A 43,768-nucleotide genomic window follows, 5' to 3' on the forward strand; every position below is an offset into this window, starting at 1 on the left:
GGGGCAGGTCGAGGAACTGGAAGACTTGCTTGCGGCTCATGCGTGCTGTCTCGGCTCCCTCCCCCGTTCACGGGGGAGGGTTGGGGTGGGGGGAAGTCCGGAGCCGGAATCGCGTCGGAGCAACGTTCGTTTCGAGTGATGGCTCCGTGCCGGCATCGAGGGACCGGCCGCACGGACTTCGGCTTGCCCCCATCCCAGCCTTCCCCCGCAGGCGGGGGAAGGGGCAGTGATCGCGCCGTGACGGTTCATCACGCCGCCCGCCTCAACGTCTCGGCCAGCGAATCGATGCTGGCCGCCTTCGGCTTCACCAGCCAGAACTTGCCGATGTAGTCGCGGAACTCGTCGAGGACCTGCTGCGCCCAGATGCTGCCGGTCAGCTCGCGGTGGCGGGTGATCAGCGTGTGCAGGTGCTGGCGGTGGCTCTCGAAGCCTTCCGGGCTGATGCGGTGGATGTCGATCAGCTCGTGGTTGTAGCGATCGACGAAATCGCGGTCCAGGTCCAGCACGTAGGCCAGGCCGCCGGTGAAGCCGGCGCCGAAGTTCAGGCCCACCTTGCCCAGCACCAGCACGATGCCGTCGGTCATGTATTCGCAGCAGTGGTCGCCGGCGCCCTCGATCACCGCCAGCGCGCCGGAATTGCGCACGCCGAAGCGCTCGCCCGCGCGGCCGGCGGCGAACAGTTCGCCGCCCGTCGCGCCGTACAGGCAGGTGTTGCCGAGGATCGGCGTGTTGCGCGCCTCGAAGCGCGCGCCGCGCGGCGGGCGCACCACCAGCCGGCCGCCGGCCATGCCCTTGCCGACGTAGTCGTTGGCCTCGCCCTCCAGTTCCATGTGCAGGCCGCCGGCGTTGAACGCGCCGAAGCTCTGCCCGGCGGTGCCGCGGAAGCGCAGGGTGAGCGGCGCGTCGGCCATGCCCTGGTTGCCGTGCGCGCGAGCGATGGCGCCGGACAGGCGCGTGCCGATGCTGCGGTCGGTGTTGTGGATCAGGAAGCGGTGGTCGCCGCCGCTCTTCCTGCGGATCGGTTCGGCCAGCAGGCCGTCGAGCTGCGTGGCCAGGCTGTCCGGCGATTCGTACAGGCGCTGCGCGGCGCAGCCGCCGCCCTCGAACTGCGCGCCCTGCAGCAGGCGCGACAGGTCGATGTTCACGCCCTCGCGCGGCGACACGTCCAGCTGCTGGAGCAGGTCGGTGCGGCCGATGATCTCGTCCAGCGAACGCACGCCCAGGTACGACAGCCACTGGCGCACTTCCTCGCTCAGCAGGCGGAAGAAGTTCTCCACGCGCTCGGGCTGGCCGGTGAAGTACTGCGCGCGCAGGCGCTCGTCCTGGGTCGCCACGCCGGTGGCGCAGTTGTTGAGGTGGCAGATGCGCAGGTACTTGCAGCCCAGCACGATCATCGGGCCGGTGCCGAAGCCGAAGCTGTCGGCGCCCAGCAGCGCCGCCTTCACCACGTCCAGGCCGGTCTTCAGGCCGCCGTCGGTCTGCAGCACGGCGCGGTCGCGCAACTGGTTGGTGACCAGCGCCTGGTGCGCCTCGGCCACGCCGAGTTCCCACGGCACGCCGGCGTAGCGGATCGAGCTGACCGGGCTGGCGCCGGTGCCGCCGTCGTGGCCGGACACGGTGATCAGGTCCGCGCCGGCCTTCACCACGCCGGCGGCGATCGTGCCGACGCCGGCGTGGCTGACCAGCTTCACCGAGACCAGCGCGGTCGGGTTGACCTGCTTGAGGTCGTAGATCAACTGCGCGAGGTCTTCGATGGAATAGATGTCGTGGTGCGGTGGCGGCGAGATCAGGCCGATGCCGGGCCGGGCGTAGCGCAGCCGCGCGATCAGTTCGTTGACCTTGTGGCCGGGCAGCTGGCCGCCCTCGCCGGGCTTGGCGCCCTGCGCGACCTTGATCTGCAGCACTTCGGCGTTGACCAGGTACTCCGGGGTCACGCCGAAGCGACCTGACGCGACCTGTTTGATCTTGCTGCGCTTCTCGGTGCCGTAGCGCACCGGATCCTCGCCGCCCTCGCCGGAATTGCTGCGGCCGCCGAGGCGGTTCATCGCGATGGCCAGCGCCTCGTGCGCTTCCGGCGACAGCGCGCCCAGGCTGATCGCGGCGGTATCGAAGCGGCGCAGCAGGTCGGAGGCGTCCGCCACCTCGTCCAGCGGCGTCGGCGTATCGGCCTTCTTCAGTTGCAGCAGGTCGCGCAGCGCGGAGGGCGGACGCGAGTTCACCGCGTCGGCATAGGCCTGCCAGTCGCGCGCGTCGCCGGTGCGGGTGGCGCGCTGCAGCGTCGTCACCACGTCCGGGTTGTACATGTGGTACTCGCCGCCGTGCACGTACTTCAGCAGGCCGCCGACATCCGCCGCCGCGCGCTCGTTCCAGGCACGGGCTTCCAGCTGGCGGGCTTCGCTGTCCAGGCGCTCGAAGCCGACGCCGCCGATCCGCGACGGCGTTTCCGCGAAGCACAGGTCCACCACGTCCGGGTCCAGGCCGACGATCTCGAACAACTGCGCGCCGCGGTAGCTGCTGATGGTGCAGATGCCCATCTTCGAGATGATCTTGGACAGGCCCTTGTAGACCCCCTTGCGGTAGCTGCGGCCGATCTGCGCCTGCTCGCCGCCCTTCTTCAGTTGCAGGATGCCGCGCCGGCCCAGGTCGAACAGGGTCTGGTAGGCCAGGTACGGATACACCGCGGTGGCGCCGTAGCCGATCAGGCAGGCGATGTGGTGCGGATCGCGCGCGGTGCCGGTCTCGACGATCAGGTTGACGTCGCAGCGCAGGCCTTCGCGGCACAGGTGGTGGTGCACCGCGCCGGTGGCCATCAGCGCGTGGATCATCGGCCGGCCCTGCTGCGGGCGGCGGTCGCTCAGCACGACCATGACGATGCCTTCGCGGGCGGCCTGTTCCACCTCGCGGCAGACGCGCTCGATGCCGGCCTTCAGCCCTTCCTCGACACCGTAGGACAGGTCGACGTAGCGGTGCTTCTGGTCGTACGGCGCCATCTTCACGATCTGGCGCAGCTTGCGCTGGCTGAGCACCGGCGAGTTCAGGATGATGTGGTTCACCGTCTCCGCGCCGGCGTGGAAGATGTTGGTCTCCTTGCCCAGCTGGGTGGTCAGCGACATCACGCAGTCTTCGCGCAGCGGATCGATCGGCGGGTTGGTGACCTGCGCGAAGGCCTGGCGGAAGTAGTCGTACAGCGGGCGCGTCTGCCGGCTGAGCACCGCCATCGGCGTGTCGTCGCCCATCGAGCCGGTGGCTTCCTGCTCGGTCTCGGCCAGCGGGCGCAGCACCTCTTCCACTTCCTCGCGGGTGAGCTGGAACAGCTTGTGGTAGCCGCGCAGCGTCTTCTCGTCGAACGGCGCGTCGGTCAGCGACGGGTCGATCAGTTCGGTCTGCAGGTAGGTGACGCCCTGGTGCAGCCATTGCTTGTACGGCGCGCGGCCGCGGTTGATGCGGTCCACCGCGTCGCTGTCCAGCAGGTCGCCGCGCTTGAGGTCGATCGCCATCATCTCGCCCGGGCCCAGCTTGCCCTTGCGGATCACGCGTTCGGCCGGCACTTCCCACACGCCGGCTTCGCTGGCGACGATGAAGTGGCGGTCGCTGGTCAGCAGCCAGCGCGCCGGGCGCAGGCCGTTGCGGTCCAGCATGCAGGCCGCGTAGCGCGCGTCCATCGACACGATGCCGGCCGGGCCGTCCCACGGTTCGGTGTTGAGGCCGTAGAACTCGTAGAACGCGGCCAGGTCGGCGTCCTTGAATTCCAGCGACTGCGTCGCCGGCGGCACCAGGATGCGCAGCGCCTGGATCAGGTCCATGCCGCCGGCGACCAGCAGTTCCAGCATGTTGTCCAGGCTCTGCGAATCGGAGCCGTGCATGGAGATGACCGGATCGAATTCGGCGATGTCGAAGCGCGGCGTCTTCCACACCTTGCTGCGCGCCTGCGCCCAGCGGCGGTTGCCTTCGATGGTGTTGATCTCGCCGTTGTGCGCCAGCAGGCGGAACGGGTGCGCCAGCGGCCAGCGCGGCAGCGTGTTGGTGGAGAAGCGCTGGTGGAAGACGATGGCGCTGCTGGCCAGATCGCTGCGTTGCAAGTCGGCGAAGAACACCGGCAGCTTGTCCGGCAGCACCATGCCCTTGTAGCCGATGGCGTGCGGCGACAGCGTGACCACGTAGAAATCCGGCACGCTGGCACGCAGTTGCTGCTCGCTGCGGCGGCGCGCCAGGAACAGCGCCAGCCCGAACGCATCGTCGTCCTGCTGGTCGCCGGCATCGACGAACAGCTGCTCGATGCGCGGCAGCGTGTCCCGGGCCAGCTGGCCGCAGACGCGGTCGTCGGTGGGCGGCACGCGCCAGCCCTTCACGGTCGCGCCGGTGCGGAACAGTTCGGCTTCCAGCGTGGCGCGGCAGTGCGCGGCCTGCGCCTCGTCGTGCGGCAGGAACACCAGGCCCGACGCGTAGCGCGCGCCCAGGGGAATGTTCGCTTCGCCGGCCAGCGCGCGCAGGAACGCATCCGGCTTGCGGATCAGCAGGCCGCAGCCGTCGCCGGTCAGGCCGTCGGCGGCGACGCCGCCGCGGTGGGTCATGCGCGAGAGCGCGGCAATGGCGGTATCGACCAGCGCACGCGAAGGCTGGTCGTCCAGCTGCGCGACCATGCCGAAACCGCATGCGTCGCGTTCGTCGTTCGGGTCGTACAGTCCCGGCTGACGGCTGCCTTGGCGGCTGCGAGGGGCCATCTGTGCCTCGAATTTCAGTGACGGCGACACCGTGCCCTGCCCGCGCAGCGGCACTTCGAAATGTCACCGGAATCCCGACTAAAGCACAGTTGTTGCGGCACCGCAACAACACCTTTCCCACGCCAGTGGATAATAGTTGCAACGGCAACTTTCGCGCGGCATCCCTCTTGTCCGCGGAACAGGTCCGCCGCCGAGCGGGAACATGGTCTGCGTGCGGCGATGTGCCGAAGAATCAAGCGGAGCACCAGATCTCGGCTCAGAACCAAACGCACCGGCAGGCCCGGCCGCGCGGTCGGTGTGGCTGCGGTTCCCCACGCATACCGCTGGGCTCGATACAGGTTCGTGATCAGCCCACCGGCAACGGATCAGCCGGGCTCATTGACCGGTAAGGGTCACGCGTCCAGGAAACCCGCCCGATCAGTGATTTCGCCGTCGGTTTGTTGCAGGGCCTTGCCGGCCTTGGCAGTGCGCGCACGTCGGTCAGCGGCGTCGAACCCTTGTCGGCGACCAGTACGGCATTGGTCCCTTCGCCGTTTGCGAGCACCTGGCCCTTGATGTGGATCGGGAGCACCTGGCCGCCTTCGATGGCATAGGCATTGACCTTGTCGCCATGCGCCACGAAGTCGCCACCGGTGCCAGGTTTGCCGGGTTCACTTATCTGGTGATACAAAATAACGGTGCCGGTTGCACTCATCCCGCAAGCAGTCTCGTCCCCATGTCGAACGCATCCGAGCTTCCCGAAAACGTGGCCATGCACACCAGCTCCAGTCGGTGCTGGAACGGCGTGAACGTCGATGTGCATGAGTACACGTGCACGGGCAGGCTGCTGCTCAAGATCGACAGCCGTGAAGAGTCGACTCGGCTCAGCGCCAATCTGGAGGAGGTCGGTGGGGACCGCGCCGAGCCCAGGTCGGCGCCCAATACGCCCAATCCGCATGCCTACAAGCCCCGGCCGATGTACTTCGCGCCGGCGAAGATGGAGTTGTGGGGGTATTCGGCGGATGTCCGCTACATCAAGTGTTCGACGGTCAGTTTCGATGCAACGTCGTTCCAGAAGCGATTGGGCATTTCCGACTCGGTGCGGCTGAGCGACGTTCCACGGCTCCGCATCAACGATGACCGGCTGTGGACGCTGATCAAGTTGCTCGCAGACGCGATCGACGATGCCGACCCCACCACGCAGCTGTACGGTGACTCGCTGACGGCAGCGATCGGGGCGAGGCTCTTCGAACGCCCCAAAGAAGCCAAGGGAAGCGAGTCCGGGCTCTCGCCGGTTCAGCTCAAGGATGCGATCGGCTATCTCGAGGCGAAGCTGCCGGCGAGGGTGGACCTGGCCACACTCGCGGAGCTTGCGGGGCTGTCGCAGTCGCACTACAGCCGCGCCTTCAAGGCGTCGACCGGACTGGCGCCGTATCAGTGGCAGCTGCAGGCGCGCATCGAGCGCGCCAAGGACCTGCTGTTGAACACCAATGGCGGTCTGGAGCAGGTGGCCGAAGCCACCGGCTTCGCCGACGCGGTGCACTTCGGCCGGACCTTCCGCAAGGTCACGGGCGCGACCCCGGCGGCATGGCGGATGCGCATGCTCGCCTAGGGGCAGACAGCCCGTCGATCGTCCCGGCGATGCGTTGCCGCAGCCTTCGCCGACGCGGCCACTGACGGCTCCGATCCCGGCCTCGGCCCGCCGCGCGTTCTCCTGGCCGCTAAGCCCCATGAGCGAATCGTGCTGCCGTGAGCAGGAACGATCAGTGACCGTGCCGGACCGGCTGGGCAACATTCCCATTCAACGTACATCGCAGCGGTCCGGCCCGCACATCGGGAACGGACACGCGAGTGTCCCTTCAATTCCATCGAATGGAGAATGTCAGTGAAGTTCATGCGCTTGCTCGGATTCCTGGTGGTGAATGGCCTGGTCAGCGCCCATGCGCAAGCAGCACAAGCCGATCCGGGCGCCGACCTGATCGTGCACAACGCCGAGATCTTCACCGGCAATCCCGCGCAGCCCGCGGCGTCCGCCCTGGCCGTCAAGAACGGACGCATCTACGCGGTAGGCACGGACGCCGAAGTGCTGGACTTGAGGAGCGCCGGTACCCGGGTCGTCGACTCCCGCGGCCGACGGCTCATTCCGGGCATCATCGACGCGCACACTCACATACTCAACGAAGGCGGCTACACCTACACCTTGCGATGGGACGGCGTGCCGACGCTGCGACGCGCCCTGGAGATGCTGAGCGAGCAGGCCAGGCGGACCCCGGAAGGTCACTGGGTCAAGGTGATCGGCGGCTGGTCGCCCTACCAGTTCGAGGAGAACCGCTTTCCCACCATGGAAGAACTGCGCCGGGCGGTGCCCGATCGCCCGCTGCTCGTGCAGTACGCCTACAACCGCGGCTTCATGAACCCGCAGGCGATGGAAGCGCTCGGCGTGGGCACCGACCGGTTTCCGCAGCTGCCGGGCACGGAGCTCGAGCAGGACGCGCAGGGCAGGTACACCGGTGTGGTCCATGGTTTCACCTTCATGTTCATCGTGCTGGAGACCATGGTCCCGCAGCTGTCCTTCGACGAGGAAGTGAGCTCGATGGTCCAGACGGTCCACAGCCTCAACCGCTTCGGGGTCACGTCGATCGTCGATGCGGGCACGGGCTTCCGTGGGTATCCCAAGGCCCAGGCCACCGTCGACGTCCTCGCCCGCGACAACCGGCTCAATATCCGCATGCCCTTCGTGGACATCCAGTTCGGAGACGGCTCCACGAACATGGTGGACGACCAGCTCACGGCGATCACGAAGACGGCGCCGATCAGTCCCGGGCACAACCTGCACCCGCACCTGGCGCACGGCCACGTCTACCGGGGCGCTGGTGAATTGCTGTCGGCAGAGGTCCACGACCACGAGAACTTCGACCGTCCGGCGGTCGTCATCGCGCCGGAGAAGATGCGCGAGCTGGTGGAGCGGGACGTCTCCAGGCTGGTCCAGCGGCGCATTCCCTTCCGCCTGCACATCAGCTACGACGAGAACATCACGCCGTTCCTCGATGCGCTCGAGAAGCTGGACGCACAGGTGCCGCTCGACGGCCTGCGGTGGAGCATCGAACATGCCGAGACCATCAGTCCAGCGAACATCGCCCGGGTGAAGGCGCTCGGCGGCGGCATCGCCCTGGACGCGAAGATGGCGCTGCACGCCGACGGTTTCATCAAGACCTATGGACGCGAGAAGGCGTTGCTGACCCCGCGCCTGCGCGAACTCGTCGACAGCGGCATCCCCCTGGCCATGACCACCGACGCATTCCGGGCGTCCTCGTTCAATCCGTGGGTCGGCATCGGCTGGATGGTGTCGGGGCGATCCGTCTCCGGGTCGGAAGCGTTGGCCGAGGACAACCGGCTCACGCGCGCCGAAGCGCTGGGGCTGTTCACCCGCAGGGCGGCCTGGTTCCTGAATGCCGAATCCGAGATGGGCATGATCGCTCCTGGCTACCTCGCGGACTTCGTGCTGCTGGACCGGGACTACTTCTCGGTGCCCGAATCGCAGATCAAATCCATTTCCTCGGTGCTGACCGTCATGGATGGCCGGGTGGTGTACGGCGCGCAGGACTACCGCGCGCTTTCGCCGGAACTGCCCGAGATCCTGCCCGCCTGGTCACCGATCAAGCACTTCGGCGGCTACCACCAGGTGCGGTGAGATCACCCTGCAGTGTCGGCTCGAAGCACTGGACCAGGCCGCCTGCGTCGTCGGCGCCAGGCGTCGCGACAGGGGCCACGGGGCGCTCGCGACGCTGGTGGGCCATCCCGGCGCCCATGGCCGACCGGCGGGATGCGCATGCGCACGGCATGGCCCGCCATCCTCCTGCTGCTGGCGGCCGATGCCGCGTCGGCACAGTTCCGTCCATTGCGCTTCGACGACGATTTCAGCGCCCAGCGCCAGGAATGCACCGACACCCGCAGCGCATGCTGGAAGGACCGCCCGATCGCGGATTCCGTGCGCCTGAGTCTCGGCGGCGACCTGCGCTGGCGCTACGAGTACGCCGGCAATCCGCGCTATGGGCTGCAGCCCCAGGACAAGTGGGGCGTGCTGATGCAGCGTGGCTCCGTCTTCGCGGACCTGCGCCTGGGCGAGCACTGGCGCGGCTTCGCTCAGCTTTCCAGCTCGTTCACCCGGGGTCGCGCCGCGGGTCCTGCCCCGGTGGACGAGAACCGGCTCGATCCCACCAACCTGTTCGTCGAGTGGCAACCGGCCGCCGATGGCGACGGCAGCGGCGGCATGCGTGTCGGCATCCAGGAACTGCAGTTCGGATCGGGTCGCCTCATCGACGCCCGCGAAGGCCCGAATGTGCGGCGCAGTTTCGACGCCGTCCGCGCCTATGCGACCCGTGGTCCCTGGCGTGTCGATGCCTTCGCCGCAGCGCCGCGGGAGAGCCGTGCGGGCAGCTTCGATGACGCCCGCTCGCGGAGCCAGGCGCTGGGCGGCCTGTATGCGACCCACACCGGCGGCGTCACCTCGTGGGAGGTCTACGCCCTGTATTACGACGACACCGCTGCCCGCGACGTTCAGGACGTCGTACACGAGCGCCGCTGGTCGGTCGGCAGCCGCGTGTTCGGCGGCCACCAGGCCTGGGACTGGAACTGGGAGGTCGTCCTGCAGGGCGGGCGGTTCGGCGATGACGAGATTCGCGCCTGGTCGCTGGCCACTGACACGGGCTACACCTTCGAAGGCGTCGCCGGCCGACCGAGAGTGGCGCTGCTTCTCGCCGGTGCCAGCGGCGACAAGGACCCCGACGACGACCGCTTCGGTACCCTCAATCCCCTTTATCCGCGGGGCAATTATTTTGGCGACGAGGCGACGCTGGGGCCACGCAACTTCTTCAACATCCATCCGGCGATGACCCTGCGACTCGCACCTCAGGTCAGCCTGAATGCCAGCCTGGACTTCTTCTGGCGCCACAGTACCCGCGATGGCGTGTATGCGCCCAATGGCATGTTGATCCGCCCCGCTGGCGAGAGTCGCGCCCGCTACGTGGCCACCATCGCATCGCTTGGTACCACCTGGACGCCGGTCCCCGGCTGGTCCTCGACGACGGTCGTCGCCTACGCGCGACCCGGCGCATTCCTGCGCGAGACGGGCGCAGACGATACGCTGAGCTTCCTCAGCCTCAGCCTGCAGTACCGGTTCTGAGTCGATCAGGGGAAACCCCGGTGCCAGGTTCACTTGCCCGGCCTCGAAGGGCGATGCGCCGGTCGGACGCCGGCGAAGCACCGGGTCTCGGCTTCGACCACTGCGCGGAAGCCGTCGCGGCCCCGGGTGCGCTGTTGTTGCAGGTACTCGCGGATCGCGGAGAGATCTTCTTCGGTCAAGGCTTCGTCGAGCAGGCCGCGCCAGCGGCGCGAGCGTTGTCCAGCGAAGTACCGGGCTGGCGTCATCGTCGAACAAAAAAAACCGCCTGCTCGCCGCAGGCGGTTCACGGGTGCGCTTGCCGCCGGCGTCAGCCGCAGTTGACCGAACTCACCACGCCCTTCTCGTCGAGGATCACGTTGAGGCGGTCGGGATTGAAGTCCATCGTCGCGGCGTCGCCCGGCTTCAGGCTGCGCACGGTTTCGGCCTTGGCGTCGTGGCGGGCCTGTTCGACATCGGCCTCGATGCCGGGCTTGCCGACGATCCACTGCGCCTGGGTGTCGTCGCAGCTGCCGGCCAGTTCGGTGGCGGGCGGTTCGACAGGCGCTGGCGCGGCGGCTTCGGCGGCGGCGGCCTGCGATTGCTCGGTGGCGGCGGTCTGTTCGTCCGGCTCGGGAGTGCCGCAGGCGGCCAGGGACAGGGTCAGCAGCAGAAGAGGCAACGCCTTGTGGATCATGCAGGGCTCCGGGGGTGGGTGATGGGGCAAGCATCGCCCAAATCACATTCGCATGTCGTTAACCAACGCACATGCGCAGGCGCGCGGACGGCGCCCGATCAGCCGCAGGTGACCTCGGTGATGATGTTCTCCGCGTCCAGTTTCACGTTCACCCGGTCGCGGCGGTAGTCCATCCTCACCGCCTGCTTGGGGCCGATGGGGCGGATCAGGCCGGCGCCGCTCTCGCGCCAGACGCGGCCCATCGTGGCTTGGGTGGCTTCCTGGCCGACGGCCCACTGCACGTTCTCCGCCACGCAGGTGCCGGAGCCTTCCGGTTTCGTGGCCCCTTCGCCCGCGACGGGTGCGCTGGCGGTGCAGGCGGAAAGCATCAGCGCCACGCCGGACACGGCCAGCAGGGGAGGAATCGCGCGTCGTAGGATGTGCATGGGTGGGGTTCCGTGGGTCGAAGTGACGGCAGCGTACGCCAGTCCGCCGCGGCGGTCATGTGGCCGCGATGCGTCCGCGACGGCTGCGTTCCAGCCACCACAGCAGGCCTGCCGCCGCCAGCCAGCCGAGGAACCACGGCCAGGCGGGTCCGCGCGGCCCCGCTTCCACTTGCGCCCGGTCGGGCGAAGCAGCCTTGGCCTCGCCGACGAGCCGCAGGGTCCGTTCGCGCAATGCCGCCGCGCGCAATCCTGGCGCCTCGTCCTGAGCGCGGACGTGGAAGGGCCAGCCGGCATCGCCCCATTCCAGCCGATGCCAGCCCGGTTGCCGTGGCCAGTAGGCGGCGCAGCGGTCGCTGCCGGTGGCGGGATCGGGCAGCAGGCGGGTCGCATGGCCATCGGGGGCGACGACACGGGCTTCGGCAGGCACACCGCAGAGCGACACGCGCTGCTGTTCGCGCGCGTCCGCCGGCAGGCGGGGAGGCGGGCTGCCGGAGCCGCGCGCCAGCGTGGCGAAGGCCTGCGACCACAGTTCGCCATGCCGTTCCGGATGCCCGGACAGCACCAGCCGGTAGGTATCCACCGGCATCCACACCGCGACGCGGCCGCGTCCTTCCGCGCGCCACTGCGCCAGCGCGTTGCCGTCGGCGTCGCGCAGCAGGGGAAGCGCGTCGTCCGCCTGCGCGGAGGTCGTGCGGCGGGTGAGCGCCGGCAGTCCACCGGTGACCGCGTCGGCATCCAGCGGCGCATCGGCGGTGCCGCTGCCGCGCCGTGCCCGCCAGGCATCGTCGTCGGGGGCCGGGCGGAGCAGGCGGAAGCCGGCGTCTTCGCCGCTCGCCTGGAGCTGGAAGCCGAGCAAGCGCCGCGTGTTCTGCGGCACCGGGCCGGTGACGCGCAGCATCAGGCCCAGCCCGTCGCGCACGGCGGCGGCCAGCGCCGCGCGCTGGTTTTCGCCCAGCGCCGCCGCGCTGCGTTCGTCCAGCACCACCAGGTCGAAACGCTGCAACGTATCGGCGGTCATCGGCAACGGCGCATCGCCCAGCTGCAGGCCGCCGCCCAGTCCGACCTGCAGGTGCAGGGGAAGGCCGGCATCGGTGGCCCAGCGGCGCAGGTATTTCAGTTCGGCGTTCGGCGCGCCGGCCAGCACCCAGACGCGTGGCGCGGGATCGGCCTGCGTCCATACCGGCAGTGCGAGCGATTCGACGGGTTTCTTCCGCGCGTCGAGCACCTGCACGGTGAACCCGGCCGGGCCGGGCAGGCGGCCCGTGCCGGTCAACACGAATACCCCCCGCGCATCGACCGGCGCGGCATCGATGCGCTGCCCGGCCGGATCGCGCAGCTCCACGCTCGCCTGCGCCACGCCTTCCACCTGTCCGCTGGCGGTGAACACGCCGCCGGGCGCCACCCGGCCCACCGCCGGATCCAGCCGCACGATGCCGCGCGGCAGCGGTGGAGGCGTGAACGACAGCGCGCGATCGCCCACGGCGTCCGCGTCGCGCGCTTCCAGTCCGGCACCGACGACGTGCAGCCGTTGCGCGTCCGGATGGCGGCGCAGTGCGGTGGCGAGGTCGGGGACGCGCTCGACGTCGGCCGTCGCCGGCGCTTCGGGCAGGGCGATGCGGCGTTCGCTTCGCAGTGCGGCCGGCAGCGCCGCCGTGTCGGCGTTCGCGGTCAGCACGACCAGCGTGCCGGTAGCGCCGGCCTGGCGCGGCGGCGACAGGGTGAAGTACAGCAGCAGCGCGCACAGCGGTTGCAGGGCGAACAGGGCCAGCATCCGCCCGCGCGCGCTGCGCGCAGCGGCCGGCGCGCGGGCCTGCCAATGGGCCAGCCTGGCCCAGGCCAGCAGCACGCCCAGCGCCAGGACGACGGCCAGGACCAGCGGCGGCAATGCGGGCAGGTTCATCGCGCCGGCTCCTGCCGCAAGGCATCCAGGTAACGGCGTCCGTTGGCGTCCGGCGCATCGCGGCGCGGCACCTGCGCGGGCGGTTGCGGTAGCGCCGACCACAGCAGCGCGCGCAGGCGCTGGCGGCAGTCATCGCAGTCCGGGTCGTTGCGCACGCCGTCGATGGCGGCGAACAGGTCCAGCGCATCCGGCACCCGCGACTCGTTCTGGCGCAGCCAGCGTTCCAGCGCATCGAGGTCGGCGCCGGCATCGCCGCCGGGCGCTTCGGCCAATGTGCGCCAGGCCTGCGCGGGGGCGCTGTCGTCGAGGGTTCCGGCGCGCCGCAGCGCACCCAGTTCGCGCCGCGCCAGGCCGGTGCGGTTGCCGCTCATGCGCCGGGTCTCGTCGATCGGCGGCAGTTCCGGGCCCACGCGCGCCAGGTAGATGCGGGTGGCCTGCTGCACCTGCTTGATGTATTCCAGCGCCTTGTAGGCGAACGGCAGGGCCTGGTCCGGATGGCCCTGGCGCAGGTGCAGTTCGGACTGCCACATCTGGTCCAGCGCCTTCTTCAGCGTGGCGCGCGTCTCCGGGTCGAGCAGGGTGGCGGCTTCGGCATGGTCGTGGGTGTGGCCGTAGGCTTCCAGCACGTCGGCTTCGCGCCCGAACGCGGCGCCGGTCGCGCTGACCGCTTCGCCATGCCCGTGCCCGTCGTCGGCCGCCGCGGGTTCGCCGGCATGGTCGTGGCCGTCGTCGTCGTCGTGGGTTTCTTCGGTATCGTGGGTCGATGGCGGTTGCGGCGCGCCTTCCGCCTCTTCGCCGAGGAACTGGCCGTAGCGCAGCCGCAGGATGCGCTGGTCCACGCCGATCGCGTCCGAGCGTTGCACGAAGCGTTCCGCGGCCAGGCTGCGCCGCTGTTTCTGCAAGGCTTCCGCATCGATGATGATCTGGCGCTGGCTGCGGAAGTAGGCCGGCATCACCTTCTTCGCCAGCGCCTCCAGCCCGGTGCTCTCGTTGCCCAGATCGGCCGGCCAGCGCAGGATCAGGCCCGGACTCTGCGCCAGCTGCGGCGAGGGCGCGCGGTTGTCGCGCACGCTGAGCTGCGCGATCAGGTCGTCGCCCACCGCCATGCCCAGCGCGGCCAGGTCCAGCGATGCGGCGAAGCGGCGCGCGGTGGCCGGTCCGCTGCCGCGCAGAGTCATGGTGCGTTCCTTGAATTCGATGTTCTCGCCGCTGCCCTGGGCCAGGGTCAGCTTCAGCGACGCGGTCGGCGCGACGCCGTAGTCGTCGCTGGCTTCGAACGACAGCGACCAGCGGGTCTGCCCGACCGTCACCAGGCTCAGGCCGCGATCCGGCGCCAGCACCTTCACCTGCGGCGGCCGGTCGGCGATGGCGTCCAGCCGGCGCAGTCTGGACGGCGGCTGCGACTCGGTGCCGCTGGCGACCACGCGGTACAGCGTGGATTTCGCCAGCGTGTGGCGCGCGTGCCAGTCGTCGCCGTCGCGGACCAGCGCGATGCGTTGCCCGTCGTGGAAGACCAGCGCGGCGGATTCGGGCTGCGGATCGAAGCGCAGCGTCCACGCCAGCCGGGCCCCTTCCGGCGCCTTCGTCTCCAGCGTGGACTCGTAACGCGCGGACAGGCCCGTGTAGGCGGGCGGCGTCACCTGCAATCGCTGCGCGACCAGGCGGGGAATGCCCGGCACGGCGGCCACGGGTTCGTCGCCGGGCGCCAGTGTCCGCGCATCCGGCGCGCGCGGTGGCCACAGCGCGGCAGCGGCTAAGATCGCCAGCGCCGCCAGCCACCCTGCCGCGATGCGCGGCCAGGGCCAGGACGTGCGCAGGTCGGGAGCCGGCTGCGCCTGCAGGCGTTGCCGCACGCGCGCCTGCTGCAACTGTTGCAACGGACCGAGCGAGGCGGAGGAGGCGAACAGCAGGTCGGCGCTGTCGTCCAGATCCTTGCGCCGGCCGTTCAACTGCCGCACCAGCCAATGCGTGTCGAAGCGTTTCGCCCGCCGCCCCGCGACGCCCAGCACAAGCGCGATGCCGGCCAGCAGCACGGTCATGGCGATGGCGGGCGTCGTCGTCCGCCACAGCAGTGCGGCGGCGGCGACCGGCAAAGCGGCCCACAACAGCACATCGCCGCCGACGGCATGCCGACGCGCCTGCCGCAGGCGCCGCATCGCCGATGCAGGCACGGTCATGGCGCCACGCTCCGTTGCCGGCGCGTCGCCAGCCAGCGTTCGACCAGCGCCAGCAGCGCGATCAGCAGCGCCAGCCACGGTTGCAGGTCGCGCGGCGCGGTCGGGTAGGCCGTGCCGCCGGCGATCGGCGCGTAGTCGCTGGCGAGCACGCGCGTGGGGGCGGGTGGCGCCTCGGCGAACAGGTCGCGCAGGCGCCGCGGGAAATCCGCTTCCAGCAGTTCCGGCATCGCGGCGGGTCGCAACGGGCGGGTGAAGCGCAGCACGCGGCCCTTGCCGGAGTCGGCGGATTCCACCAGCGCCGCGCCCTGCGCGTCGCGCCACGGGACGGTCGTCGCGACGAAGCCGGCAAGCTCGGTCCTGTCGCCGAGCAATGCGATGCCGCCCGCGTCGATCCACTGGCGCACGGAGGATGGCAGCGCGCCCGGCGCCAGCCAGACCAGATGCTTCGCGGACGACGGTATCGCCTGGTCGTTCGTATCGAGGGAGATCGCCGATGGCGCCGCGCCATCCGGCGGCGACCATGCCTGTACCGCGGCGCGCAGGTAGCGCAGGCCGGTTTCGTCCCCGCCCGCGTGCCGCACCACCAGCGCCGGCGGCGATGCCGCAGGCGTCGTCGCGGCCGGCATCGCGCCGTCCATCACCGTCCATCGCACGGTGCGCGACAGCACCGGACGCTGCGCATCGGCACCCTGCAGCGTGGCGGGCACCACGACGGTCAGCGCCACGCCCTCCGGCAGCTCGGCATCGAGCTGGCGCAGCAGGCTGCCGACCGGAAGGCTGCCCGTGGGCGGCGCTTCATCCAGCGAGGGAAAGCCGGGCGCCAGCCAATGCAGTCGATGGCTCTGTTCCGGGTCCTGGGCGCGCATCTGTGCCGTGTCCACGCCCGGCACCGCCACGATCCACGGGGCATCGTCCTCGGCGCCCGACAGGACCGGCCGCGCCAGCCACAGCGCCAGCAGCGCGAGCAGCAGCAGGCGAAGCAACAGCAGCGGCCATTCGTCGAAGCGGACGCGATGCCGTGGCCTGGGCTTCTGCCGCAGCCAGCGCAGCGCGGAGAAGTCGGTCGGCTTCTGTTCGTGGCGGCGCGCCAGGTGCAGCAGCAGCGGCAGCAGCAGCGCGGCCAGTGCGGCGAAGCCGGCGGGCAGCAGGAACGCCAGGCTCATGCGTACTCCGCCGCGTCGCGCGCGCCGAACAGCCGGCGCAGCGGCAGGTCCAGCGGCTGGTCCAGTACGTAACGCGCGTGGCGGATGCCGCTGGCATCCAGCCGCGCATCCAGCGCGCGCTGCGCGGCGTCGAAACGTCGCAGGTACTCGGTGCGAAGCGCGGCACCGTCGCCCAACAGCTCCTCGCCGCTTTCCGGATCGCGGAAGCGATGACCGCCGGTGAACGGAAAGTCGCGTTCCTCCACCGTCAGCAACTGGATGGCCAGCACCTCGCGACGCGCGGACGCCAGCCGTTCGGCCAGCGCCGCCACGCCTTCATCGAACCAATCGCTCAGCACCACCACCAGGTCGCCGGCGCCGATGCGTTCCCACAGCGGCGCGATCCTGTCGGCGGCGGGAAATTCGCCGGCCGCGCGCAGGGCATGCAGCTCCAGCAGCAGGCGGTCGCGCTGGCGTGCGCCGTTGCCGGGTGCGACCAGGTGCAGTCCGTGACCATGCAGCGCGATCAGGCCGAAACGGTCGCCCTGCCGCAAAGCCAGCTCGCCGACGCAGGCCACCAGCGCCTTCGCCGCATCGAAGCGCGACCAGCCCGGACGCGCGGCGTCCTGCTGCGCCATCGACGCGGTGGCGTCCAGCACGATCCACACCGTCAGCGGACTTTCGCGTTCGGCTTCGCGCACGAAGAAGCGGTCCGAGCGCGCGTACAGTTTCCAGTCGATCTGGCGCAGTTCGTCGCCGGGTTCGTAGGCGCGGTACTGCGCGAACTCCAGCCCGGCGCCGCGGCTGCGGCTGTGGTGCAGGCCGACTCCCTGCGTGCCGATGGCGCGGCGCGCGGTCAGCCGCAGGTCCTTCAGCCGGCTGCGGACATCGGCGGGGATCAACTCGTGCGACACGGCGCGGCTTCGCTCAGGCGCCGGGGAACGGCACGCCGCGCAGCAGCGCGCCGATCACGTCGTCGGCGCTCCTCTGCTCGGCCTCGGCGGCGAACGACAGCAGCAGGCGATGGCGCATCACCGGCGCGGCCAGCGCGGCGATGTCCTCGCGCGTGGCGGCCAGGCGGCCGTGCAGCAACGCGCGCGCCTTCGCCGCCAGCACCAGCGACTGGCCGGCGCGCGGGCCGGCGCCCCAGCGCACGTACTTGCGCACGTCCTCGGGCACGCCGTCGGCCGGGCGGCTGGCGCGGACCAGCCTGGTGATCCAGCGCAACAGGTCCTCGCCGACATGCACGTCGCGCACGCGCGCCTGCAGCGCCAGCACTTCCTCGCCGCCCATCACCCGCGGCACCTCGCCGCCGGCGCGGCCGGTGGTCTGCGCCAGGATGTCGTGCTCTTCCTGTTCGCTGGGATAGTCGACGCGGATGTGCAGCAGGAAGCGGTCCAGCTGCGCTTCCGGCAACGGATAGGTGCCGGCCTGTTCCAGCGGATTCTGCGTGGCCAGCACGAAGAACGGCGACGGCAGCGCGTGCGTGGTGCCGGCGTAGCTGATGGTGCGTTCCTGCATCGCCTCCAGCAGCGCGGCCTGGGTCTTCGGCGGCGTGCGGTTCAATTCGTCGGCCAGCAACAGGTGGGTGAAGATGGGGCCGGGCTGGAAGCGGAAATGCCGATGGCCGGTGCCGTGGTCCTCCTCCAGCAGTTCGGTGCCCAGGATGTCGCTGGGCATCAGGTCGGGGGTGAACTGCACGCGGCGGAACTGCAGTTCCAGCGCCTGCCCCAGCGAACGTACCAGCAGCGTCTTGCCGAGTCCGGGCACGCCTTCCAGCAGGCAGTGGCCGCCGGCCAGCAGGCCGATCAGCAACTGCTCGACGACGGCCTCCTGGCCGACGATGGCCTGCGCGATGGCGCTGCGCAGCTGGCCCAGGCGCGCGAGCTGTTGCTGGAGGTCGGATTCGGTGATCTGGGTCATGGATGTGTCATCGCAAGGAGAAATGTAGGAGGGGCTTCAGCCCCGATGCTTTTCTTCTGGGTCCGCGGTCGGGGCTAAAGCCCCTCCTACAGGGAGATCTCATGTGGTCAGCGCATAGATGACGAGGTTGACCGCGAACTTGGTGTTGTCCTCGGCAAGGAAGCGCTTGTTGCGCCAGTCGTAGTCCCATTCGCAGCCGTAGTCCTTGTTGCTGTAGAGCACGCCCAGGCGGCCGTCGATCTCGATGCCCTGCAGGTAATCGTGCACCAGGTCGTCGCCCCAGCCGTTGAGTTCGAAGCCGGTGGCCGGCGGTCCGTCGAACGTGAAGAAGCTGCGGTAGATCGCGTGGTCGTTCGGCAGCTTCTTCATGGCGGCGGCGCCGAAGATCGCCGCCATCTGCGCCTCGAACGACTTGGCGAACAGGCCGTCGATGTCGTGGTTGCAGTCGTCCACGAACACGAAGCCGCCGTTGCGCACGTAGCGCTCGAAGTTGCGCCGCTCGGCCGGGTTGAAGTCCACCAGCTTGTGCCCGGCCAGGTAGCAGAACGGCGCGGCCAGCATGCGCGGGTCGGACAGCGCCAGCACGTGCTCCTTCGGGTCCACGCGCAGGCTGGTGTAGTCGATCAGCGAGGTGATCAGGTTGGACGGCATGCGCGCGTCCACGTCCCAGTCGCCGGAGTCGTACTTCAGCCGGGTGAACCAGAAGTCGTATTGCCCGTTGGCCGCGCGCGCGCCGCGCCATGGCCCGGCCAGCAGCGCGCCGGCCAGGCCGGCGGTCATCAGGCGGAGGAACTGGGCGCGTGTCATGGGGCCAGCAAACCGCCCCTTCCCCCGCTTGCGGGGGAAGGTTGGGATGGGGGCAGGGACAAGCAACGTGTCATCAGCCGTTCTGGATAGAGGAGGGCATAGGCTTCGGCGGCGCGCGCCGTGCGTCGATATCGGTATTTCGTCGGGCCCCCACCCTAACCCTCCCCCGCGGGCGGGGGAGGGAACAGATCACTGCGTTACACCGCGTCCGACAGCGAGGTGAAGGTGAAGTCGCGCAGCTTCATCGGCGGGATCATCATCACGAAGCTGGACTCGTCGCCGGCCACGCGCACCGGCTTGCCCAGTTCCTCGATGTTGTTGAGCATGATCACCGGCGATTCGTTGAAGCGGAAGTTCTTGACCGGGTGCCTGATCTGCCCGTTCTCGATGTAGAACGTGCCGTCGCGGGTCAGGCCGGTCAGCAGCACCGTCTGCGGGTCCACCATGCGGATGTACCAGGTGCGCGTGACCAGGATGCCCTTCTGGGTGCCGGCGACCAGCTCGGTGGTGGACTTGTTGCCGCCGGCCATCAGCAGGTTGCCCGGCGAGCCGATCGCGCGCTTGCCCTGTTTCTGCGCCCAGAAGCGCGAGTACTCCAGGTTGACCACCTTGCCGTTCTCGACGATGGCCATCTTCTCGCGCGGCAGGCCCTCGTTGTCCCACGGCATCACCTCCGCGCCGGGGTGCCACGGGTCGGCGCTGATGTTCACGCGCGGGTCGTAGACCTGCTCGCCCAGCTTGTTGCCGCCGCCCTTCTTCGACAGGAAGCTGCGGCCTTCGTCGGCCTGGCGGGCGTCGAAGAAATTCATCATGAAGGAGATCAGGCCCGCGGCGGCGGCCGGTTCCAGGATCACCGTGTACTTGCCCGGCTCCAGCGCCTTGGCCTCGGCCGACTCGCTGGCCTTGCGCATGGCGGTGCGGATGTCGCTGCCGGCCTGGAAGTCGCTGGCGTCCTTCAGGTTGCGGCCGACCCAGCCGGAACCGCGGCCGTCCTCGGTGCGCACGGTGCAGGTGTAGTTGAACGCGGTGGCCTTCTGGTAGCCGAAGTTGCCCTTGCTGTTGGCGAAGGCGACGAAGCTCTGGCCGTCCTCCAGGAAGCCGGCGGCGATCAGCTTCTCGGCCTTGCACGGGCCGATGGAATCGGCGGCCACCTGCGCGCGGAACTCCGGCGTGATGGCGGCGGTGGAGTCGCTGAAGGTCGGGCTGGCCTGGTAGGCCTGCTTGTCCACGGCCGGCATGAACTCGGGGTTCTCCGGCGCCAGCCGGGCCAGGTCCTCGGCGCGGCGCACGACGCGTTCCAGCGAGGCGTCGTCGAACTCGTTGATGGTCGCCACGCCGGTGCGCTTGCCGAAGGCCACCTGCACGGCCAGGTCGGTGTTGCTGACGATGCCGCTGGTGGAGACGTTGTTGAGGGCGAAGCGGATATTGCCCTCGATGGAGCCGGAGAGCGAGGCGGTGCACTCGTCGGCGGTGGACAGCGCGATGACCTTGTCCAGGATGGCCTTGGCCTGCGCTTCGGTGAGGATGCTCATGTTCTGGTGATCTCCTTGGGCGCCGGTCAGCCGAGCGAGCGGGCGGTGTTGATGACGTTGATGCCGTTGAAGCGCGCCGTGGACGAGCCGTGCGAGACCGCCGACACCTGGCCGGGCTGGCCCTTGCCGTCGAAGAACGAGCCGCCCAGGCGGTAGTCGCTCTCGTCGCAGACGGCGGCGCAGGCGTTCCAGAACTCCGGCGTGCGGATCTGGTAGGCCACGTCCTCGATCTGTCTGGTGATCTGGCCGTTCTTGATCTCGTAGAACAGCTGGCCGCCGAACTGCGCGTTGTAGCGTTGCTGGTCGATCGAGAACGAGCCGTCGCCGATGATGTAGATGCCGTCCTCGACGTCCTTGATCATGTCGGCCACGCTCAGCCTGGCCTTGCCGGCCGCCAGCGACACGTTGGCCATGCGCTGGAACTGCACGCTGCTCCACGAATCGGCGTAGCAGCAGCCGTCGGATTCGGTCTTGCCCAGGATGTGGGCCTGGTCGCGGATGGTCTGGTAATCCACCAGCTTGCCGTCGCTGATCAGGTCCCAGCGCTTGCACTTGACGCCTTCGTCGTCGTAGCCCACCGCGCCCAGGCTGCCGGGCTGGGTCTTGTCGGCGAAGATGTTGACGATGTCGCTGCCGTACTGGAAGCGCTGCTCGCGCTTGTCCAGGGTGGCGAAGCTGGTGCCGGCGTAGTTGGCCTCGTAGCCCAGCACGCGGTCCAGCTCCAGCGGGTGGCCGACCGACTCGTGGATGGTCAGCCAGGTGTGCGAGGGGTCCAGCACCAGGTCGTACTTGCCCGGCTTCACCGACGGCGCGGTCAGCTTGGCGCGCGCCTGCCTGGCCGACGCGATGGCGTCCTCTTTCATGTCGTAGGACAGGCCGTAGTTGATGACGCCGTTGGGGGTGGCGAACTTCTGCGCGGCATCGCCGTCCAGGTATTCGTAGCCCAGCCCCATCGGCGCGGACAGGCCGTCGCGGGTGCGGAACTTGCCGGTGGCCTTGTCGATGGCGGTGACCGTCATCGGCGCCCAGATGCGGTGCACGTCCTGGTCGATGTAGGACCCGTCGGTGCTGGCGAAGTACTTCTGCTCGTTGACCAGGAACAGCATGGAGTTGACGAAGTCGGCGCCGGCGTCGATCGCCGCGGCGTTGACGCCCAGCAGCAGGTCCACCTTGTCCTTGATCGGCACGTCCATCGCGTTCTTCCTGATCGGCGTCTTCCACGACACCTCGCCCACGCCCTTGGCCGGGGCCAGCTGCACCGGGCTGGTCTGCACCTTGCTGTTGGCCTTGGCGATGGCGGCGGCCTGGCGCGCGGCGGTGGCGATGCCCTCGGCGGTGAGCTCGTTGGTGGCGGCGAAGCCCCAGGCGCCGTTGGCGATCACGCGCACGCCGGCACCGGTGGATTCGGTGTTCACCACGTTCTGCACCTTGTCCTCGCGGGTGATCACGAACTGGCGCAGGTAGCGGCCGATGCGCACGTCGCAGTAGGTCGCGCCCGCGCTGCTGGCAGCCGCCAGCGCGGCGTCGGCCAGGCGCTTCTTGAACGCCACGTCCAGCGTGGACTGCAATTGTTCGGCGGCAATGGCCTTGCCGAGGAAGGACGGCACCATCAAACCGCCCAGGCTGAGGCCGGTCAGGGCCAGGAAGTCACGTCGTTGCAAGGCTGTTCTCCACCGATGAAGGCCGCGCGTGCGCGGAGGGGACTGCGACGGAAGCAAGGCGCCTGCGGGAAGCGCAGGCGCGTCCCCGATTCTTGCCCCCGCTGGAGAGGGCGTCAAATGACTTTCGGCATAGACGCCGGGATTGGGGATTCGGGATTCGGAATCGGGAATTCGTGACGGCCGCCGCTTTACGCCAATCTCCAATCCCGAATCCCCATTCCCGGCTTCACCCCAAACTGCGCGCCGTATTGATGATGTTGATGCCGTTGAAGCGCGTGGTCGCCGAGCCGTGCGACACCGCCGAGACCTGGCTGGGTTGGCCCTTGCCGTCGAAGAACGAGCCGCCCAGGCGGTAGTCGCGTTCGTCGCAGATGGCGGCGCAGGCGTTCCAGAACTCCGGCGTGCGGATCTGGTAGGCGGCGTCCTCGACCTGCCGCGTCACCTCGCCGTTCCTGATCTCGAAGTACAGCTGGCCGCCGAACTGCGCGTTGTAGCGTTGCTGATCGATGGAATACGAGCCGCGGCCGTGGATGTAGAGGCCGTTCTCGACGCCGGCGATCATCTGTTCCACGGTCAATGGCGCCTTGCCCGGCGCCAGCGACACGTTGGCCATGCGCTGGAACTGCACGCTGGCCCACGAATCGGCGTAGCTGCAGCCGTGCGATGCGTCCTCGCCGAGGATGTGCACTTCGTCGCGGGTGGCCTGGTAGTTGACCAGCACGCCGTCCTTCACCAGGTCCCAGCGCCGGGTCTTCACGCCTTCGTCGTCGAAGCCCACCGCGCCCAGACTGCGCGCCTCGGTCTTGTCGGCGGTGAAGTTGACGATGCCGCTGCCCCACTGGAAGCGCTGCTCGCGCTTGTCCAGCGTGGCGAAGCTGGTGCCGGCGTAGTTGGCCTCGTAGCCCAGCACGCGGTCCAGTTCCAGCGGATGGCCGACGTTCTCGTGGATGGTCAGGAACAGGTTGGACGGATCCAGCACCAGGTCGTACTTGCCGGGCTTCACCGACGGCGCGGTCAATTTCGCGCGCGCCTGCTTCGCCGCGGCCACGATGTCCTCGCGCAGATCGTAGGAGGCGCCGTAGCCGACCATGCCGCCGGGCAGGGCGAACTTGTCCTGCGGGTTGGCGTCCAGGTACTCGTACCCCATGCCCATCGGCGCGGACAGGCCGTCGCGGGTCTTGAACCTGCCGGTGGCCTGGTCCACCACGGTGACGGTGAAGGGCACCCAGATGCGGTGCACGTCCTGGTCGATGTACGAGCCATCGGTGCTGGCGAAGTATTTCTGCTCGTTGATGGCGAACATGCGCGACGCGGCGAAGCTGGCGCCCGCCTCGAGCGCGGTGGCGTTGGCGCCCAGCAGCAGGTCCACCTTCTCCTTCACCGGCACCGCCATCGCGTTCTTGCGGATCGGCGTCTTCCACGCCACTTCCCCGACGCCCTTCAGCGGCGCCAGCTGCACCGGCCTGGTCTGGATGCGCGCATTCGCCCGCGCGATGGCGACGGCCTGGCGCGCCGCGGCCGCGACGCCATCGGGGGTCTGCTGGTGGGTGGCGGCGAAACCCCAGGCGCCATCGGCGATCACGCGCACGCCCACCCCGGAGGATTCGGTGTTGACCACGTTCTGCACCTTGTCCTCGCGGGTGATCACGGATTGCCGCAGGTAGCGGCCGATGCGCACGTCGCAGTAGCTCGCGCCCGCATCGGTGGCGGCGGCCAACGCGGCATCGGCCAGCGTCCTGCGGCGCGCGGCGTCCACCGGCTCCAGCAGCGCTTCGGCGGCGATCGCGCGGGAATGCGGCAGCATCAGGCCGGCCAGGCCCAGGCCGCCGAGGGTCAGGAAGTCGCGTCGTTGCATGTGCCGGTGTCCGGAGCGTGTCGCCGCGCCATCCTGCGGCGACAGGTGAAGGTCGGGTATCGGACTTTGGTCGCGGGGTCCGCGAGCGTCAAGTGGCCGCGGTCATGCGCGCGGTCGGAATGGAACGGCGGCCTGCGGCGTGGTGCACAATGCAGGCCATCCACGGACCCTTGCGGAGCACTCCATGAAATCGCGTTCCGTCCCCCGGCAGGAGAACGACGACGAGCAACCCCGGCTGGCGGTGCTGATCGATGCCGACAACGCCCAGCCTTCGGTGATCGAAGGCCTGCTGGCGGAAGTGGCCAAGTACGGCGTGGCCAGCGTGAAGCGCATCTACGGCGACTTCACCAGCACGCGGATGACCCAGTGGAAGCAGGCGCTGCTGAAGCATTCGATCGCCCCGGTGCAGCAGTTCGCCTACACCAGCGGCAAGAACGCCACCGACAGTTCGCTGATCATCGACGCGATGGACCTGATGTACACGCGGCGCTTCGACGGCTTCTGCCTGGCGTCCAGCGACAGCGATTTCACCCGCCTGGCCCAGCGCCTGCGCGAGGAGGGCCTGACCGTGTACGGCTTCGGCGAACGCAAGACGCCGGATGCCTTCGTGCAGGCCTGCGACAAGTTCATCTACACCGAGGTGCTGCGCAGCGAAACGCCGGCCGCGACGCCGGCGCCCGCCAAGCCGGCGAAGAAGGCCGCCAGGCCCGCCGCCAGCAAGCCGGCCGTCGTCGCCGAACCCACCGCCGCGCCCGCGGCCGAGAGCGGCAAGGGCGAAGCATTGCCGCTGCGGCTGATCCGGCAGGCCATCGAAGAGGCCAGCGACGAACAGGGTTGGGCCTTCCTGGGCAGCGTGGGCAGTTATCTCAACAAGGTGCGGCCCAACTTCGACACCCGCCTGTACGGCCACAAGAAGCTCAGCGACCTGCTGAAGGCGCAGTCGCGCCACTTCCAGGTCGAGGAGCGCGCGGGCGAGGGTGGGGTGAAGCGCTTCTACGTGCGCGCCACGGGCTGAGCGATGGCATCCGCCGGCGAAGCGGTCGGGAAACCGTTCTCGCCCGCGTGCGAGCGCAATCGCGATCCCATCCTGGCGGTGCTTCAGCGCCGTTTCGACGATGTCCATCGCGTGCTGGAGATCGGCAGCGGCACGGGGCAGCACGCGGTGCATTTCGCCGCCGCGATGCCGTGGCTGACCTGGCAGTGCAGCGACCGCGCCGACGGCCTGCCCGGCATCCGCCTGTGGCTGGACGAGGCGGGCTTGCCGAACACGCCCGCCCCGCTGGAGCTGGATGTCGCCGGCGCATGGCCGGCGCAGCGCTTCGATGCGGCGTTCACCGCCAACAGCCTGCACATCATGGGCTGGCCGCAGGTCGAAGCGTTCTTCGCCGGCGTCGGCCGCGTGCTGGAAACGGGCGGGTGGCTGGTCGTCTACGGTCCCTTCAACTACGACGGCGCCTACACCAGCGACAGCAACCGCGATTTCGATGGTTGGCTGAAGGCACGCGATCCCGCGTCCGCCCTCCGCGACTTCGAGGCCGTCGACGTGCTGGCACGAGGCATCGGCCTGTCGCTGGTCGAAGACAACGCGATGCCGGCCAACAATCGCTGCCTGGTGTGGCGCAGATCCCATCCCCCGCAGGAACGGCTGTAGGAGCGGCTTTTGCCGCGACCATGAATCGAAGAAGCACAGGAGTCACGGATCAGCGCGGATAAAGCGGATCAAGGCAAGAAAGCTCTATCCGTGTTCGTCCGTGTCAATCCATGGCTGAAAGGCTCTTCAGGGTGTGCGGTCGCGGCTAAAGCCGCTCCTACAGAGGGCTTGCCGAGCGCCGCATGCACACGGCGCCTCCACCGAAGCGGAGTGTTTCCTTACGCCGCCTGCACGATATGCAGCGCCCTGGGGTTGCGCCAGACCGAAAGCAGCTCGGCCTCGCGCGCCTTGGCGGCGTGCAGGTGCTTTTCCTTGACGTGGCCGTAGCCGCGGATGTGTTCGGGGATGCTGGCGATCTCCACCGCCAGGTCCAGCCTGTCGCCTTCCAGCGACGCCAGCAATTCGCCCAGCGTCTTCTCGTAGTCGCCGATCAACTGGCGCTCGCCCTTGCGTTCCCCGGTGTAGCCGAACACGTCGAACACACCGCCGCGCAGGAAGCGCAGCTTCGCCAGCAGGCCGAAGGCCTTGAACATCCACGGGCCGTATTCCTGCTTCATCAACCGGCCCTGCGCGTCCTTCTTGGCGAACAGCGGCGGTGCAAGATGGAAGCGCACCTGGTAGTCGCCGTCGAACTGCTGTTGCAGGCGGCGCCGGAAATCGCCGCTGGTGTACAGCCGTGCGACTTCGTACTCGTCCTTGTAGGCCATCAGCTTGAAGAAGTAGCGGGCCACGGCCTCGGTCAGCGCGGTGGAGCCGGGCGCCTTCAGGTTCTCGGCCGCGCGCACCTTCGCCACCAGGTCGGTATAGCGCTTCGCGTAGGCGGTGTCCTGGTAGTCGGTGAGGAAGGCCGAACGGCGGGCGATCAGTTCGTCCAGCGAACGCGACAGGCGCAGGTCGTCCAGCGGCAGGAAGGCGACGTTGTCGCCGCTGCCCGTGCCGCCTTCCGGCAGGCCGCGCAGCTCGCTTTCGTTGTCCGGCGTGCGCGGCGCGGCGTTGGCGGCCCACTCGCTGCTTTCCCACTCGCCCGGCGGCAGGACCTGCAGCGTGCCCGGCGTGCGCTCGCTTTCGGTCTGGGTGTTGTGGATCAGGCCGGCCGCCGCCTGCACCGCCTGCGGATCGACCACGGCCAGGCGGCCCCAGGCGAAGGCCTGCTTGTTCATCTCGATGGCCGCGCCGTTGAGCTCCACCGCGCGCATGATGGCGTCGAACGATATCGGCACCAGCCCTTGCTGCCAGGCGTAGCCCAGCATGAAGAGGTTGGCGGCGATCGCATCGCCCATCAACGCGGTCGCCAGCTGGGTGGCGTCGACCAGCATCGGCTCGCGGCCGCCCAGCGCGACCTTCACGCCGGCGATGATGTCGGTGGCCGGGAATTCCATGTCCGGATGCGTGGTGAACGTGCCGGGCATGGCTTCGTAGGTGTTCAGCACCACCTGCGAACGCTCGCCGCGCACCTTGGACAGCACCCAGTAGTCGTTGACGACCACCATGTCGCAGCCCAGCACCAGGTCGGCCTCGCCGGCGGCGATGCGCACGGCGTGGATGTCTTCCGGCGCGCGCGCGATGCGGATGTGGGTGGTCACCGCGCCGCCCTTCTGCGCCAGCCCGGTCTGGTCCAGCACGCTGGCGCCCTTGCCTTCCAGATGGCCGGCCATGCCCAGCAGCGCGCCGATGGTCACCACGCCGGTGCCGCCGACGCCGGTGATCAGGATGTTCCAGGGTTGCGCGAGGTCGGACTTGAACGCCGGCGCGGGCAGCGCGTCGAACAACGACGCGGTGTCCTTCTTCTTGCCCTTGCGCGGCGTGCCGCCGTGCACGGTGACGAAGCTGGGGCAGAAGCCGTTGACGCAGCTGAAATCCTTGTTGCAGTTGGACTGGTCGATCTCGCGCTTGCGGCCGAACTCGGTTTCCTTCGGCAGCACCGACACGCAGAAGCTCTTCACCCCGCAGTCGCCGCAGCCTTCGCAGACCAGCGTATTGACCATCACCCGCTTGGCCGGGTCGGCCAGCTTGCCGCGCTTGCGGCGGCGGCGCTTCTCGGTGGCGCAGACCTGGTCGTAGATCAGGATGGACACGCCCTTCACTTCGCGCAGGCGCTTCTGCACCTCGTCCAGCTGCTTGCGGTCGAAGAACTCCACGCCCGAGGGGAAGATCTCCGGCTTGCTCCACTTGCCGATCTCGTCGCTGACCACGACGATGGTGTCGATGCCCTCGGCGCGCATCATGTGCGCGATCTGCGGCACCGACAGCGTGCCGTCCACCGGCTGGCCGCCGGTCATCGCCACCGCGTCGTTGTAGAGGATCTTGTAGGTGATGTTGACGCCGGTGGCGACCGACTGCCGCACCGCCAGCGAGCCGGAATGGAAGAACGTGCCGTCGCCCAGGTTCTGGAAGACGTGCTCGGTCTCGGTGAACGGCGCCTGCCCCGACCACGTCACGCCTTCGCCGCCCATGTGGGTGAAGGTGTCGGTGCTGCGGTCCATCCACGTGACCATGTAGTGGCAGCCGATGCCGCCCAGCGCGCGCGAGCCTTCCGGCACCACCGTCGAGGTGTTGTGCGGGCAGCCGCTGCAGTAGTGCGGCACACGCGGGAAGTTGGCGCGCGGCAGCGCCATCTCGGCTTCCTTCTCCTCCATCCAGCGCAGGCGCTGCTCGATGGACTCGGCGGTGAAGAAACGCTGGATGCGCTTGCCGATCACGCCGGCGATGGTCGCGGGCGTGAGCTCGCCGGTGGACGGCAGGATCCATTCGCCGGCTTCGTCGTACTTGCCGACGATGGACGGGCGGGTGCCGGCGCTGGCCGGCCAGTTGTAGAAGTACTCCTTCATCTGCCGCTCGATGAAGGCGCGCTTCTCCTCCACCACGACGATGTCTTCCAGGCCGCGGGCGAACCCGGCGATGCCCACCGGCTCCAGCGGCCAGGTCATGCCGACCTTGTACACGCGGATGCCGATGTCGGCGCACGCCCGTTCGTCCAGGCCCAGGTATTCCAGCGCCTGCAGCACGTCCAGGTAGCTCTTGCCGGTGGTGACGATGCCCAGCCGCGCGCGCGGCGAATCCAGCACGATGCGGTCCACGCCGTTGGCGCGGGCGAACGCCTGCGCCGCGCCCACCGCGTACCTGTGCAGGCGCATTTCCTGGTCCAGCGGCGGATTCGGCCAGCGGATGCTGAGGCCGCCCGGCGGCATGTCGAAGTCTTCCGGCAGCACGATCCTGCGGGCGAACGGGTCCACTTCCACCGATGCCGACGATTCCACCGTTTCGGCGATCGTCTTGAAGCCGATCCAGCGGCCGGTGTAGCGGCTCATCGCCCAGCCCACCAGGCCCAGGTCCAGGATGTCCTGCACGCCGGCCGGGTTCAGCACCGGCATCATCGCGCTGACGAATTCGTCTTCCGAGCCGTGCGGCAGCGTCGAGCTGCGGCAGTTGTGGTCGTCGGCGGCCAGCGCCAGCACGCCGCCGTGCTGGCTGGTGCCCGCGGCGTTGCCGTGCTTGAACACGTCGCCGCAGCGGTCCACGCCCGGGCCCTTGCCGTACCACATCGCGTACACGCCATCGACCTTGGCGCCGGGGAACAGGTTGGTCTGCTGCGTTCCCCACACCATCGTCGCGCCCAGGTCCTCGTTGAGGCCCGGGATGAACTTCACCTGCGCTTCGGCCAGGTGTTTCTTCGCCCGCCACAGCTCCAGGTCGAAGCCGCCCAGCGGCGAGCCGCGGTAACCGCTGATGAAACCGGCCGTGTTCAGCCCCGCCGCCTGGTCGCGCAGCCGCTGCATCAGCGGCAGCCGCACCAGCGCCTGCACGCCGCTCAGGTAGATGCGCCCGTCGGTGCGGGTGTACTTGTGTTCCAGCGTGTAGTCGCTGTCGATCACCCCGATCTGCGGCGTATTGGCGGACGAGGGTGAGGTGAGTTCGGCGGTGCTGGTCATGGCGGGCCCAAAGCGGCTGGCGTGGCCCGAAAACCCCTCGGGCGCTAGGGCGCGCATTGTAGCAGCGCCCTTTTATGTGACGGCGGTCACTTCGTCGTTGTGCATTGCAGCGGTTAGGATGCGACGAGGGGTGTCACCGAAGTTGTCGCAGGGGATCGTTGTGAAAATGGGCATGAAGACGGGGCTGGCCATCGCGCTGGCATTGATGGCGTTCGCTGTCCGGGCGCAGACGTTGCCGAAACCCAAGGAGTTCTACTTCGACCAGGACCGCGCCGCCGTGCCCATCGTGGTGGTCGAGGGCGTGCAGGGCGATGCGCTGGTGGACCAGTTGGTCAAGGCGCGCGAGCGCGGCCGCAAGGTCATCGAGGCCACGGCGCAGCTGGCGCACGTGGCGATTTCCGATGGCCGCGTCGACCTGGGCAAACAGCTGTACGACCAGGCGCTGGCCAGCACGCAGGCGGGGGGCACGACGTGGCGCTCGATCAACTGGAACTACGGTTGGGACCTGTACCGCCTGGGGGAATACCAGCCCGCCCTGCAGCGCTGGAGCACGCTCGTCAGCGGCGTCGGCGCGCCGTCGTGGCTGCCGCCCACGCTGGCGGTGGGCCTGTGGAGCGTGGACCGGAAGACCGAGGCCGTGGAGTGGTACGCCGCCGCGGTGCGTACCGAACCCACGCAGTGGACCAACCCGGCCAATTTCGCGCAACTGTTGCCCACGTGGACCGAAGCCGAGCGCGATACGCTGGCCGAAGTGCACCAGGCGTGGGTGGCCAATCCGCCTAGCTGGCCGTAACGCGTAACATCGCGGGATGAAGGCGCGCACCGCGCGCCAGTCCGCCACACGCCATGCGCGCATCGTTCCCGATCTGCCTCGCGGCCACCCTGGCCGTCGCTTCGTCCCTGCCGTCGCTGGCCGCCGACCGCATCGCCGGCCGCGATTTCGCCACGCGCTCGGAGGTCATCGCCCCGCAGGCGATGGCGGCCACCTCGCATCCGCTGGCCACGCAGATCGCGCTGGACGTGATGAAGCAGGGCGGCAGCGCGATGGACGCGGCCATCGCCGCCAATGCCGCGCTGGGCCTGATGGAACCCACCGGCAACGGCATCGGCGGCGACCTGTTCGCCATCGTCTGGGATCCGAAGACGAAGAAATTGCATGGTTACAACGGCTCTGGCCGTTCGCCGAAATCGCTCACGCTGGAATACTTCCGGCAGCAGGGCATCACCGACATACCGCCGCACGGTCCGCTGCCGGTCAGCGTGCCGGGCGCCGTCGATGCCTGGTTCGCGCTGCACGGACGCTTCGGCCGCCTGCCGATGAAGGACGTGCTGGCGCCGACCATCCGCTACGCGCGCGAGGGCCATCCGGTGCACCAGACGATCGCCTACTACTGGGACCGTTCGGTGCCGCGGCTGTCGAAGTTCCCGGGCTTCAAGGAGCAATTCACCCTCGACGGCCGCGCCCCGCGCGTCGGCGAGCTGTGGAAGAACCCGTACCTGGCCAATACGCTGCAACGGATCGCCGACGGCGGCCGCGATGCGTTCTATACCGGCGACATCGCCCGCACCATCGACGCCTACTTCAAGGCCAACGGCGGTTTCCTTTCCTACGAGGACATGGCCGCGCATACCGGCGAGTGGGTCGAGCCGGTCAGCACCAACTACCGCGGCTACGATGTGTGGGAACTGCCGCCGAACGGCCAGGGCATCGCCGCGCTGCAGATGCTCAACGTGTTGGAAGGCTACGACTTCAGCAGGATCCCCTTCGGCAGCCCGCAGCACGTGCACCTCTTCGTCGAGGCGAAGAAACTGGCCTTCGCCGACCGCGCGCGCTGGTATGCCGACCCGGCATTCCATCCCGCCCCGGTCGCGCGGCTGGTCTCCAAGCCGTATGCCGAACAGCGGCGCGCGCTGATCTCCGACGGCAAGGTGCTGCGCGAAGTGCAGCCGGGCACGCCGAAGGAACTGGACGAAGGCGACACCATCTACCTGACCACCGCCGACAAGGACGGCATGATGGTCTCGCTGATCCAGTCCAACTACCGCGGCATGGGCAGCGGCATGGCGCCGCCGGGCCTGGGCTTCATCCTGCAGGACCGCGGCGAGATGTTCGTGCTGGAGGGCTGCGACGAGAAGCCCGCCCATCCGAACTGCTACGCGCCCGGCAAGCGTCCCTTCCACACCATCATCCCGGCCTTCATCACCAAGGACGGAAAGCCCCACACCAGCTTCGGCCTGATGGGCGGCGCGATGCAGCCGCAGGGCCACGTGCAGATCGTGATGAACCTGGTGGACTTCGGCATGAACCTGCAGGAAGCCGGCGACGCGCCGCGCATCCAGCACGAGGGCTCCACCGAACCGACCGGCCGGGCCACCGCGATGAGCGATGGCGGCGTGGTGCAGCTGGAGTCGGGCTTCCCCTACGAAACCGTGCGCGCGCTGATGGACAAGGGCCACCACGTGGAATGGGCGCTGGGCCCGTACGGCGGCTACCAGGCGATCCGCCGCGATCCGGAAACCGGCGTCTACTACGGCGCCAGCGAAAGCCGCAAGGACGGACAGGCAGCGGGCTATTGAGGCCCCATTGTAGGAGCGACGTCAGTCGCGACCGGAAACCCTGGAAAGCAGGAAGCCACGGATTGCGCGGATTTCCACGGATGAAGCAACGAAGCTTTATCCAAGCTCATCCGTGTCAATCGGTGGCCGATGGATTCTTCGCGCTCGCGACCGACCCGTGCCGGCAGGTCGGCACCACTCCCAATTTCTACAAAGGATTTCTACAAAGGCGGCCGCAGGTCAGGGGCTGCGCCCCCGATGAAACCCCGTGGGAGCGACGTAAGTCGCGATGAAGCTTTACCGACTATCTGTCGCGACTTACGTCGCTCCCACAAGGAACCGCCGCGGCGCCGGCGGGATGGTGCGCCGGGGCGCACCCTACGGATCGAACCCCAGCAACAACGGGTCGTGGTCCGAGCTGCGCCACGGCACGGAGGCGTCGCCTTCAGCGTACCCCTGCGCGTCCTGCTCGTCCGCGTTGATGTGCCACTCGGCCGCGCCGCGCAACTGCCTGGCCAGCGACGGGCTCAGCAAGGCATGGTCCAGCCGGCCGCTGAGGCCGTTGTAGACGTAGCTGTAGGGCCGCTCCACGCCGGCCCGGGTGAAGGCGTCCACCCAGCCGGCGTCGTCGCGCAGCCAGCGGATCGGGTCTTCCATCGCGTAGGCGTTGAAGTCGCCCAGCAGCACGGTGCGGTCGCTGCGCGTGCGAGTGGGGTCGGTCTTCAGCCAGGCATCCAGCCGTCGCGCGGAATCCAGCCGCAGCGCGTTCCAGCAACCCTGGCCGTCCTTCTGGTCGGCATCGGCGCCGGTCGCCTCCGAGCAGCCCTTCGACTTGAAGTGGTTGGCCACCACGACCACCGGTTGCGCCTGGCCGGCCAGCGGCACGAAGGCCTGCGCCAGCGGGCTGCGGCTGCGTTCGCCGAACGGGCCTTCCTCCAGCGTGGCGGGCTGGCCGGTCGGCTTCACCCGGTCGCCGCGGTAGATGATGCCGACGCGGATGGTGTCGGGGCCGGGGCCCTGGCCGGCATCGACGAAGCGCCAGCGCGCGCCATCGGCGTTCAGCGCATCGACGAACTGCGCGAGGCTGGAGTCCGCACCGTAGCCGTCGTTCTCCAGTTCCATCAGCGAGGCGATGTCGGGGTCGAGGCCGCGGATGGTGGCGACCAGTTTGGCCAGCTGCGCCTGGTACTGTGCGGCGGTCTTGGCGCCGCGTGGGGTGGGGAAGCCGCCGCCGCGGCCGTCGCCGTTGAACAGGTTTTCCAGGTTGAACGCGGCGATGCGCAGGTTGCCGGCGACCCGCGGCGGGGCGGGGCGTTCCGGCGCGGCGATCGTCGGTGCCGCGGTCAGCTGCAGGCGCCAGCCGCCGTGGCGCTGGTCGACGATGCCCCGCACGCCGTTCAGCACGGTGCCGGTGCGCAGCGGCTGGCCGTCCTTCACGTACCAGACGGCGGCCGGATCGCGCGCGGCGCTGCCGTCGTCCAGCACCAGCCGGCGACGTGCGTTGTCGGCGACGGCATGTGCGTATTCGGTGCTGCCCGGCACGGCGACCTCGCTGGGTTGCCACAAACGGCCGACGAAGCTCGTGGTCAGCTCGCCGAAGCGGCCGAGCGCATCGGTGCCGCTGAGCGTCAATGGGGCGTCGATGCGCACGTGCATGCCTTCCAGGGCCTCCCAGTCGCCAGGTGCGGCGTCGCGTACCGTGAGGGGCACGTCACCATGACCGCGCATCTCGATGCGTGGCGCATGCAGCGTCGTCAGGGTGGCATCTCCGCCGGTCTTGCGCTCGCCGACGATGCCGCGCACACGGACGCGGTCGCCCGCAACGAGGGTGGGCGGCGGCGTGCCGTCTTCGATGGCGACGAACAGGGCGTCGGAGGTTTCCGGATCGCCGTCGCCGGCATCCTGCACGAAGAAGCCGCCCAGCCCCTCGAAGAAGGCGCCGGTGACCACGCCTTCCACCGTGACCGTCTGCCCGTCCAGCGGGCTGCGCGCGCCGTCGCCCTGCACCTGCCCGATGCGGATCACGTTGCCGCCGGGCGATGCGGCACAGGCAGGCAGCGTCGATGTGCCCAGCAGGGCGAGGACAAGCAGCGAGCGGAGTGACGTCATCGCGGGACGACCGGGAATGGAAAGCGGCAAGGTTACCCGGGAATCATGTCGTTCCGGCATGCGCCTTCGACACGGCAGGAGCGCCCCATGGACGCGATGCTCTCGCTTTCGTGCATCCGGTACGTGATCGCGCCCATGGGGCGCTCCTACGGGGGCGGCAAACGAAAACGCCGCCCGGAGGCGGCGCTGTCGCGGACGGTTCGACGGGATTACTTGCTGTTGGCCAGCATCCAGTCGACCGTGGCGTGGATCTGCTCGTCGGTCAGGGCCGGGTTGCCGCCCTTCGGGGGCATGATGCCGCCATCCGGACCGGTGAAGCCCTCGATGGCGTGCTTGTACAGGGTTTCCACGCCCTTGCTGGCGCGCGCGCCGAAGCTGGAGGCGGTCAGCGTCGGGGCCATGCCCACGCCGTTGGTGTGGCAGGCGCCGCACAGGTTCTGGTAGATCACGCTGCCGTCGGTGGTGCCGCCGTAGGCCACCTGCGAGGCGGCGGCGGCCTGCGCGGCGGCGGCCGCTGCGGCCTGCGCCGCGGCGCCGGTTTCGCCGGCGTACACGGCACCGGCCGGGGCGATGCGCGCCTCGGTCAGCTGCGCGGTCCTGGGGTTCACTTCCGGCGGAAGGCTGCCGTGCAGGAAGAACGCACCGACGATCAGGCCGCCGGTGACCAGCATCAGGAAGCCGATCACCATCGAGAATTGCTTGAGGAATTCGAGGTCGTAGTTACGCACTTTCCACCTTTGGCAGCACGGCCGCGGGGCCATGCATGGCTACGAAAACGGGGGCCAGTGGACTGCCGGCCACGGCCGTCCGGGCAAGGCCGTGGCATCGGAACACCGCGGACAGGGCGGCATTATAAGCGGTGAGGCACGGTTTGCCTCAACCACGCGAGGTTCGCTTCCAGACCGGATCGACATTCACCCCCGACCGACATCGCCGACCCGTTTCGGGGCGACACCGGGCCGGAAGCGGGACGTCGTGCGCCGTGCGCACTGGCAAGCCGCCGGCTTCCCTCTTTACCCCTTGCCGCTCTCCAACCGGCTACGTTCCCGCATGCGGCTGAAGTCGATTCGCCCTAGTACGCCAGGTAGACCTGCAACGGCGCGGACAGGGCGCGCAGCACGGCGCGGATCGGGTAGCCCGCGCCTTCGCCCTGGCCGGACAGCGCCTGTTGCAGCACCTGCCGCTTCTCGGCGCCCTCGATATGCAGGTACAGGCGGCCGGCGTCACGCAGCATCGGCAGGGTCAGGGTGATGCGCGGCTCGCCCGCGCCGGGTGCGCGCATCGGCAACAGCACCGCATCGCCAGCGGGATCCAGCGCCTGCGCCAGCCGGTCGCCGCCGGGGAAGAAGGACGCCGTGTGTCCGTCGTTGCCCATCCCCAGCACCACCACGTCCAGCCGCGCCGGCAGCGTGGCGTGCACGCTGTCCAGGGCGTCTTCCGGCGTGGCCGCGGGCTGGAACAGCGGCACGAAACGCGCCTGCGCCGCCGCGCCCTGCAGCAGGTGCTCCTTCAGCAGGCGGGCGTTGGAGCGTTCGCTGTCCTCGGGCACCCAGCGTTCGTCCACCAGCGTCACGGTGACCTGCGACCAGTCCAGCGGTTGCAGCGACAGCGCCTGCAGGAAGCGGCGCGGCGTGCTGCCGCCGGACAGGGCCACGCTGGCCTGGCCGCGCAGTGCGAGGGCGGCGCGCAGGTCGTCGGCGACGGCCTGGGCCAGCGCCTGGGCGACGGCATCGCCGTCGGGGAACGGGTGCAGCTGGATCTGCAGGGAAAGATCGGTGGGAGGCATGGGGCTCGGGGAGGTGGGGGGATTCCCGCGGGAAGACGGACCGGAGTCCGGGCGGAAGGCCCTGCCGCGGCAGGGCCGGGAGCGTCAGACGGTGTCTTCGTGCCAGGTGCGGCCGTCGCGCTCGACCAGCGCCACCGCGGCGCTGGGGCCCCAGGAGCCGGCGGTGTACGGCTTGGGCGCTTCGCGCAGGTTCTCCCACGCGGCCAGGATCGGGTCGATCCACTTCCATGCCGCTTCCACCTCGTCGCGGCGCATGAACAGGGTCTGGTTGCCGCGCACCACGTCCATCAGCAGGCGCTCGTAGGCTTCCGGCTGGTGCACGCCGAAGGCCTCGGCGAAGCTCATGTCCAGCGGCACGTGCTGCAGGCGCAGGCCGCCCGGGCCCGGGTCCTTGATCATCAGCCACAGCTTGACGCCTTCGTCCGGCTGCAGTCGCAGCACCAGCTTGTTGCCCATCACCGGGCCGGCGCTGTCCTCGAAGATCGAGTGCGGGATCTGCTTGAAGGCGATGACGATCTCCGACACGCGCTCGGACAGCCGCTTGCCGGTGCGCAGGTAGAACGGCACGCCGGCCCAGCGCCAGTTGTCCACCTCGGCCTTGATCGCCACGAAGGTCTCGGTGCGCGAATCCTGCCTGCCCAGTTCCTCCAGGTAGCCCGGCACCGCCGCCCCGCCGGAAGCGCCGGCGCGGTACTGGCCGCGCACGGTGAGGTGGGCGGCGTCCTCGGCGGTGATCGGGCGCAGCGAACGCAGCACCTTCAGCTTCTCGTCGCGCACGGCATCGGCCTGCAGCGCGGCCGGCGGCTCCATCGCCACCATGCACAGCAGTTGCAGCAGGTGGTTCTGCACCATGTCGCGCAGCGCGCCGGAGGTGTCGTAGTAGCCGGCGCGCTTCTCCAGCCCGACCGTCTCGGCCACGGTGATCTGCACGTGGTCGATGCGGCTGGCGTTCCACAACGGCTCGAACAGGATGTTGGCGAAGCGCAGCGCCAGCAGGTTCTGCACCGTCTCCTTGCCCAGGTAATGGTCGATGCGGAAGATCTGGCTTTCGGCGAACGCGCTGCCCACGGCGTCGTTGATCACGGCCGCGCTGGCCGAATCGTGGCCGATGGGTTTTTCGATGACCACGCGGGCGCTGCCGGCGTTCAGGCCGTGCGCGCGCAGGCGGTCGCAGATGGCGACGAACAGGGTGGGGCTGGTGGACAGGTAGAACACCCGGATGCGCTCGCCCGAGGTCCGCAGGCGGGCGGCGAAGTCGTCCCAGCCGTCGTCGCGGGTGGCGTCCAGCGCCACGTAGCCCAGCTTCTCCAGGAAGGCCGGCAGCTTGGCCTTCAGCGCCTCGTCGCTGCCGATGGCCCGCGCCAGCGCGTCGCCCACTCTGGCCTGGTAGTCGGCGTCGCCCTGCTTGTCGCGGGCCACGCCGATGATGCGGCTGTCTTCGGGAATCTGGCCGTCGGCATAGCGGCGCAGCAGGCCCGGCAGCAGCTTGCGCAGGGCCAGGTCGCCGGTGCCGCCGAAAATGACGAGGTCGAAGGGGTCGACAGGCAAGGTCTTCGCGGTCACGACGGTCTCGCTGAGGCAGATGGAAAGTGGCGGCCACAATACCACCGACATACCACGAGATGCCAACAGGTCATGTCGTTTTCCTTCATGTGAAAGGATTGTTGCGATATTGGTACGGCACTGGTATCTTATCCGGCATGCAAACCAACCTGCTCGAGGAATACCAGCGCCTGCAGACCGGCGAGTCCACCCGCGCGGTGGCCTACCTGCGCCTGCGCCGCGCGCTGCAGAACCTGATGGACGCCGGCGTGCTGCGGCCCGGCCAGGCCCTGCCCAGCGAACGCGACCTGGCCCAGCTGCTGGACCTGTCGCGGGTGACCATCCGCAAGGCCCTGGCCGGCCTGATCGAGACCGGCCTGCTGGTGCAGCGGCAGGGCGCCGGCACCTTCGTGGCCGAGCGCATCCTGCGCCAGTTCTCGCGCCTGACCAGCTTCACCGACGACCTGCGCGAGCGCGGCCTCAACCCGCAGGTGAAGTTCCTGGAGCGGACCATCGGCGAAGTGACCCCGGAAGAGTCGATGGCGTTGAACCTCTCGCCGGGCAGCGGCGTGGTGCGCATGTACCGCCTGCGCCACGTGGACGGTTCGCCCATCGCCATCGAGCGCACGCTGGTGCCTTACGCACTGCTGCCGGATCCGGAAAGCGTCACCACGTCCCTGTACGAAGCGCTGGACGCGCACGGCAACCGCCCCAAGCGCGCCCTGCAACGCCTGCGCGCCGTGGCGCTGGACGAAGAGGCGGCGCGGCACCTGGAACTGCCGGTCGGCAGCCCCGGCCTGCTGGTCGAACGCCGCGCCTTCCTCGACGACGGCCGGGTGGTGGAATCCACGCGTTCCTACTACCGCGGCGATGCCTATGATTTCGTCGCCGAACTGCAGAGCGACTGATCCACGGCCCCGCCCGGCCGATGCCTCTCCGAAGGCGTCCATTCGCTGGCCATTGAAGTCCGGCCGCGTCGGCCGGCGAACCCCCTCGGCTACACCCGCATCCTCGCTTCCACCGGCTCGACCGGCGCATCGGGCGGAAGGATTCGTCTCCCCGGCGGGATCATTGCTCCAGTCGCTCCAATTGCTGATCGAGGTCGCTGATCCAGCTGGGTTGGTTGGCCTTGACGGCGACATCGCGTGCTTTCAGCAGGGTCTCGCGTGCGGCGATAACGTCGTTCGGCCGTAGCCATTTGGCCTTCTCGAGATAGGCGGTCACCAGGATCGCCCTGGCGTACAGGGAATCGACCCGGCCCACGTCCTCGATGAGCTGGTCGAGTTCTCTTTCCACACGGGCGCCGTCCGTGCCGTTGGCGACCAGCAGCATGCACTCCGTCAGGCGGATGTGCAGCATCTCCTGGCTGCCGGAGCCATATTGGTGCGTCGCGTCCTGGCGGGCCTGCTTGATCTCGCGCTCGGCCTCCTGCATGCGGCCCGCGCCGGAAAGCATCGAGGCGTAGGCCATGCGATGGGTGGCGGACACCTCGCCGTTCTTCCGGATGTAGGTGTCGATGGTGGATTCCATCGTGCTGATGGCGATTTCCCATGCGTCCGGATCGGTGCTGGATCGCCACCAGTACTGGCTCGCCAGCAGGAACCGGGCCTCCAGCGTGCGCTCGTGCGTGTCGCCGTAGCGGTCCTGGAGTATGTCGAGCGCGATTTCCGTCTGCGCGATGGCGTCCTCCAGCTTGCCTGCGGAAGTCAGCAGGTGGGAACGCGCCATCAGGATGCGGGCGTAGGCGGGGTGCCTGTCGCCGACGGTCGCCAGCAGGATGTCGCTGGCCCGCTGGACGGAGGCCTCCGCGTCCGCGGTGTTCTCGTTGTGCATCTGCAGGAAGGCCAGTTCGCCCCAGGCCACGCCGGTTTCGGGATGATCCTCGCCCAGCGTCTGCCGCCTGCTCTCCAGCAGGTCGTTGGCCATCGCCAGCGCCCGCGCCTCGCGTCCCGGCTTCCTCGACGCGCGCACCGTCCGCATCAGCGATTCCCGCGCGTCGTCCACGATCCGCGGTTCGATTCCCTCCGCGTATGTGATCGCCTGCGTCAGGTCCTGCTCGGAGGCCGACAGCATCAGGCGCTGGCGGTACCAGCTCCCGCGCAGGATCAGCATCTGCGCCAGCGCCAGGCGGCCCGGCGGCGAATCCAGCGCGGCGGCGTCCCGGATCGCGGCGTTCAGCGACGCCATCGCCTCCTGCGGCCTGCCCTTCCCGGACTGCGCGATCGCCAGTTGCATCCGCAACTGGATCGCGGCCAGCCGATCCTGCCGGCTCAGTCCGAAGCGCAGCCTGTCCAGTCCGACCAGGCTCGCCTGCTCGGCCTTGGCATGCTCGGCGCGCAGGTTGTGCAGGCGCGCCAGGGTGGCCTGGTTGAAGGCGAACTGCAGCGCCGTGTCGTCGCCGAGGCGGCGGGATTCCAGCGCCAGCGCTTCCGCCTTCGCGTAGTTTCCCGTGTCGGCCTGGCTCCTGGCCAGGATCGACAGCCCCCGCGCCAGCACGTCGGGCGAATCCTTGGCCGAATGGCGACGGACGTTGGCCTCCGTGCGATCGAGCAACTGCGAAGAACTCATCGGCAGGTCGCCGGCGCGCGACAGCGCCGCCGATCCCAGCGCTTGGCTGAATATCTGGTCCACGCGGCTGGACAGCTCGCTCTCGTGCGCGGCCTGCGCCTGCTGCCACATCACGGCGACACCCGTCGCCAGGGCGGCCACCAGTATCGCGCTGGCCGCGCCCGCGGGCACGGCGTTGCGTTGCAGGAAGCGCTTCGCCCGATAGCCGGTTTGCGTCCGCAGCGAGATGGGCCGCTTTTCCAGCCAACGCTGCAGATCGTCCCGCAAGGCGTCCACGGTGGGATAGCGTTCCTCGGGATCGTGGGCGATGCACTTCATCGCGATGCAGTCCAGGTCGCCGGACAGCAGGCGGCCGAGACCCTCGGCCGTCGGCATGCCCCGATGCGCGCTTTCGGCGGCGGACAGGTGCAGGGCAAGCCGGCTGGGAGGCGTCGCTTCCTTCTCGATCACCGCCGAAAGCGACGCGTGCAGGGGAGAAGCGGTCGAAGGCCAGCGTCCGCAGATCAGGCGGTACAGCAGCACGCCCAGGGCATGGATGTCGATGGCGGTGGAAGGCCCGCCGCCGCGGAGCAACTCCGGCGCCGCATAGTCGGCGCTGAAGGCCAGGTGCCTGGCCTGCGTGTCCGGCGCCGGATCGTCGCGGGCGTGCGTCATGTCCGCCAGCCCGAAGTCCAGCAGCTTGGGGTGCCCGTCCGCCGTGACCAGCACGGCCGAGGCCTTGATGTCCTGATGCAGCACGCCGCGCTTGTGCGCGTAGGCCAGCGCATCGCACAGCAGGACGAACACGCCGATCCTGTCCCGGATCGCAAGCTGGTGTCCGTCGCACCACGCGTCGATCGGCGCTCCGTCGATCAGCGGCATCACGAACCAGGGCGCGCCATCGTCGTCCAGGCCGCCGTCCAGGATGGGCACGATGTCGCGGTGGTTCAGCGCGGCCAGGGCGTTACGTTCCTTCTGGAACGCCGCCTGGAGTTGCGGCGAGGCAAGTTCGCTGCGGATGTACTTGAGCGCCACATCGCGGTCGTAGGTGCCGTCGTCGCGGCTGGCGAGGTAGACCGTTCCCATGCCGCCCTTGCCGATGATGCGCTTGATGCGCCATGCCCCCACCTTGCGCCCGATGCGCGCGTCCGCGCCCGTGTCGGGCATCGGGTGCGCGTCTCCCGCGGACAGGACGACCAGGTGGGGAGGATGGTCCAGGATGCTGCCGCGGTCGGAATCGGAGGCCAGCAATCGCCGGGCCCTGTCCGCGGTCGTCGGATTCCATAAGGCAAGCACGGCCAGCGCCGCCCGCTGCGCGGACACGGGCAACCCGCTGAGGCGGCGCAACCATGAGATCGCTCGCCGGTCGGGATGGTCTTCGGCCATGTCGGCGATCGCTCCTACGCGCTGCCGAGCCGTTCCAGCAGGAACAGGCGCGCGGCATTCCAGTCGCGCCGCACGGTGCGGACATGGATGTCCAGCAGTTTTGCGATTTCGTTTTCGGCCAGCCCGCCGAAGTAGCGCCATTCCACGACCTGCGCCAGGCGCGGCATGGTCCGCTGCAGCTCGTTCAACGCCGTGTCCAGCGCCAGCAGGTGCTCGAGCCGGCAGTCCTCGCCGCTGTCCCAGCCGTCGGACAACGACAGCACCTGCGCGCCTCCTCCCCGCTTGTCGGCCAGCTTGCGCTTGGCCTCGTCCAGCAGCACCGACCGCATCGTGGAGATGATCAGGCCGATCAGCTGCCTCCGGTTCTCGGCGTTGACATTGGCCTTGGCCAGCCTGATCCAGGTCTCGTTGATCAACGCCGTCGGCGAAAGCGTCTGGTGGGGCGCACGCCAGATCTGCGACCGCGCCAGCCCGTGCAGGTCGCGGTACAGCACGGTGTAGATCCGGTCCCATACATCGGACTGTCCGGCCTTGGCGTCGGTCAGGAGCCGGGTGATCGAGCCTGCGGTTTCTTCCACGGTTTCATAGGACCTGTCCATTCATCCCCCCTTAGCAGATGAAACACCGCCCTTGGGAATTATGGGTCTGGCGTGACCTGGTTGCCGGTACGGACAACCGATGCGTCGCGGCGATTGCCCGCGCTTGTCGAATCCGGCCAGGACGGCATGTCCTGTTTTGCTCTCGGCATTCGGCATAAGGCATATGAAGCAATAAATGTGTGATGTTCGTCAATCAATCCTGTGCCGGGGATCGTTCAGGGGCCGGGTCGCGATGGAGTGAAGGATGGCGGGGGAAAAGGTGTCGGATATGTGGCTGGTCACCGAGCATATGACCACGGAAGAGTGGGTCCGCGTCGCCGCGGCGCTCGGAGGGCGTACCGGCGCCCGCGCGCGGAGGGGCAGCAGCACCCGTCGTTTCGTGAACGCCGTCCTGTGGGTGGCGCAGACCCGCGCCTGCTGGTCGGATCTGCCGCCCCTGTTCGGGCCCTGGCACAGCGTTTACGTCCGTTTTCTCCGCTGGATGCGGGGCGACCAGTGGCATGCCGTTGTCGAGGCACTGCAGGAAGGGGGCCCCAAGGAGGAATTGCGCCGGATGATCCAGCTCTATGTGGACAAGGGCATAGCGCGGGACATGCGGCGGAAGGTATTGGCGGCGCATGCCTCCGGCGCACAACTTGGGATGAGGGAAGCATGAGAAACGCTATGAGAAACACCATGGGAAACGTTGGGCACAGCGCCGTCATCGTGCAGACCCACCAGGACACCGAGGCCGACATCACCATCATCGTGCACAGTCATGACGAACACCTTACCCGCTCGCTCCACGAGGTGTGCCTTCAGGCGGTCCGGCATGCGGTGCGGTCGTTCGATGCCCTGCCCGACGCAGTGCATCCGGTCGATCTGGCCGGCTGAGCATCCCGCACCCACCTGACGTGCGCGCGCCCGGCCGGTGGGAGGCGGCCGGGCCAGCTGGAAAGCATTCAGGGTGCGCGGGCGCGCATCCAACCGTACTGACCGCAGGCGCTTCCCCCGCTTGCGCCAGTCGAACCGAGCCCCTTCCCCGGGTCCGGTTCATCGTCGCCATAACCCCTGAAACCATGGCGACGCGCCGCAAGCCCCGAACGAGAGGGCACGGCAAGGGGAGGGAGGTGCAACGCCTCCCTCCCTTTTTTCTTCGGATATCCGGATCCGGCGTGGGATGCGCCTGCGTGCGTCCCGCCTTCCTTGTCGGGGGACAGGGGGGGAGGGATGCGCTCGTGGGCAGCCCACCCGGATTCCGGATACCCGTTTTTGCAGCGTCGCCCATCGCCGCGTTGCGCATGCCTCTCCCGTCCGCCCACCCGCAATCGCGCCACGCGACCGTAGGAGCGCTCCATGGGCGCGTGCTCCTGCTTCTCCTGTCCGCCCCCGGCAACCGCATCGCGCCCATGGGGCGCTCCTACAAAAGCGCGGGCCTCGCGTTGCCCGTGGACGGTTCTTCTGCCACGAGTTGCCTCTCCCGTGCTGTGACCGGCGCCGGCTGCTCTCCCAAAACAAGAAAACCCCGTAGGAGCGCCCCATGGGCGCGATGCTCCTGCCTCTCCCGTCCGCCCCCGGCAACCGCATCGCGCCCATGGGGCGCTCCTACAAAAAGCGCGGGTCTCGCGTTGCCGGTAGGCGGTTCTTCTGCCACGAGTTGCCTCTCCCCGCGCGGTGATCGGCGCCGGCTACTCTCCCAAAACAAGA

Annotated in this window: 32 protein-coding genes (1 of these 32 only partly in view); 10 read left to right on the forward strand and 22 right to left on the reverse strand. The window is 69.0% G+C overall.

The annotated features are described in order from the left end of the window. From AAD027_RS03895 to AAD027_RS03905, 3 genes are all read right to left on the reverse strand, one after another. Nucleotides 1-40 carry the 5' end (the start) of an FAD-dependent oxidoreductase gene (locus AAD027_RS03895; RefSeq protein ID WP_341724686.1) on the reverse strand. It extends 1,412 nt beyond the left edge of the window, so the window shows 40 of its 1,452 coding nt (coding positions 1-40); it begins with the start codon at nt 38-40; its stop codon lies beyond the left edge, outside the window. Nucleotides 41-248: 208 nt separating this feature from the next. Further along, complete coding sequence (gene gltB, locus AAD027_RS03900) at nt 249-4,721, reverse strand: glutamate synthase large subunit (RefSeq protein ID WP_341724687.1); 4,473 nt, start codon at nt 4,719-4,721, stop codon at nt 249-251. Between the two features lie 346 nt (nt 4,722-5,067). Continuing rightward, the gene (locus tag AAD027_RS03905; RefSeq protein ID WP_341724688.1) at nt 5,068-5,415 is read right to left on the reverse strand and encodes a hypothetical protein; all 348 of its coding nucleotides are present in this window, start codon (nt 5,413-5,415) and stop codon (nt 5,068-5,070) included. A gap of 21 nt (nt 5,416-5,436) precedes the next feature. Between AAD027_RS03905 and AAD027_RS03910 the strand changes: the two genes are divergently transcribed. The 3 genes from AAD027_RS03910 (at nt 5,437) to AAD027_RS03920 (ending at nt 9,882) form a co-directional block, all read left to right on the forward strand. Then, nucleotides 5,437-6,312 carry a helix-turn-helix domain-containing protein gene (locus tag AAD027_RS03910; protein WP_341724689.1) on the forward strand — a complete coding sequence of 292 codons (876 nt, stop codon included), beginning with the start codon at nt 5,437-5,439 and terminating at the stop codon, nt 6,310-6,312. Between the two features lie 267 nt (nt 6,313-6,579). Continuing rightward, nucleotides 6,580-8,391 carry an amidohydrolase gene (locus tag AAD027_RS03915; RefSeq protein ID WP_341724690.1) on the forward strand — a complete coding sequence of 604 codons (1,812 nt, stop codon included), beginning with the start codon at nt 6,580-6,582 and terminating at the stop codon, nt 8,389-8,391. A 138-nt stretch (nt 8,392-8,529) separates the two neighbouring features. After that, a complete protein-coding gene (locus AAD027_RS03920) occupies nt 8,530-9,882 on the forward strand; it encodes an alginate export family protein (protein WP_341724691.1) in 1,353 nt (450 codons plus the stop codon). Nucleotides 9,883-9,911: 29 nt separating this feature from the next. Here AAD027_RS03920 and AAD027_RS03925 read toward each other — a convergent pair whose 3' ends face one another. The 12 genes from AAD027_RS03925 to AAD027_RS03980 form a co-directional block, all read right to left on the reverse strand. Next, the gene (locus tag AAD027_RS03925) at nt 9,912-10,169 is read right to left on the reverse strand and encodes a hypothetical protein (protein ID WP_341724692.1); all 258 of its coding nucleotides are present in this window, start codon (nt 10,167-10,169) and stop codon (nt 9,912-9,914) included. 20 nt (nt 10,170-10,189) lie between these two features. Beyond that, a complete protein-coding gene (locus tag AAD027_RS03930) occupies nt 10,190-10,555 on the reverse strand; it encodes an I78 family peptidase inhibitor (RefSeq protein ID WP_341724693.1) in 366 nt (121 codons plus the stop codon). 98 nt (nt 10,556-10,653) lie between these two features. Next, nucleotides 10,654-10,980, reverse strand: coding sequence for an I78 family peptidase inhibitor (locus AAD027_RS03935; RefSeq protein ID WP_341724694.1), 327 nt, complete (start codon nt 10,978-10,980; stop codon nt 10,654-10,656). A 55-nt stretch (nt 10,981-11,035) separates the two neighbouring features. Further along, nucleotides 11,036-12,880: a carboxypeptidase regulatory-like domain-containing protein gene (locus AAD027_RS03940; protein WP_341724695.1), complete on the reverse strand. Its 1,845-nt coding sequence runs from the start codon at nt 12,878-12,880 to the stop codon at nt 11,036-11,038. Beyond that, nucleotides 12,877-15,057 carry a hypothetical protein gene (locus AAD027_RS03945; RefSeq protein WP_341724696.1) on the reverse strand — a complete coding sequence of 727 codons (2,181 nt, stop codon included), beginning with the start codon at nt 15,055-15,057 and terminating at the stop codon, nt 12,877-12,879. Before AAD027_RS03945 ends, AAD027_RS03940 begins: the two co-directional genes overlap by 4 nt. After that, the gene (locus AAD027_RS03950; protein ID WP_341724697.1) at nt 15,054-16,220 is read right to left on the reverse strand and encodes a BatA domain-containing protein; all 1,167 of its coding nucleotides are present in this window, start codon (nt 16,218-16,220) and stop codon (nt 15,054-15,056) included. Before AAD027_RS03950 ends, AAD027_RS03945 begins: the two co-directional genes overlap by 4 nt. Next, entirely contained in the window at nt 16,217-17,113 is an 897-nt protein-coding gene (locus tag AAD027_RS03955) for a DUF58 domain-containing protein (protein WP_341724698.1), read from the reverse strand. Before AAD027_RS03955 ends, AAD027_RS03950 begins: the two co-directional genes overlap by 4 nt. Before the next feature lie 13 nt (nt 17,114-17,126). Beyond that, nucleotides 17,127-18,122, reverse strand: coding sequence for an AAA family ATPase (locus AAD027_RS03960; protein ID WP_341724699.1), 996 nt, complete (start codon nt 18,120-18,122; stop codon nt 17,127-17,129). Nucleotides 18,123-18,221: 99 nt separating this feature from the next. Then, nucleotides 18,222-18,929, reverse strand: a complete 708-nt coding sequence (locus tag AAD027_RS03965) for a DUF4159 domain-containing protein (RefSeq protein WP_341724700.1) — start codon at nt 18,927-18,929, stop codon at nt 18,222-18,224. Between the two features lie 197 nt (nt 18,930-19,126). Continuing rightward, nucleotides 19,127-20,461: a TldD/PmbA family protein gene (locus AAD027_RS03970; protein WP_341724701.1), complete on the reverse strand. Its 1,335-nt coding sequence runs from the start codon at nt 20,459-20,461 to the stop codon at nt 19,127-19,129. A gap of 26 nt (nt 20,462-20,487) precedes the next feature. Beyond that, nucleotides 20,488-22,122 carry a TldD/PmbA family protein gene (locus AAD027_RS03975; protein ID WP_341724702.1) on the reverse strand — a complete coding sequence of 545 codons (1,635 nt, stop codon included), beginning with the start codon at nt 22,120-22,122 and terminating at the stop codon, nt 20,488-20,490. Between the two features lie 226 nt (nt 22,123-22,348). Beyond that, nucleotides 22,349-23,977, reverse strand: a complete 1,629-nt coding sequence (locus AAD027_RS03980) for a TldD/PmbA family protein (protein ID WP_341724703.1) — start codon at nt 23,975-23,977, stop codon at nt 22,349-22,351. 184 nt (nt 23,978-24,161) lie between these two features. Between AAD027_RS03980 and AAD027_RS03985 the strand changes: the two genes are divergently transcribed. Both AAD027_RS03985 and AAD027_RS03990 read left to right on the forward strand, forming a co-directional pair. Then, nucleotides 24,162-24,992, forward strand: coding sequence for an NYN domain-containing protein (locus AAD027_RS03985; RefSeq protein WP_341724704.1), 831 nt, complete (start codon nt 24,162-24,164; stop codon nt 24,990-24,992). A gap of 3 nt (nt 24,993-24,995) precedes the next feature. Further along, on the forward strand, nt 24,996-25,628 hold the full coding sequence (locus AAD027_RS03990; RefSeq protein WP_341724705.1) for a DUF938 domain-containing protein: 633 nt from the start codon (nt 24,996-24,998) through the stop codon (nt 25,626-25,628). A 218-nt stretch (nt 25,629-25,846) separates the two neighbouring features. Here the strand turns inward: AAD027_RS03990 and AAD027_RS03995 are convergent, their stop codons facing one another. After that, nucleotides 25,847-29,557, reverse strand: a complete 3,711-nt coding sequence (locus tag AAD027_RS03995) for an indolepyruvate ferredoxin oxidoreductase family protein (protein ID WP_341724706.1) — start codon at nt 29,555-29,557, stop codon at nt 25,847-25,849. 172 nt (nt 29,558-29,729) lie between these two features. On the opposite strand from AAD027_RS03995, the gene AAD027_RS04000 reads away from it, so the two are divergent. Together AAD027_RS04000 and ggt are read left to right on the forward strand one after the other, a co-directional pair. Further along, nucleotides 29,730-30,350 (forward strand): tetratricopeptide repeat protein, encoded by a 621-nt coding sequence (locus AAD027_RS04000; protein ID WP_341724707.1) that lies wholly within the window; start codon nt 29,730-29,732, stop codon nt 30,348-30,350. Nucleotides 30,351-30,403: 53 nt separating this feature from the next. Beyond that, nucleotides 30,404-32,134 carry a gamma-glutamyltransferase gene (gene ggt, locus AAD027_RS04005; RefSeq protein WP_341724708.1) on the forward strand — a complete coding sequence of 577 codons (1,731 nt, stop codon included), beginning with the start codon at nt 30,404-30,406 and terminating at the stop codon, nt 32,132-32,134. A gap of 357 nt (nt 32,135-32,491) precedes the next feature. Here the strand turns inward: ggt and AAD027_RS04010 are convergent, their stop codons facing one another. From AAD027_RS04010 to zwf, 4 genes are all read right to left on the reverse strand, one after another. Then, nucleotides 32,492-34,222 carry an ExeM/NucH family extracellular endonuclease gene (locus tag AAD027_RS04010; protein ID WP_341724709.1) on the reverse strand — a complete coding sequence of 577 codons (1,731 nt, stop codon included), beginning with the start codon at nt 34,220-34,222 and terminating at the stop codon, nt 32,492-32,494. A gap of 209 nt (nt 34,223-34,431) precedes the next feature. Next, the gene (locus AAD027_RS04015) at nt 34,432-34,950 is read right to left on the reverse strand and encodes a c-type cytochrome (protein ID WP_341724710.1); all 519 of its coding nucleotides are present in this window, start codon (nt 34,948-34,950) and stop codon (nt 34,432-34,434) included. Nucleotides 34,951-35,294: 344 nt separating this feature from the next. Further along, nucleotides 35,295-36,008: a 6-phosphogluconolactonase gene (gene pgl / locus AAD027_RS04020; RefSeq protein ID WP_341724711.1), complete on the reverse strand. Its 714-nt coding sequence runs from the start codon at nt 36,006-36,008 to the stop codon at nt 35,295-35,297. Nucleotides 36,009-36,092: 84 nt separating this feature from the next. Beyond that, nucleotides 36,093-37,571, reverse strand: coding sequence for a glucose-6-phosphate dehydrogenase (gene zwf, locus AAD027_RS04025; RefSeq protein WP_341724712.1), 1,479 nt, complete (start codon nt 37,569-37,571; stop codon nt 36,093-36,095). Between the two features lie 137 nt (nt 37,572-37,708). Here zwf and AAD027_RS04030 point away from each other — a divergent pair, with 137 nt between their 5' ends. Then, on the forward strand, nt 37,709-38,458 hold the full coding sequence (locus AAD027_RS04030; RefSeq protein ID WP_341724713.1) for a GntR family transcriptional regulator: 750 nt from the start codon (nt 37,709-37,711) through the stop codon (nt 38,456-38,458). Between the two features lie 160 nt (nt 38,459-38,618). Here AAD027_RS04030 and AAD027_RS04035 read toward each other — a convergent pair whose 3' ends face one another. Next, nucleotides 38,619-41,483, reverse strand: coding sequence for a serine/threonine protein kinase (locus AAD027_RS04035; RefSeq protein WP_341724714.1), 2,865 nt, complete (start codon nt 41,481-41,483; stop codon nt 38,619-38,621). A 14-nt stretch (nt 41,484-41,497) separates the two neighbouring features. After that, the gene (locus AAD027_RS04040; RefSeq protein WP_341724715.1) at nt 41,498-42,082 is read right to left on the reverse strand and encodes an ECF-type sigma factor; all 585 of its coding nucleotides are present in this window, start codon (nt 42,080-42,082) and stop codon (nt 41,498-41,500) included. 244 nt (nt 42,083-42,326) lie between these two features. On the opposite strand from AAD027_RS04040, the gene AAD027_RS04045 reads away from it, so the two are divergent. Together AAD027_RS04045 and AAD027_RS04050 are read left to right on the forward strand one after the other, a co-directional pair. Then, a complete protein-coding gene (locus AAD027_RS04045) occupies nt 42,327-42,737 on the forward strand; it encodes a transposase (RefSeq protein WP_341724716.1) in 411 nt (136 codons plus the stop codon). Between the two features lie 8 nt (nt 42,738-42,745). Further along, nucleotides 42,746-42,955: a hypothetical protein gene (locus AAD027_RS04050; protein WP_341724717.1), complete on the forward strand. Its 210-nt coding sequence runs from the start codon at nt 42,746-42,748 to the stop codon at nt 42,953-42,955. The last annotated feature ends 813 nt before the right edge of the window (nt 42,956-43,768 follow it).

The organism is Pseudoxanthomonas putridarboris (assembly GCF_038321125.1).
In the GTDB taxonomy this organism is placed as follows: domain Bacteria; phylum Pseudomonadota; class Gammaproteobacteria; order Xanthomonadales; family Xanthomonadaceae; genus Pseudoxanthomonas_A; species Pseudoxanthomonas_A putridarboris.

What these genes read in the sequence shown, in the direction of transcription:
- pgl (WP_341724711.1), bottom strand. Translation starts at nt 36,008, where the DNA reads ATGCCTCCCACCGATCTTTCCCTGCAGATCCAGCTGCACCCGTTCCCC.
- AAD027_RS03910 (WP_341724689.1), top strand. Translation starts at nt 5,437, where the DNA reads ATGTCGAACGCATCCGAGCTTCCCGAAAACGTGGCCATGCACACCAGC.
- AAD027_RS03960 (WP_341724699.1), bottom strand. Translation starts at nt 18,122, where the DNA reads ATGACCCAGATCACCGAATCCGACCTCCAGCAACAGCTCGCGCGCCTG.
- AAD027_RS04030 (WP_341724713.1), top strand. Translation starts at nt 37,709, where the DNA reads ATGCAAACCAACCTGCTCGAGGAATACCAGCGCCTGCAGACCGGCGAG.
- AAD027_RS03970 (WP_341724701.1), bottom strand. Translation starts at nt 20,461, where the DNA reads ATGAGCATCCTCACCGAAGCGCAGGCCAAGGCCATCCTGGACAAGGTC.
- AAD027_RS03980 (WP_341724703.1), bottom strand. Translation starts at nt 23,977, where the DNA reads ATGCAACGACGCGACTTCCTGACCCTCGGCGGCCTGGGCCTGGCCGGC.
- AAD027_RS03905 (WP_341724688.1), bottom strand. Translation starts at nt 5,415, where the DNA reads ATGAGTGCAACCGGCACCGTTATTTTGTATCACCAGATAAGTGAACCC.
- AAD027_RS03995 (WP_341724706.1), bottom strand. Translation starts at nt 29,557, where the DNA reads ATGACCAGCACCGCCGAACTCACCTCACCCTCGTCCGCCAATACGCCG.
- AAD027_RS04010 (WP_341724709.1), bottom strand. Translation starts at nt 34,222, where the DNA reads ATGACGTCACTCCGCTCGCTGCTTGTCCTCGCCCTGCTGGGCACATCG.
- AAD027_RS03940 (WP_341724695.1), bottom strand. Translation starts at nt 12,880, where the DNA reads ATGAACCTGCCCGCATTGCCGCCGCTGGTCCTGGCCGTCGTCCTGGCG.
- gltB (WP_341724687.1), bottom strand. Translation starts at nt 4,721, where the DNA reads ATGGCCCCTCGCAGCCGCCAAGGCAGCCGTCAGCCGGGACTGTACGAC.
- AAD027_RS03915 (WP_341724690.1), top strand. Translation starts at nt 6,580, where the DNA reads ATGTCAGTGAAGTTCATGCGCTTGCTCGGATTCCTGGTGGTGAATGGC.
- AAD027_RS04035 (WP_341724714.1), bottom strand. Translation starts at nt 41,483, where the DNA reads ATGGCCGAAGACCATCCCGACCGGCGAGCGATCTCATGGTTGCGCCGC.
- AAD027_RS04040 (WP_341724715.1), bottom strand. Translation starts at nt 42,082, where the DNA reads ATGGACAGGTCCTATGAAACCGTGGAAGAAACCGCAGGCTCGATCACC.
- AAD027_RS03945 (WP_341724696.1), bottom strand. Translation starts at nt 15,057, where the DNA reads ATGACCGTGCCTGCATCGGCGATGCGGCGCCTGCGGCAGGCGCGTCGG.
- AAD027_RS04045 (WP_341724716.1), top strand. Translation starts at nt 42,327, where the DNA reads ATGGCGGGGGAAAAGGTGTCGGATATGTGGCTGGTCACCGAGCATATG.
- AAD027_RS04050 (WP_341724717.1), top strand. Translation starts at nt 42,746, where the DNA reads ATGAGAAACACCATGGGAAACGTTGGGCACAGCGCCGTCATCGTGCAG.
- AAD027_RS03920 (WP_341724691.1), top strand. Translation starts at nt 8,530, where the DNA reads ATGCGCACGGCATGGCCCGCCATCCTCCTGCTGCTGGCGGCCGATGCC.
- AAD027_RS03930 (WP_341724693.1), bottom strand. Translation starts at nt 10,555, where the DNA reads ATGATCCACAAGGCGTTGCCTCTTCTGCTGCTGACCCTGTCCCTGGCC.
- AAD027_RS03935 (WP_341724694.1), bottom strand. Translation starts at nt 10,980, where the DNA reads ATGCACATCCTACGACGCGCGATTCCTCCCCTGCTGGCCGTGTCCGGC.
- AAD027_RS03990 (WP_341724705.1), top strand. Translation starts at nt 24,996, where the DNA reads ATGGCATCCGCCGGCGAAGCGGTCGGGAAACCGTTCTCGCCCGCGTGC.
- AAD027_RS03965 (WP_341724700.1), bottom strand. Translation starts at nt 18,929, where the DNA reads ATGACACGCGCCCAGTTCCTCCGCCTGATGACCGCCGGCCTGGCCGGC.
- AAD027_RS04000 (WP_341724707.1), top strand. Translation starts at nt 29,730, where the DNA reads ATGAAGACGGGGCTGGCCATCGCGCTGGCATTGATGGCGTTCGCTGTC.
- ggt (WP_341724708.1), top strand. Translation starts at nt 30,404, where the DNA reads ATGCGCGCATCGTTCCCGATCTGCCTCGCGGCCACCCTGGCCGTCGCT.
- AAD027_RS03950 (WP_341724697.1), bottom strand. Translation starts at nt 16,220, where the DNA reads ATGAGCCTGGCGTTCCTGCTGCCCGCCGGCTTCGCCGCACTGGCCGCG.
- AAD027_RS03985 (WP_341724704.1), top strand. Translation starts at nt 24,162, where the DNA reads ATGAAATCGCGTTCCGTCCCCCGGCAGGAGAACGACGACGAGCAACCC.